Here is a 52985-nt window from a genome sequence, read left to right as displayed (position 1 = left end):
GCTCAGACTCGTTGAGACGCCCCCTCACCCGGAATTCGCGCTGACGCGCCAATTCCGACCTCTCCCCGCGCGCGGGGAGAGGTAAAAATCACCCACCCATGAAGATCTATCTCGCCGGCCCCGACGTCTTCCTGCCCGATGCGCTCGAGATCGGGCGGCGCAAAGCCGAGCTGTGCGCGGACTACGGCTTGACCGGGCTGTTTCCGCTCGACAATGCGGTGGCGCTCGCCGCACACGATGCTTCTCTGCAGATCTTCCGCGGCAACGAGGCGATGATGAATGAGGCCGACGCCATCATCGCCAATCTGACGCCGTTCCGCGGCCCCAGTGCCGACGCCGGCACGGTGTACGAACTCGGCTACATGGCCGGACGCGGCAAGCTGGTGCTCGGCTATTCGAACGATCCGGCGAACTATGTCGCGCGGGTCAAGCAGTTCGAGACCGTCGAGAGCCGCGCCGGCCTGCTGATCGGCGCCGACGGCCTTGCGGTCGAGGATTTCGGCCTCGCCGACAATCTGATGCTGATCCATTGCCTCGATCTGCACGGCGCGCCGCTGGTGACACCGCGCGCTGCGCCGGCCGATCCATGGCATGATCTCGGCAGCTTCACCGCATGCGTCCGGATCGCGGCGCAGCGGCTGGGGCCGAAACAGGCGCGCTGACGATGGCGAAGTCACCCGATGCCCCGTCCCGGAAGCGCGCCGACGTCGTGCTGGTCGAACGCGGGCTGTTCGACAGCCGCGCGCGGGCGCAGGCGGCGATCGAGGCCGGTCTCGTCTTCGCCGACGGCAAGCCGGTCACCAAAGTCTCTGAACCGATCGCCCTCAACGCTGAGCTCGAAGCGCAGCCGGCGCATCCCTGGGTGTCGCGCGGCGGCGTCAAGCTCGCCGGGGCGCTGGAGCGCTATCCGATTCCGATCGAGGATCACGTCTGCCTCGACGTCGGCTCCTCCACCGGCGGGTTCACCGAGGTGCTGCTGGCGCACGGCGCTGCACTGGTGTTCGCGGTCGATGTCGGCCGCGATCAGCTTCACGCCTCGCTGCGCGGCCATCCCAAGATCGTCTCGATGGAGGAGACCGACATCCGCAAGCTGGAAGGCACACGGCTGCCGCAGCGGCCGGACGTCGTGGTGATCGATGCCAGCTTCATCTCGCTGAAGCAGGTGCTGCCAGCTGCGCTGTCGCTCGCCGCGGCGCCGATGAGTCTCCTGGCGCTGATCAAGCCGCAGTTCGAGGCTCCCTCGAAGCGCGGCATCGTCCGCGACGCCAAGGTGCATCGCGCCGTGTGCAACGACGTCACCGCCTTCGCGGCCTCGCTCGGCTGCTGCGACATCGAAGTCTTTGCCTCGTCGATCGCTGGCGGCGACGGCAATGTCGAGTTCTTTCTCGGCGCCCGGCGCGGCTGAAACGCCGCAGCACGCCGCCGGAACCAAAGTCTTACTCCGGCCGTAACTTCGGTTATGGTGCGCGCCATGACCGCACCAGGTTCCAACATCGCCGCCGGCGCGCTTGCGCCGGCGAAGTCGTCTGCGTGGCGAACAGAGCTGATCGAGACGCTGTGGCTCGCGTGGCCGATGGCGCTGACCCAGCTCGGCCAGATCGCGATGATGACCACCGATCTGGCGTTGATCGGCCGGCTCGGTGACACCGCCGTGGCCGCGGCGGCGCTGGCGCATATCGTGCTGTTCTCGACCTTTACGATGGGCCTCGGTCTGGTCTCCGCGGTGACACCGCTGGCCGCACAGGCGTTCGGTGCCCGCGCGCCGCGGCAGGTGCGGGCGTCGCTCCGCGTCGGGCTGTGGGCGGGTGTGATCGCCGGCGTCCCGCTGACGCTCGGCCAGCTGTACGGCGAGGAATTGCTGGTCGCGCTCGGCCAGGACGCAACGACGTCGCGCCTCGCCGGCGATTATCTCGACGGGTTGGCATGGTCACTGGTGCCGGGCTGGCTGTTCATCGCGCTGCGCGGCTTCATGGGCGCGGTGAACCGGCCCGAGCCGGCGCTGTGGATCATGCTGACCGCAATCCCGATCAATCTCGGCCTCGCCTATGTGCTGATCCACGGCTCGCTCGGCCTGCCGCGGCTGGAGATCTTCGGCGCCGGCCTTGCCACCACGATCGTGTCCTGGGCGATGTGCGCCGCCGCCGCCGTGGTTTGCGTGACGATGCGGCCGTTCCGTAAGTACCAGGTATTCGGCGAACTATTCCGGTTCGACGGCGAGCTGATGCGACGGCTGTTGCAACTCGGCCTGCCGATCTCGGGCGCCTCTGTGCTGGAATACGGCGTGTTCGGTGCGGCGGCGTTGCTGATGGGCTTGTTCGGCACCACCGCGCTCGCGGCCCACCAGATCGCCCTGCAGGTCGCGGCGATCATGTTCATGGTGCCGATGGGGATTTCGGTTGCCGCCACGGTGCGGGTCGGCCACGCGGTCGGTCGCGGCGACCCGCCGGGTGCGCGGCGCGCCGGCTTTGCGGCGATCGGCCTCGGCTTCGTGTTCATGGCCGCGATGACGCTGCTGGTAGCGCTGACCCGGCATCAAATCCCGTATCTGTTTCTCGGCGAGTCGGAGACAGCGGCAGCGACCGCGGCACTCACCGCATCGCTGCTGATCGTCGGCGCCAGCTTCTTCATCGCCGACGGCCTGCAAGTCGTCGCCAACGGTGCGCTGCGCGGCCGCAACGACACCAAGATACCACTGCTGTTTGCGGTGCTCGGGTTCTGGCTGATCGGCTTTCCGTTCTGCTGGGTGCTCGGCTTCCACACCCAGCTCGGCCCGTTCGGGGTCTGGATCGGGCTGGCGATCGGCCTCATCGTCTACGCCGCGCTGCTGATGTGGCGCTTCCACCGGCTGACCCGCGATTCGATGGCAGCCGCCGTCGCCGCCTGATCAGTTCCGGCTTTACGGCCTGCCGGCTGGAGACTATCGCATCGCTATGATCCAGACCCTGACGATCGATCAGCTCGGCCACCGTGGCGACGGCGTCAGCCTGTCGCAAGGCAGCGCGATCTACGTGCCGTTCGCGCTGCCCGGCGAAACCGTCGACGTCGAGGCGGTGCAAGGCCATCCCGATCGCCGCAAGCTGCTGCGTGTCGAGGTGCCGAGCGCCGATCGGGTCGCGCCGTTCTGTCCGCATTTCGGCGTATGCGGCGGCTGCGCGATCCAGCATCTGCACGACGAGCCGTATCGGGCGTGGAAGCGCAATTTGGTCGTCGAGACGCTGACCCAGGCGGGAATCGACGTTGCGGTCGACCCGCTGATCGATGCTCACGGCGCCGGACGCCGCCGCATCACGCTGCACGCCCGCCGCGGCACGCACGACATCCTCAAAGTCGGCTTCAGCGCCACCGCAAGTCACGAGATCATCGGTATCGATCACTGCCCGATCCTCGATCCGGCGCTCGGCGGCGCGCTGGAAGCGGCCTGGGCGTTGGCCGAAGCGCTGACGCCGGTCGGCAAGCCGCTCGACATTCAAGTCACCGCCACCGAGAACGGGCTCGATATCGACGTACGCGGCTCCGGGCCGCTGCCGCCGAAGATGATCACCTTGCTGTCGCAGCTCGCCGAGCAGCATAGGCTCGCGCGGCTGACCCGGCATGGCGAATTAGTTCTGCTGCGCCGGCCGCCGGTGGTGACGATCGGCAAAGCCAAGGTGACGCTGCCGCCGGGGGCGTTCCTGCAGGCGACCGCGCTCGGCGAACAGACGCTGGCGGAGCTGGCGATGGCACATCTCGGCCGCGCCAAGCAGGTCGCGGATCTGTTCTGCGGCGTCGGCCCGTTCGCGCTGCGCCTTGCCGAGAAAGCGCGGGTGTTCGCCTGTGACAGCGATGCGCCGGCGGTCACGGCGCTGCAGAAAGCCGCACCGGGAACGCCGGGGCTGAAGCCCGTGAAGGCGGAAGCGCGCGACCTGTTTCGCCGTCCGCTGGCACCGCCCGAACTGCGCGACTTCGACGCCGTGCTGTTCGATCCGCCGCGCCAGGGCGCGCAAGCGCAGGTAGCACAGCTCGCGGCCAGCCGGGTGCCGCTGGTGATCGCAGTGTCGTGCAACGCCACCACCTTCGCCCGCGACGCCAAGCTGCTGATCGACGGCGGCTTCAAGCTGGAGCGTGTGACTCCGGTCGATCAGTTCAAGTACACGCCGCATGTCGAGCTGGTGGCGAGTTTTCGAAAGAAGTAACTCTCACAGCGTCATTCCGGGGCGCGAACGCAGTTCGCGAACCCGGAATCTGGAGCTGTTGCGCAGCCGGCATTTCCAACATGTCGGGATTCCGGGTTCACGCGCTCTGCGCGTGCCCCGGAATGACGGAGTAACAACTACCCGATCGCGATGCCGCCGCCGATGGTGCGGTTGAGGACCTGGGTGGTGCGTTCGATGCGTTCGGCGGCGCTGTTCAGTGCGGCGGCGACGGCGCGGTTGGTGGTCACGGTGCGGTCGAGCGAAGCCGCACGATCGTTGCGCAGTGCTTCCACTTCCTGCTGCAGAGCGGCGATGCGGCCGTGAGCGTCGAGCAGTTCGTCGGCCATCATCAGTGCGGCCATCACGGTGAGCCGCGCATCGCCTATTTCGCCGAACCGGCCGCGCAGGCTCTGAATCCGAGTCTCCAGATTCTCAGCGAGCCCGAGCAGTTGCGGTTCCTGGCCCGGCTCGCAGGCCATCCGGTATTGCCGGCCGTTGATGGTGACGCTGACGTGGTTGGCGGATCCAGCGGAGTCGCTCGAGCTCATGACTCCTCCTCGGCCGGCTGGGGATCGCCCGCTTCGGTGTCGAGCACCTGGCGGATGGTGTCGATGGCCGAATCGAGCCGCTGCGCGATCTCGCGGTTGACCCGCTCCAGCTTGCGGCTGCGCACCAGCGCACCGTCGAGCTCGTCGGCGAGGCGTGACCGATCGGCGCCGAGCGCCTGAATCCGCGACGCCAGCTCGTCCTCGTCGCGATCGGCCTCGGCACGGCGTTCCACCGCGCTTTCCAGCGCTTCGAGCGCCGCGGCAAGGCGACGCGCGGCGGCGACGATCTCGGCCGGCGCCTGATCGGTAGCGATGGAACCGTGGGCAGGACGATCCGTCATGCTCGTTGCGCGACCCCTCGCAATCTCCCACACCCGAGGCCTTGCCGACCCCCAACAAAAGCCACGATTGAACAAGCCTTTAGAGCGCGAAATTTACGTGGCGAGGAAGCATAGCGCAACGCTGCCGCAGAACTATGCACTGCAAAGCGCCGGTTTCGGCCCCGATTCCGGGCCGCCGAGTTGGCCGTAGCGGTATCGGGTGCTATGCGGACTGGCTTCCCGGCTGTTCAGCCCCATCTGTTCTGTTCATCGCCTTGCCATGGAGGCAGGGCACGGTCCGATTCTATCGGACTAACGGCAACCTCATTCTCAGGCGGAATCAATCATGGCGCAGGTCGATCAATCCCGTATGGCAAACGCAGTCCGGGCGCTGGCGATGGACGCCGTGGAGAAGGCCAAATCCGGCCATCCCGGTCTGCCGATGGGCGCCGCGGATGTAGCGACCGTACTGTGGACACAGTTTTTGAAGTTCGATGCGGCCGAACCGCATTGGCCGGATCGTGATCGCTTCATCCTCTCGGCCGGCCACGGCTCGATGCTGCTCTATGCGCTCCTCTACCTCATCGGCAACGAGGAGATGACGCTGGATCAGATCAAGAACTTCCGCCAGCTCGACTCCAAGACTCCGGGCCACCCGGAGAACTGCATCACCTCGTCGGTCGAAACCACCACCGGCCCGCTCGGCCAGGGTGTGGCCTCCTCGGTCGGCACTGCGCTGGCGGAGCGGCTGCTGCAGGCCGAATTCGGCGATATCGTCGACCATTACACCTACGTGCTGTGCTCCGACGGCGACCTGATGGAAGGCGTCAGCCACGAGGCGATCGCGCTCGCGGGGCATCTCAAGCTGTCGAAGCTGATCTTCCTGTACGACGACAACGGCATCTCGATCGACGGCCCGCTGTCGCTGGCCGACAACGTCGACCAGGTCGCACGCTTCCAGGCGCACGGCTGGAATTCGTTCCGGATCGACGGCCACGACCACAACGCGATCGCGGAGGCGATCCGAAAGGCCCAGGCCTCCGACCGGCCGACCATGATCGCCTGCAAAACCACGATCGGGTTCGGTGCGCCGCACAAGGCCGGCACGTCGAAGGCTCATGGCGAACCGCTCGGGGCCAAAGAACTCGCCGGCGCCAAAAAGGCGCTCGGCTGGGATTACGGACCATTCGAGATTCCCGATGACGTGCTCGGCGCCTGGCGCAATGTCGGCAAGCAGGGCGCCTCGGCGCGCACCGACTGGCTGGCGCGGTTCGACGCCCTGCCGGCGGACAAGCGCGACGAATTCAAGCGCCGGGTGATCGACCGCAAGCGGCCGGCGGCGATTGCGGGCACGATCCGCGCGCTGAAGGACAAGCTCGTCGCCGAACCGCAGACCATCGCCACCCGCAAAGCCAGCGAGCTCGCGCTCGAAGCGCTGACGCCGGTGGTGCCGGAATTGCTGCTCGGTTCCGCCGACCTGACGCCCTCGAACAATACCCGCGTCAAACAGGCCAAGGACGTCACGCCGGACGATTTCTCCGGCCGCTACATCCATTACGGCATCCGCGAGATGGGCATGGCGGCGGCGATGAACGGCCTCGCGCTGCACGGCGGCTTCGCGCCCGCGGGCGGTACCTTCCTGTGCTTCACCGACTACGCCCGCCCGTCGATGCGGGTGGCGGCACTGTCTCATGTGCCGGTGGTCTACATCATGACCCACGATTCGATCGGGCTCGGCGAAGACGGCCCGACCCATCAGCCGGTCGAGCATCTGGCCGCGCTGCGGGCGATGCCGAACATGCGGGTGTTCCGTCCGGCCGATGCGGTGGAGACCGCCGAGTGCTGGCAGCTCGCGCTGGAGAACACCAGCGGCCCGACCGTGCTGGCACTGTCGCGGCAGAACCTCGCGCAGCAGCGTACCGCGACCTCCGAGGCCAACCTCTGCACCACAGGCGGCTATGAGCTGATCCCGGCGCCGGGCAAGGCGCAGGTCTCGATCTTCGCCACCGGCTCCGAGGTCGAGATCGCGGTCGCGGCGCAGAAGCTGCTCGAAGTGCAGGGCGTCGCCGCCCGCGTCGTGTCAGTGCCGTCACTCGACCTGCTGCTGGAGCAGGACGACGCGACCCGCGCGGCAATCATCGGCGATGCGCCGGTGAAAGTCGCGGTCGAAGCCGCGGTGCGGTTCGGCTGGGACGCGGTGATCGGCCCGGACGGCGGCTTCGTCGGCATGACCGGCTTCGGCGCCAGTGCGCCAGCCAAGGACCTCTACAAGCACTTCGGCATTACTGCGGAAGCCGTGGCGGACGCCGCTAAGCGCAGGCTCACCGCCTAATAACGCGGCGCCCACCGGCGGGCGATTAAGGATCGCGCAATTTCGTCGGGCGCGGCAGTTCACCGCATCAGGTGAGCCGCGCCTGCGGTAAGTCTTTGATCTGAATCATGAACGAGCGGATTGCAACCGCTCGGTATTTTGGGCATGAAACCGCGCAAGAGTACGGGGGACGCCCCGTCGTAGAATTGAAAATCATCTGCAGCGAGGAGAAGTTGGATGGCAGTTCGGGTCGCGATCAACGGGTTTGGCCGCATCGGCCGTAATGTTCTGCGGGCGATCTACGAGTCCGGCCGTAAGGATATCGAAGTCGTTGCGATCAACGATCTCGGCCCGGTCGAGACCAATGCCCATCTGCTTCGCTTCGACTCGGTGCACGGCCGCTTCCCGCACGACGTCAAGGTCGACGGCGACACCATCGATGCCGGCCGCGGCAAGATCAAGGTGACGGCGATCAAGGACCCGTCGGCGCTGCCCTACAAGGATCTCGGCGTCGATATCGCGCTGGAATGCACCGGCATCTTCACCGCCCGCGACAAGGCTGCGGCGCTGCTGACGGCCGGCGCCAAGCGCGTGCTCGTCTCGGCTCCGTCGGACGGCGCAGATGCGACCATCGTGTACGGCGTCAACCACGACACCCTGACCAAGGACCACATGGTGGTGTCCAACGGCTCGTGCACCACGAACTGCCTGGCTCCGGTCGCCAAGGTGCTCAACGACACCGTCGGCATCGAAACCGGCTTCATGACCACGATCCACGCCTACACCGGCGACCAGCCGACGCTGGACACCATGCACAAGGATCTCTACCGCGGCCGCGCCGCGGCGATGTCGATGATCCCGACCTCGACCGGTGCCGCCAAGGCGATCGGCCTGGTGCTGCCCGAGCTGAAGGGCAAGCTCGACGGCGTCGCGATCCGCGTGCCGACCCCGAACGTCTCGGTGGTCGACCTCAAGGTCATCGCCAAGAAGGCCACCACCAAGGAAGAGATCAACGACGCGATCAAGCGCGCCGCCGAGCAGGAGCTGAAGGGCATCCTCGGCTACACCAACGCGCCGAACGTCTCGATCGACTTCAACCACGATCCGCACTCGTCCACCTTCCACATGGACCAGACCAAGGTGCAGAACGGCACGCTGGTGCGCGTGATGTCGTGGTACGATAACGAGTGGGGCTTCTCCAACCGCATGGCCGACACCGCCGTGGCGATGGGCAAGCTGATCTGACGACCTGATACCCGTAACTCATGGATCGAGACGCGGGCTTCGCCCGCTCCTCACCATGAGGATGGTGACATGGCGCGAGGAGATGATCTCCTCGCCGCTTGCGAAACCCTCATCCTGAGGGAGCCGAGCGCAGCGAGGCGTCTCGAAGGATGGGCCCCACACACAGGGTTCATCATGACCAAATCATTCCGCACCCTCGACGACGTCGATGTCAAAGGCAAACGCGTCCTGCTGCGCGTCGACCTCAACGTGCCGATGGACGCCGGCAAGGTGACCGACACCACTCGGCTGGAGCGCGTGGCGCCGACCATCACCGAGATCGCATCCAAGGGCGGCAAAGTGATCCTGCTGGCGCATTTCGGCCGGCCGAAGGGTCGTGACGACAAGAATTCGCTGAAGCCGGTCGCGGCCGCGCTCGCCGACGTCATCAAGAAGCCGGTCGGCTTCGCCGACGACTGCATCGGCGAGCCCGCCGCCAAGGCGATCGCCGCGATGGCCGACGGCGACATCCTTTGCCTGGAGAACACCCGCTTCCATCCCGAGGAAGAAAAGAACGATCCGGCTTTCGTCGCCAAGCTCGCCGACCTCGGTGACATCTGGGTCAACGACGCGTTCTCGGCCGCGCACCGCGCCCACGCCACCACTGAAGGCCTCGGGCACAAGCTGCCGGCCTATGCGGGCCGCACCATGCAGGCCGAGCTGGTCGCGCTGAACAAGGCGCTGGAAGCGCCGACCAAGCCGGTGATCGCGATCGTCGGCGGCGCCAAGGTATCGAGCAAGATCGATCTGCTGGAAAACCTCGTCACCAAGGTGCAGGCGCTGGTGATCGGCGGCGGCATGGCCAACACCTTCCTGCATGCCCAGGGCGTCAAGGTCGGCAAGTCGCTGTGCGAAAAGGATCTGGCCGAGACCGCGCTGCGGATCATGAACAAGGCCGAAGCCGCCAACTGCGCCATCATCCTCCCTGTGGACGCCACCGTGGCGTATCACTTCGAGGCCAATGCGCCGTCGTTCGCCTATGGGCTCGACGCGATCCCGGCCGATGGCATGATCCTCGACGTCGGCCCGCGCTCGATCGAGCGCATCCACGCTGCGATCGACGATGCCGCTACCCTGGTGTGGAACGGCCCGGTCGGCGCGTTCGAGATGACGCCGTTCGACAAGGGCACGGTCGAAGCCGCCAAGCACGCCGCCAAGCGCACCAAGGCCGGCAAGCTGGTATCGGTCGCCGGCGGCGGCGACACCGTCGCGGCGCTCAACCATGCCGGCGTCGCCGACGACTTCACCTACATCTCGACCGCCGGCGGCGCCTTCCTGGAATGGATGGAAGGCAAACCGCTGCCGGGCGTGGAAGTGCTGCGGGTCAAGTGATCTTTACCGCCGGCGCCCCGCGCGGCGCCGGCTTGCGACCGCCTCCACCGGAGCCTATCTTGCGTTACATGTAACGCTCCGGAGGGAGGAGACCTGCGATGGACAAGCCGGTCGAAAAGCCCGCGAAGGCCCAGATCCGAAAGCCCGGCACCAAGCCGCGCAGCGCCAGCGCCGAACGTGTGCGGCGTCACCGTGAGAAGATGAAGGGGATGGGGCTGAAGCCGGTCACCCTCTGGGTTCCGGACCACTACAACTCGCCTGAATACAAGGCTGAGATCAGGCGGCAGTGCCTGCTACTCAAGAACGATCCCCACGAACAGCAGATTCTCGCCGAAATTGAAGACTGGTTCGACCCAGAAGGCTGGAAGTGACCCGAGGCGACATCATTTTGGTCGCAATGCAGGGCGACTACGGCAAGCCGAGGCCGGCCGTAGTCGTGCAAACGGACGATTTCGAGGAGGTCCCCTCCCTCGCGGTTTTGCCTCTTACCACTGAGCTCCGCGATGTCCCGGCGATCCGCATTCCCGTCGAGCCAACCCCAGATAACGGCCTCGTGCAACGGTCGCAGATCATGTTGGATAAGATCACGGCTGTCGCGCGGCGCCGCGTCGGTCCACGGATCGGTTCCCTCTCGACCAACGACATGGCCGCGGTCAATCGTGCCCTCGCCATCTTCCTCGGCATTGTCTAAGACGCTGTCCGAACGGCTTCCCACCTCAACAAGAACAGCCAAAGGAGAGACGCGATGAACCTCGCTGACTTGAACCAGATCGCTCGCGCCATGGTCGCGCCCGGCAAGGGCATTCTCGCCGCCGACGAGTCGTCGGGGACGATCAAGAAGCGGTTCGACGTGATCGGGGTGGAGTCGACCGAGACCAACCGCCGCGACTATCGCGAGATGCTGTTCCGCTCCAAGGAAGCGATGAGCGACTACGTCTCCGGCGTGATCCTGTACGACGAGACAATCTGGCAGAACGCCGCCGACGGCACCCCGCTGGTGAAACTGATCGAGCAGGCCGGCAGCATTCCCGGCATCAAGGTCGACGAGGGCACCCAGCCGCTGCCGAACTGCCCGGGCGAGACCATCACGGTCGGCCTCGACAAGCTCGCCGAACGGCTCGCCAAATACTACAAGCAGGGCGCCCGCTTCGCGAAATGGCGCGCGGTGATCGACATCGACACCACCCGCGGCGTGCCGACCCATACGGCGATCATGACCAACGCCCACGCGCTGGCGCGCTACGCGGCGCTGTGCCAGCAGGCGCAGATCGTGCCGATCGTCGAGCCGGAGGTGCTGATGGACGGCGCCCACGACATCGACACCTGCTACAACGTCACCGAATGGGTGCTGAAGGAAACCTTCCAGCAACTCTACTTCCAGCGCGTCGCCCTCGAAGGCATGATCTTGAAGCCCAACATGGCGGTCCCGGGCAAGAAGTCAGCTAAGAAGGCGTCGGTGCAGGAAGTCGCCGAGAAGACCGTGAAGCTGCTGAAGGCCTGCGTGCCGTCGGCGGTGCCGGGCATCGCCTTCCTGTCCGGCGGCCAGTCGGACGAAGAAGCGACGGCGCACCTCGATGCCATGAACAAGATCGGCGGCCTGCCCTGGGGCCTCACCTTCTCTTACGGTCGCGCGCTGCAAGCCGCGCCGCAGAAGGCGTGGTCGGGCAAGGCCGACAACGTCGCGGCCGGTCAAGCCGCGTTCACGCACCGGGCCCGGATGAATTCGCTCGCCGCCAAGGGCGAGTGGAGCGCCGAGCTCGAAACTAAGAAGGCCGCCTGAGCCGCAATGAACGCCAAGCCCGCCCCATCGCGTCCGGCGCCGCGCCTGTATCTGGCGACGCCGGTGATCGCCGATCCCGCTGCGATTGTCGCAGCCCTGCCGAAGCTGCTCGCTGCCGCCGATGTGGCGGCGGTGCTGCTGCGGCTGGAACCGTCCGATCCGCGCACCCTGACGTCGCGGATCAAGGCGGTGGCGCCGGTGGTGCAGGCGGGCGGCGCGGCGCTCCTGGTCGACGGCCACGCCGATCTGGTGGCCCGCGGCGGCGCCGATGGGGCGCATCTGACCGGCCTCGAAGCAATGCAGGAGTGGCTGCCGCAATTGCAGCCATCCCGCATCGCCGGGGTCGGCGGGCTGGAAACCCGCCATGATTCGATGATCGCCGGCGAAGCTGGCGCCGATTACGTGCTGTTCGGCGAACCCGGAACCGACGGCACCCGGCCGTCGGCGGACGCGATCGCCGAGCGGCTGGACTGGTGGGCGGAGCTGTTCGAGCCGCCGTGCATCGGCTATGCGACCAGCCGCGACGACGTCCATCAATTCGCCACAGCAGGTGCCGATTTCGTGCTGGTGGGCGACTTCATCTGGAGCGCCGACGATCCCACGGCCGCGCTGGCGGACGCCGGCGAAGCGCTTCGCCAAGGCTTCGCTGCCGCCCCCCGGCAATGACACATTGGATTTGACGATGAAGGCGCTGCGCGCATTCGCGATTGTTGCGGCTTCGCTGCTGTTTGCAACCGGTGCCACGGCGCAGATCTCGCTGTCGCCGCCGTCTTCTGCGAACCCGTTCCCGAAGCCGCTGGAGCCGGAAAAGCCGAAGCCCAAGCCGCCGGCCCCTGCCAAGTCCCCAGCTGCCAAGTCCCCCGCTGCCCAGGCCAAAGACAAGGACAAGGCCGACGCCAAGGCTGCGACCGGCGCCGGCGCGGCCGATGCCGACGATCCCAATGTCGATCTGGTTTACGGCGCCTATCAGCGCGGCTTCTACAAGACCGCGTTCGACCTGGCGCAGAAGCGCGCCGCCGACAACGACGCCAAAGCCATGACCATGCTGGGCGAACTCTATGCCAACGCCCTCGGCGTCAAGCGCGACTACAAGAAGGCGGTCGAGTGGTACCAGCGCGCGGCGGATCTCGGCGACCGCGAGGCGATGTTTGCCCTCGCGATGGCGCGGATGGGCGGCCGCGGTGGCCCGCCGAACCGCGAGGAAGCCGCCAAATGGCTGGCGCAGGCCGCCAAGCTCGGCGAGCCGAAGGCGGCCTATAATCTGGCGCTGCTGTATCTCGACGGCCAGACCTTCCCGCAGGACGTCAAGCGGGCCGCCGAGCTGCTCCGGATCGCCGCCGATGCCGGCAATGCGGAAGCGCAATACGCGCTGGCGACCTTCTACAAGGAAGGGACCGGCGTGCCCAAGAACGTCGAGCAGTCGGTGCGGCTGCTGCAGGCTGCCGCGCTCGCCGGCAACGTCCCGGCCCAGGTCGAATACGCGATCGCGCTCTATAACGGCACCGGCACCCCGAAGAACGAGCCGGCCGCCGTGGCCCTGCTGCGCAAAGCCGCACGCGCCAACAATCCGATCGCGCAGAACCGCCTCGCCCATGTGCTGGTCACCGGCCAAGGAGCGACGCGCGACATCGTCGAGGCGATGAAATGGCACCTGGTCGCCAAGACCGCCGGCAAGGGCGATCTGTTGCTCGACCAGACCCTGGCGCAGATGTCGTCGGAAGATCGTGCCAAGGCCGAAGAAGCGGCCCGCAGCTGGATCGGCGGCGCCAAATGATCCGGGTTGACGCCGGGCCCCGCAACGGGCACCCCTTCGCCGGCAATCCCCTCACAATCCCTTCCAGACCGGACCCGTTCGCAGGTCGTCACGAGACCAGACCATGATCCATTCCGCCCTCATCAACGTCATGGTCAAGGCCGCGCGCCGCGCCGGCCGCAGCCTCAAGCGCGACTTCGGCGAGATCGAGAATCTCCAGGTCTCGCTCAAGGGACCGGCGAACTTCGTGTCCCGCGCCGACAAGCGGGCCGAGGAGATGCTGTACGAGGACCTGACCAAGGCGCGGCCGGGCTACGGCTTCCTCGGCGAGGAAGGCGGCACGCGCGAAGGTGCCGACAAGAGCCATCGCTGGATCGTCGACCCGCTCGACGGCACCACCAACTTCCTGCACGGCATCCCGCATTTCGCGATCTCGATCGGGCTCGAGCGCGAGGACACCATGATCGCCGGCGTGATCTACAATCCGGCCAATGAAGAACTGTACATCGCCGAGCGCGGCAAGGGCGCATTCCTCAACGACTCCAGGCTGCGTGTCGCCAACCGCCGCGAACTCCCCGACTGCGTGATCGGCTGCGGCCTGCCGCATCTCGGCCGCGGCAACTTCGCGCAGAACCAGCGCGAGATGGCGGCCCTGCAGCCAAAGGTCGCCGGCATGCGCCGGTTCGGCACCGCCTCGCTCGATCTCGCCGCGGTGGCGGCCGGCCGCTTCGATGGCTTCTGGGAACGCAATCTGTCGCCGTGGGACATCGCGGCCGGCATCGTGATGATCCGCGAAGCCGGCGGCACCGTCGGCGACATCAATGGCGGCGACGTCCTCAAGACCGGCGATATCGTCTGCGGCAACGAAACCATCCACGCCGAACTGGTGCGGATCCTGAAGCCGCTGAGCTGAGAGGCTCGTGGTCAGCCCTCCTTCTGCATCAGCATCTCTTCAGCAACCTTTCGGCTAGAGCCTCGGCCGCTTCCTCGTCGAGCGGCGTGCCGAAGAGCGCGCGCACGAAGAGCGGGGCGAGCAGAAAGTCGATGACGTCATCGACGGCGAGCGCGCGTTCGCCGCGGGCATTCGCGCGCGCCAGCATCTGCTCGATCTGCTCGATCCGCCGTGCCAGCGCTTCCGGCGGCGCCACGGTCCCGGCATGTGTCGGCGTGGCGGTGGCGACGAAAGCGCGAAAGAAAGACGAACCTTCGGGCCGGCTTAAGGTCAAAGCGATCGATCGCGCCCACTGGCGGAGATCGCCCTCGATCGATCCCGTGTCGGGAATGGGATAGTCGCGCATCAACTGCTCGACCGCGACCTCGCGGATCAGCGAGCCGATGTCTCCCCAGCGCCGATAGAGGCTCGTCGCCGCCACTCCGGCTCGCTCGGCCACGTCGGTCATGCTTACCGCCCCATGTCCCTTTTCCGCGACGAGCTCCACAACTGCTTGAAACGTAGCAGTTTTTGTCCTCGCCGCGCGACCGCCGGGTCGGGATTTAGGAGAATTACGCTGCATCGCGACAGTCCTTAACGCAAAAAATTTTGCAATAACGTTCCTCGATGCCTATCATGGTGGCTCGTTACAGGAGCATTCCCCATGGATCGTCGTTTCTTTCTCGCCGCGACTTCACTTGCAACTCTGTTCACCAACGCTGGCCACGCGCCAGCGGCGGCGGGCTCGCCTCCGGTCGATCGGCTGCTGTTTCCCAGCGATAATCAGTTCTGGTACGAGACGCTGCGCGCGATCGGAGCCGGAGAATACGGCGGCTCATCATTTGGCGAAGTTCTGGCGACGGCCAACAGCATCCAAGCTGGCGACGTGGATAGCTGGTACGCAGCATGGAATGCGACCGCGGACCGTGTTGCCGAGGAAGCGTCCAGACAGTTGGCGCGGGGCCATCGGGTCAGCGCGCGAGATGGTCTGTTGCGCGCGGCGACCTACTACCAGTGCTCCGATTTCTTCCTGCACGGAAGCCCGCACGACGCCAGGGTTTTGCGGGCTTATAAGCGGTCGGTGGAATGCTACGGCCAAGCCGCCAGGATGCACGAACCGGCCATCGAACCCGTCGAAATCCCATACGGGACCGGCACGCTGCCCGGCTATTTCCACTCAGCCGGCCGCCCTGGCGGGCGTCCGACTCTGATCCTGCATACCGGCTTCGACGGTTCAGCTGAAGAGATGCATGTGTTCGGCGCACGCGCGGCAGTCGAACGCGGCTATAATGTGCTGGCTTTTGACGGCCCCGGCCAATATGGCCCGCTGCATCGCGACGGCCTCGTCTTCAGGCCGGATTGGGAAAATGTGGTCGGTCCGGTGGTCGATTTCGCGCTGACGCGGCCCGACGTCGATCCGAAACGCTTGGCGCTGATGGGAATCAGCCTGGGCGGGTTATTGGCCCCGCGAGCGGCCGCCTACGAGAAGCGCCTTGCGGCTCTGATTGCCAATGACGGCGTCTACGATTTTTCCGCCACCTTCAAAGCGAACGTTCCGCCTGAAAAACTCGAAGGCTTCCTGTCGGGGTTGAAAGCGGATCAAGCGCCAGCGATCGATCAGATGCTGGTGCAGCAAATGAAGACGTCGACGACTTTCCGCTGGGCCTACGAGCACGGGATGTGGTCGACCGGCGCCGCGTCACCACGCGCTTTCCTAGCCAAGATGCTCGACTACAATCTTCGCAATGGGGTGGCGGAGGCGATCACTTGCCCGACGCTGGTTTGCGAGGCCGAGGCCGATCTGTTCTTCAAACAACAGCCACAGCAACTGTACGATCACCTGACCTGTCGTAAGACCTTGATCCGTTTCACGACGGCGGAAGGTGCCGGCGCGCATTGCCAAGTCGGAGCCAACCGATTGGCTTTCGCCCGAATCTTCGATTGGCTCGACGAGACGCTCGGCTAGCGGCAATCGGCCCGGCTGAGCGCCCCGGGGATTAACGTCGCCGGCGACATCCGGTGTACCCACCATGGTCGATGACCTTGGTGGCGGCGAGGTGCAGAATATTGAAGCCGCTGACTTAACGGGCTGAGAGCGCGCTCCCTCTTCGAACCAAGCGAGCGGTCATCGCCGGGCTCGTCCCGGCGATTCATCTTCGTCAAATGATGCTGTTGAGTACGCGCTGACGCGCGTGATGGATGCACGGGTCGAGCCCGCTCATGACGGAACCGAGTGCTGGTCCGCGGTGCCACCGGATCGGTCGTCATCGCCCGCGCAGGCGGGCGATCCAGTATTCTAGAGCTTTGCTTCAAGCATCGGCGCATCGCCGTACTGGATCCTCCGCTTGCGCGGAGGATGACGGTTGTTGGTGTTGAAACGGCACCGAGCTTCAAATAGTGGCAGTACTTACGCCGCCGGCACCATCCGCCGCACGTCGCCCGAGTCGGTGACAAACGCGGCGCCGGGCTTCGAGAACAGGAAGCCGTTGGACTTCTTCAGCGGATAAAGCTGGTCGAGCTTCTGCGCGCCTTCGGCCACTGCGATCTTGCCGTCGATGACGTCGCGATACAGCTTGGCGACCGCCACCATTTCGCACTGCTGCGGCGACAGCCGCATCGAAGAAACGCCGGCGTCCTTCAGCTTGTCGATGTCGCCGAGCAGGCTGGCGCAGGTGTAGGACAGCGTCTGCACGCCGTTCATCGCCAGGAACGGCTCGTCGTCGAGCGTCGTCACGGCGAGGCCGTCGGGATCCTGCTCGCAGACGAACTTGCAATTGTCCTTCGCCAGCTTGTTGAGCCGGGCGTGGTAGCAGCGCGCCGAGATCGCCAGCGGTACCCGGCCGAACGAGAACACCTCGAACGACACGTCGGGCAGCGACCCCGCGATACTGCGGATCGCCGACAGCGGCAGCTCCGGCGGCAGGCAGATCCGACTCGCGCCACGCGAGGCGAAATACGCAGCGGTCGACTCGTTGTAGATGTTGACGAACGGACCGATGGCGTGGGCCTTGCCGCCGAGCATGCCGAGGCAGGAGAGGTCGTTGACCTCCATCATGAAGCCGTCGTCGGCGGCGAGCTCGGCCATTGCCTTGCGCTCGCGCGGCAGCGACATCAGCACCAGCGAGCCCATCAGCACTTTCTTGCCGGCGCCGGCGAGGCGTTCGACCACCGCCGGGATGTGCTCCTCGAGGAACGGCTGGCGCTTCGAGCACACCACCTCGCCGACCACGACGGTGTCGACCGGCGCTTCGTCGGCGATGCGGAAATAGAAGTCGCGCCACTCTTCCGGCTTCCAGTTGAACAGCACCGGTCCAAGCGTGAGTTGCATGGGAGTAGCCTCGCTGTGGTTCGCGAAAAATCACTCGGCGCCGACGGGCGTCGGCGCCTTTGCTGTCAGCGCCAGGTCTTCTTGTAGGCGCCGGTGGTGGTGGACTGGCCTTCGGTGAGGCCACGCAGCGCGTCGACCGGTAGCGGCCGTCCCTCATCGAGTGCGGCGAGCACGTCCTTGAAGGTCTTCACCACCCGCTCGATATAGGCGCGGCCACGCTGGCGGCCTTCGATCTTCAGCGCCGCGACGCCGGCGGCGCGCAGGTCCGGCAGCATCGTGGTGGCATCGAGGCTGGCCGGATCTTCGAACAGATAGCCGCAACCTTCGTCGGTCTGGTAGCGGCCCTTGCACAGCGTCGGATAGGCTGCGGCCTCGCCCTTGGCGAATTTGTTGATGGTGAACTCGCCGAGCCGCGACACCAGCGAGCCGTTCTGCTCGCGATACTGGATCGAGGCGGCCGGCGAACACACGCCGTCCATGTTGGGCGACTTGCCGGTGGCGTAGGACGACAGCGAGCAGCGCCCCTCCTCCATCACGCACAGGCCGCCGAAGATGAAGACCTCGGTCTCGACCTTTACCTCTTTGGTGATCGCGGCGATTTCCTGAACGCTGAGCACGCGCGGCAGCACCACGCGCTGGGCGTTGAAGCTGTCGACATAGAACCGGATCGAATCCGGATTGGCGGCGGCCGCCTGCACCGAGACGTGCAACCGCTGCTCCGGATGGGTCTTGGCGCAGTAATCCATTACGCCGACATCGGCGAGGATCAGCGCATCGGCCTCGGCTTCGACTGCGTCGTCGACCGCGCGCTGCCACAGCTCGACATTGCCGGCGCGGGCGAAGGTGTTGATCGCCACCAGCACCTTGGTGCCGTAGCGATGCGCGTGCGCGATCGACTCCCGCATTTCCTCGCGGCTGAAATTCAGCCCCGGAAAGTTGCGCGCGTTGGTTTCGTCGTTGAAGCCGCAATAGATCGCATCGGCACCTGCGGCGACGGCATCGTGCAGCGCCGCGGGCGTGCCAGCCGGACAGATCAGTTCCATGCTCTAACCTCCGCCTCCGACACCCAGCTCTTCGCGATAGCTCGGCTGCGCGCCCACCAGGCTGCGCAGGATTCGTTCGATCGGCGCCGCCAGCGGGCCGAACCACGCCACCGACTCTTTCAGGAAATCGACCCGAGAATCGTCGATCGCATTGCGCAGCGCGACCACGGCTTCCATGTCGCCATCGATCTCGATGTCGCGCGAGAAGAACAGCGCGTCGCCGTCGTAGGAGCCGTCGGTCATGCCGATCAGCGCCGACAGCGGCCCCGCGATCCGCGCGTGGATGTTGGTGGGCAACGTGCGCACCACCGTGACCCGCGGATTCATCCGCCGCGGTTCGAGCACGAACGCGATCGGCAGATCGGTCGGCGCGAGGCCGTAACGCTTGCCGGTGTGCGGACCGAGGCGATCGAAGATCCGGGGATGGCGTGCGCGAATTTCGCGCAAGCAGATTCCGAGCAGCACCTGCAGCGGCAACAGCGGCAACACCCGCGTCGCAAGGGCAAGCGGCGCGGGCATCCTGGAGACGGACGAATTGGATACCGACATGGGCCACCTTATCGTGAACAATTCGCGTAGCCCGGCCCCGACGGTACTTCTTTGCGCCTGATCAAAGACAGGGTCGATGGCAAGTGCTGACCAATGGTCTCCGCAGGGAGACATCATGCTGAACCGCGTCAAACCGCCGTTTTCGGATCTGCGGGCGTTCAGCGCCTATCTCGAATCCCGCGGACAATTGCACCGCATCCGCAAGCCGGTGTCGGTGGTTCACGACCTCACCGAGATTCATCGCCGTGTGCTGCATGCCGGCGGTCCGGCGCTTCTGATCGAGAATCCGATCAAGGCCGACGGCACACCGTCCGAGATGCCGATTCTGGTCAATTTGTTCGGCACGGTCGAACGGGTGGCCTGGGGTCTCGGCATTCTGCCGGAGAATCTGTCGCGACTCGGCGAGGCCCTCGCCGAAATGCGAGAGCCGGCCCCGCCGCAAAGCCTGACCGACGCGCTCAGCAAACTGCCGATGGCCAAGGCTGCACTGGCGATGCGGCCCAAGCTGGCCAAATCCGCGCCGGTGCAGGAAGTGGTGCTGACCGGCGATGCGGTCGATCTGGGCCGGCTGCCGGTACAGATCCCCTGGCCGGGCGAACCGGCACCGCTGATCACCTGGGGCCTCGTCTTCACCAAGCCGCCGCCCGGCGCGCACGGCACCGACAATGTCGGTGTCTATCGGATGCAGGTGCTGGGCAAGGACCGGCTCATCATGCGCTGGCTGGCGCATCGCGGCGGCGCCAAGCATCACCACCAATGGAAGGCCGAGAAGCGCGAGATGCCGGTGGCGATCGTGATCGGCGCCGATCCGGCGATGATTCTGTCCGCGGTGCTGCCGCTGCCGGAGACGGTGTCGGAGATCAAATTCGCCGGACTGCTTGGCGGCGAGCGGCCGAGCCTGACGCCGTGCCAGACCATTCCGATCAGCGTGCCGGCCGATGCCGAGATCGTGCTGGAAGGCTTTGTGTCGCCAACCGAAACCGCGCCGGAGGGGCCGTATGGCGACCACACCGGCTACTACAACGCGGTCGAGGAATTCCCGGTGATGCGGATCACCGCCATCACCATGCGGCGGCATCCGATCTATCTGTCGACCTATACGGGCCGGCCGCCGGACGAGCCGTCGCGGCTCGGTGAGGCGTTCAACGACGTATTCCTCCCGGTCGCGCGGCGGCAATTCCCCGAGATCGTCGATCTGTGGCTGCCGCCGGAGGCGTGCTCCTACCGGATCGCGGTGGCCTCGATCAAGAAGCGCTATCCCGGCCAGGCGCGCCGGCTGATGATGGGGCTGTGGTCGATGCTACCGCAGTTCAGCTACACCAAGCTCTTGATCATCGTCGACGACGACGTCGACGTCCGCGACTGGGCCGACGTGATGTGGGCAGTGTCGACGCGCTGCGATACCTCGCGGGACATGGTTGCCATCAGCGACACGCCGATCGATTATCTCGACTTCGCCTCGCCGAAATCCGGCCTCGGCGGCAAATTGGGGATCGACGCCACCAACAAGATCGGCACCGAGACCGAGCGGGAGTGGGGCAAAGTGCTGGAGATGGACCAAGACGTGATCGCGCGGGTCGATGCGATATGGTCGAGCCTCGGGCTGTCGCCGCAACATCAGCCGGCCGCCGGGCAGCGCCGGCTGATCCGATGAGCGCGCGGCATCGCATCGTCGTCGGCGTCAGCGGCGCCTCGGGCGCCGCGGTCGGGCTGCGTGTGATCGAACTGCTCGCTTCCGTCGATTGCGAATTACATCTGGTGGTGTCGAAAGCCGCACGGCGGACCATCGCCTACGAGGTCGGGCCGAACGCGCTCGATCACGCCATCGACCTGGTGCATCGCCACCACGACATCGACGACGTCGGCGCCAGCATCGCCTCGGGCTCGTTCCGCACCGCCGGCATGATCGTGGCGCCATGTTCGATCCGCACTCTTTCGGCGATCGCCCATGGCGATCTCGACAACCTTCTTGTCCGCGCCGCCGACGTCCAGCTCAAGGAACGGCGCCGGCTCGTGCTGTTGCTGCGCGAGACGCCGCTGCATCTCGGCCATATCCGCAGCATGGCGCAGGTCACCGAAATCGGCGGCATCGTCGCGCCGATCTCGCCAGCGTTCTATCAGCGGCCGCGCTCGATCGCCGAAATGATCGACCACATGGCGCTGCGCGCGATCGGGTTGCTCGGGTTGAACGACCTGGAATTGTCTGCGCCCGAATGGTCCGACGAAACACCGCCGACCTGTCCGAAAAACTGAGCCGCATCCTTCGATGCACTGCCTGCTCCTTCTCCCCGCGCGCGGGGAGAAGGGTGGGATGAGGGGGCGTTTCCACGCGGCCGAGCGCGGATGGCGGTCATCGGGACTTACGAACTAACAGGTCGAGACGTTCGGACGCGCGGAGACGCCCCCTCACCCGCCCGGCTTCGCCGGTCGACCTCTCCCCGCGCGCGGGGAGAGGTTAGGCCGCGCGCGCGTTAGCCACACAGCGGAATGCGTTCGGGCACAGCCTCCTTCGGCACATCCTTGCGCAGATCCACATCCCTGGTCAGCGGGAAGAAATCGCCGGGCTGCTCGGTCTTCAGATAGGTGGTGATCAGCGTCCTCGCCGGCAGCGTGCCGATGCGGCACGCTTCGGCGCCGACGCCGATGATCAGCGAGCCGCGTTCGCCCTTCGCCTTGTGGGCGGCCATTTCGTCGCGAACGGCCAGCAGTTTCGGCACATCCGCCGGCGCGATCCGGAAGGCGTAGATCATGGTGCCGTTCGTCACCTCGCCCGCCAGGGACAGCAGCTCGGCTGGATCGTCGAGCTCGGTGAGCACGAACGCGTGCTCGCGCTTGTCGGAGCCCACCGCGATGGTGATCCGCAGCGTCACGCGGCGTGGCCGCAGGCCCTGCGGCAACCGGACGGCAATGCGCAGCGCCGCTGGATCGGTCGCTGACAGGTCGGTGCGCGCCAGCTTGACCATCGACGTCACTGGAACGGAGCTGCAGGCGGTGAGGACGCCGAGCGCCAGGGCGGCGACGGCGAGTTTCAACACAGCGGGGAAGCGCATGACGCTCATCCTATCTTGACGATGATAAATTATCGTTCTACGATAATTAAATCTCGAAATAGACGATGGAGAGGCGCAATGCAAGCACGACTATCGAGCTCCCCGATCGGACTGGCCGGCCCCGCGTCGGCGAAGCTGGTGCGGCTGTCGCGGGCGATGGAATGGGTGACCACGGTCGGAATCGTGCTGATTGTCGCGCTGGTCGGCGCCGCCTTCGTGGTGCCGAGCTGGGCACGCAATCTGCTGCTGGCGAAGCTCGGCGACATCGGCAATCGGCTGCCGCTCGATGCCGGCAATCAGACGCTGGCGGCGATCATCATCGCCGTGCCGATCGTGGTGATGCTGTGGGGGCTGGTCAATGTGCGGGCGCTGTTCGGCGAGTTCGCCTGTGGCCAGGTGTTCACCGCCACGGCCGCCACTCACCTGCAGCGCTTCGGCATCGCAGTGCTGGCGCAAGGCGCGCTCGGCCCGATCACTGCCACCGCTTTGGCGCTGGCGCTGTCGCTCGGCAATCCGCCAGGGCAGCGGCTGCTGGTGCTGACCCTATCGAGCAACGACTATGTCTCGGTGATCGTCGGCGGCGTGCTGATCGCAGTCGCCACGGTGATGCGCGAGGCGACGCGGCTCGCCGACGAGAATGCGAGCTTCGTCTGATCGATGGCAATCGTGGTCAATCTCGACGTGATGCTGGCGAAGCGAAAGATGCGCTCGAAGGAGCTGGCCGAGCAGATCGGCATCACCGAACAGAACGTGTCGCTGCTCAAATCAGGCAAAGTGAAGGGCATCAGGTTCGAGACGCTGTCGCGAATCTGTACTGTGCTCGACTGTCAGCCCGGCGACATTCTCGAGTACGTCTCGGACAGTTAGGCCGGACAACGAGCGAACAAGAAAAGGCCGGCATCTGCGGACGCGCAGATGTCGGCCTTCGAATTTTCAAGTCTGCGCCGTTCGGTCGGCGCAGGTCCGTTCGACGTTGGATCAGGCGGTCGCGGCCCGAGCGGAGTGCTCGTGCGGCCGCCAGTCTTCCGCCGCTTCGTCCCAATAATGGGCGTCGTCGAAGCGCTTCCAGTGCGCGCTCTGCGCCACGACCTCACGGCCGCCGATGATCAAGGCCACCAGACCGATCAGGCCGACCAGCCCGTAGATCGCTGCGATCAATGCAACAATGGTCAAGGCTCTTTCCTCACTGTTTGCGATAAGCACCCGGAATGTTGGACGGCGGGTGCGCCCGTCCTGAATGCTAAGTACAGTTCGCCGAACTCAGTGCGCCGAGGCGAACCAGCCGAAACGCTTCGCAGGCTGCTTGGCCGTTACCACCGGAGCCGGGGGCTGCGGTTGGGCACGCTGGGTCGCCTTCCGCCACAGATCGTCCACGACCAGATACGCGATCAACGCAGGGCCGACGGCGCACGTCAGGAACAACACAAGCGATCCGACAGAATCCAGAAACACGGTACACCTCCTGCTTTCGTCGAAGCGAAACTACGGAAAGTACCGCCGCCCGCATTGCGCCGGATCAATTTTGCCGGGCCGGCGCTACAACCAAGAACCGATTAGTTCCATGTAGTTAGCTGTCTATTAAACGGGATTTTGCGCCGCTTGGGGCGGTTCCGACGGCTTTACTCACCGTGTTGTGAATGCATCGCGGCGTGCAGACCACGACAGGGATCCGGCAGCCGAGCACTGCGCGGCACGCGCAGAGCGACAACACGTCGCGCCCCGCCACATCGCCATCAGGCCGGCTTCAGGCGGTAATGACTGACGCCCCACTCGTCGCCGTCGGCGTAGCCGAACAGGCCGGAGGTGGCGAGGAAGAACCAGCGCCAGCGCCGCATCCACAATGCGGTGTCGTCGCCGTAGACCGGGCGCAGGATGGTTTCGATCTCGCCCCGATGCTGATCGAAATTGGCGAGCCAGTCTTCCGCCGTGCGCTGGTAGTGACGGCCGCTCCAGCGCCATTGCTCGTCGATCTTGAACAGATCGGCATATTGCTGGATCAGCCGGTGGCTGGGCATCACCCCGCCGGTGAAGAAATGCTGCGCGATCCAGTCGGCCCGATCGGCGCGGTCGAACAAGTAAGCGCCGCGGCGATGGCTGAAGATGTGCATGAAGAACAGCCCGCCCGGCTTCAGCCAGCCGCGGATCCAGGCCATCAACTTGCGCCAGTTCATCATGTGCTCGAACATCTCGACCGAAACCACCCGATCGAAGGTCTCGTCCGGCTCGAACGCATTCATGTCGCAGGTCACGACGCGCAGGTTGGTCAGGCGCCGCGCAGCCGCCTCGGCCTCGATGTACTGCCGCTGCGACGCCGAGTTCGACACCGACAGAATCCGCGCATCGGGAAACCGTGCGGCCATCGCCAGCGACAGCGAACCCCAGCCGCAGCCGAGCTCGAGGATCGCCTGTCCGTCGCGCAGGTCGGCGTGCTCGATCGTCAGCCGCAGCGCCTCCGCCTCGGCCTGCCCCAGCGTGGTCTCGGCATCACGATAGAAACAGGACGAATATTTGCGGTGCGGCCCGAGCACTTTGCCGAAGAACGCCGCCGGCACCTCGTAGTGCTGGGCGTTGGCGGCGTCGGTGTGTTCGGCCACCGCGCGCGCGGCCATCGCCTCCGCGAACGCGGCATCGGTCGCCTGATTGCCCTGCGCCATCTTGGCGGCAGTCCGCGCGCACAGCGCCCGGATGCCGAGGCGGATCACCGCGTCCGGCAGCGGTGCCCGCTCGGCAATATCGATCAGCGAGGCGAGTGCGTTCATGATGCGCCGGAGCGCCGCGGCGGCAGCGGAAAGAACATCGAAGTTCGAGCCTGATAGTCACGATAGCGGTCGCCGCGCGATTGCAGCATCTGCTCCTCGAGCGGCGGAATGCCGGTGACGTACACCAGGATCCAATACATGAACAGCGGCGCCAGCAGCGCCGCGTAGCCCCAGAAATAGGACAGCGGCTCGGCGAACGGGATCGCGATCACCGGATAAGCCAGCCAGCCGAACCACTGGAAGAAGTAGTTCGGATGCCGCGACCAGCCCCACAGCCCGGCGTCGCAGACCTTGCCCTTGTTGGCCGGATCTTCGCGGAACGCCTTGAGCTGAGAGTCGGCCAGCCCTTCGCCGGCGATGCCGACGATCAGGATCAGCACACCAAGATAGTCCTGCAGCCGCAAGCTCCCGGCCGGCGCGTGGGCGGCGACGAAGATCGCGAACACCAGCGGGATGCTGCCGTAGGCCTGATTCTGTAGGAAGAAGAACATTTTCTTCGGCGCGTCCGCGCCCCACTGGGCGGCATAGGCGGCGTAGCGCGGATCGTCGGTGATGTGCCGGGTGCGGGCGGCGATGTGCGAGCCGAGCCGCAGCGACCATGCCGCGACCAGAACCGCCACCAACCATTGCCGCGCGTCCGGCGCGGTGCCGCCGATCGGCCAAAGCGACGAGGCGGCGCCGGTGAGCCCGAGCGAGAACGTCCAGATGGTGTCGACCCAGCCGGAATTGCCGGTCCGCTGCTGCACCACCCAGGCGCCCGCCATCAACACCGCCAGCGCCACCGCGATTCCCGCCAATGCCCCGAGATACGTAACTGTCATCATCCACCCGTCGTTCGACTGCCATGCTGAGACGGCAGATACGTGCCGGACCGCATCGGCGTTTCGATTCGAGTTCCCGCTCAACGCGGAAGCGGATAACCGCCGCGACGGCTTTCTTCCGCCCCGTGCTGTGCCATATTGGGTGAAACAGCCGCTTCCGGCAAACCGGAGACCAAACCGACGATGGCTTCAGGCCCTTCCCCGCGCCACGCGATGGAGATCGAACTCGACAAGCTGTCGTCGCCGCGAATCTTCCTGGTGCGGATGCTGGTGTTCCTGGTGCTGTGCGGCCTGATCGTGGTGGTGCTGTACAAGCAGGTGCTGGCCGCGTTCATGGCCAATCCCGGCCTCAATGGCCTGATCGGCGCGGTGCTGGCGATCGGCATCGTGCTGGCTTTCCGCCAAGTGATCCGGCTGTATCCCGAGGTCGCTTGGGTCAACAACTTCCGCATCAACGACCCTGGGCTGGCGCTCGACCGGCGCCCGAGCCTGCTGGCGCCGATGGCGGCGATCCTCGGCGGCGAACGCTCCGGGCGAATCGCGATCTCGCCGCAGACAATGCGGCACCTGCTCGATTCGATCGCCACAAGGCTCGACGAGGCGCGCGACATCTCGCGCTACATGACCGGGCTGTTGGTGTTTCTCGGCCTGCTCGGCACCTTCTGGGGCCTGATCGAGACCGTCGGTTCGATCGGCGGGGTGATCGGCAGCCTGAAAGTCACCGGGGACGCCGGCTCGCTGTTCGACACGCTGAAGGAGGGCCTTGCCGCCCCGCTCGGCGGCATGGGGATTTCGTTCTCATCGTCGCTGTTCGGTCTCGCCGGTTCGCTGATCCTCGGCTTCCTCGATTTACAATCGAGCCAGGCGCAGAACCGATTCTATACCGACCTCGAAGACTGGCTGGCCTCGACGGTGCGTAGCTCGGCCGGCGACGGCGTGCTTTCCGGCAGCGCCGATCTGCAGGCCGCGCTGGAGCGGCTGCGGCTCACCATGGAAGACGGCGGCGCCAACCGCGCCACCACCGCCGCGATGGCCAACCTCGCCAATGCGATCCAAAGCCTGGTCGCGCATATGCGCAACGAGCAGCAGATGATCCGCGAATGGGCCGATGCCCAGGGCGAGCAGAACCGCGAGATCAAGGAGCTGCTGTCCGAACTGGTCCGCAAGCCCGAGAAAACCGTGCGCGAGCCGGAGAAGAGCTGATGGCTGCGGCGCTGCATCAGCAACGCGCACCGCTTAACCTCTCCCCGCGCGCGGGGAGAGGTCGGGTCGCATCGTCAGATGCGATCCGGGTGAGGGGGCGCCTCTGCGTGGCCGAGATTCAGTGCCTGCGTCGCCCCTCACCCCGACCCTCTCCCCGCAACAGCGGGGCGAGGGAGCGCGCCATGCCTACGGCGGCGATGCGGCTCAAGGGAGCGCGGTGATGGCGCTCGCTCGCGGCCGCCGGCAGGAGACCGGCTTCAACTACTGGCCGGGCTTCGTCGATGCGCTGTCGACGCTGATCCTCGGCATCGTGTTCCTGCTCACGGTGTTTCTGGTGGTGCAGTTCTTCCTGTCGCAGGAGGTCACCGGCAAGGACAAGGCGCTCCAGGAGTTGAACGCCAAGATCGCCCAGCTCAACGACATCCTGTCGCTGGAAAAGCTCGGCAAGCTCAATCTCGAAGAACAGCTCGCGCAGATGCGTGCCGGGCTGTCGGCCGCCGAGAGGGAGCGCGACCGGGTCAAGGGCCTGTATGACGGCCTCGCCGGCGCCGGCAACGACGCTGCCGGCCGGGCCGGTGAACTGGGCAAGGCGCTGGATTCGGAAAAGCAGATCTCGGCCCGGGCGCTGGCCCAGGTCGAGGTGCTGAACCAGCAGATCGCTGCGCTCCGCCGCCAGCTTGCGGCGCTGGAAGAGGCGCTCGACACCTCCGAGAAGCGTGGCAAGGAGTCGCAGAACAAGATCGCGGACCTCGGTCAGCGGCTGAACGTCGCGCTGGCGCAGCGGGTGCAGGAGCTGTCGCGCTACCGCTCGGAGTTCTTCGGCCGCCTGCGCGCCATCCTCGGGGATCGCCCCGACATCCGGATCGTCGGCGACCGCTTCGTGTTCCAGTCCGAGGTGTTCTTCGACACCGGCCAGGCAGTGCTGCTGCCGGAAGGCCGCGCCGAACTCGACAAGGTGGCCGACGCACTCAAGGAGCTCGACCGAAAGATCCCGGCGGAGATCCCATGGGTGGTGCGGGTCGACGGCCACACCGACAAGCGGCCGATCACCGGCGCCTTCAAGTCGAACTGGGAGCTGTCCAGCGCGCGAGCGATTTCGGTGGTGCAGTATCTGATCTCGCTCGGCGTGCCGGCGCAGCGCCTGGTCGCCGCCGGCTTCGCCGAATTCCAGCCGCTCGACACCGCCGACACCGAAGACGCCTACAAGCGCAACCGCCGCATCGAATTGAAACTGACGGAGCGGTGAGGTTGTTCTTGTCGTCGACCCCACGATGGTCATTCCGGGGCGCCGCGAAGCGGCGAACCCGGAATCTCGATCGGTGCGCGTGTCAGATTCCGGGCTCGCGCGCAGCTGCGCTGCGCCCGCCCCGGAATGACGGCACTTGGTGACGGCGATGCCCACCTTCACCCTCCGCCCCTACACCGAAGCCGACGAGGCCCCCGCGATCGCGCTGTGGCTGCGGACCTGGCAGCTCGCTTATCCTGCGATCGACTTCACCAAGCGGGTCGAGTGGTGGCGCGAGCGCTGGCACACCGAATTGGTGCCGCAGGCGGCGATCATCGTCGCCGAACAGGGCACCGCGCTCATCGGCTTCGTCACCATCGATGCGGCCGGCTATCTCGACCAGCTCGTCGTCGAACCCGAACACTGGGGATGGGGTGTCGCCGAAGCGCTGGTGGACGAGGCCAAGCGGCGCTCGCCCACTGAAGTCACCCTCAAGGTCAACGCCGACAACTACCGCGCCATCAAGTTCTACCGCCGCAACGGCTTCGCGGTGACCGGCGAGGAGCTCAACAGCTCCGGCCGGCCGGTGCTGAACATGCTGTGGCGACCCTGAGCTTCCGCAAGCTGCCGAGAATTGCTAGTCTCAAGCGATGACCAAGCTGCTCGATCAAGCGCTGGAACTGGCCCGCAGTCTTCCTGCCGAACTGCAGGACGATATTGCGCGGGTGGTGCTGCAGCTCACCGGCGACGATAACGTCGTTGTCGAGCTGTCGGACGACGAGCGTACTGCGATCGAACGCTCCAAGGCCGCCGCGGTGCGCGGGGAATTCGCCAGTGACGCGCACCTCAGTGCCGTGTGGGCCAGTGCGACTATCAAGCTCAGCTAAGCTAAGCTATGGTTGGGACGCCCACTGAGAACGGTGGAAAGCCGTTCGGCCTGTAACGGACAAGATTTTTCAGATTTGCGGCTACATTCTTATCATTAACATTAGAAATGATCCAATCGCGCGCTGCATCTCGGATAGTCTCGCAGAAGGCGACCACGTCAAGCTGAAGTAATCGTCCCTCCAGCTTCAAACTTGCCGCGGAAATTCCGCCAAATTCGACCCCGGCAGCAACCTCGATGACGACGTCGTGCATCTTGATCGTTGACTCGGGACCAATGAACATAACCCGATCAAATCGCGATTTAGGATGGTGAAAGTGCCCTTGATGCAGAACCCCGCCGCGTAGCCTAAAAAGATCGACTGCAGCTACATTCCGGAATCTGCCTTCCAAATTTCTTTCGCACCACGACACATACTTCTCTGGGGTTGCCCAGATCGGCTTAGATGCATCACATTCTAAGCAAGCGCAGATATCAGGAATGGAAAGCGAGACGGCGATGGCCAAATAATACAGTCGAGCCGACAAAGCCCGATCTATCTCTTGCAGTATAGCATCGAGCTCGATGGGGACTTGTGTCACTGAGAAGCCGAAAACGAATTGCGAGGAGTTTAGATAACCAGAAAAAGATTTGGAGAACCGCCACGCAGGTTCCATTTGCCTTGTGGCCCACAAAATACGTTACCCTACGCCGCCTCGAACTGCAGCTTGGCGAGACGGGCGTAGAGGCCGCCGCGGGCGACGAGTTGGGCGTGGGTGCCCTGTTCGACGATGCGGCCGTGCTCCATCACCACGATGCGGTCGCACGACAGCACGGTGGCAAGGCGATGGGCGATCACCAGCGTGGTGCGATCGCGCATCAACTGCTGCAGGGCGGTCTGCACCAGCACTTCGCTTTCGGCATCGAGCGAGGAGGTTGCCTCGTCGAGCAGCAACAGCGGCGCGTCGCGCAGGATCGCGCGGGCGATGGCGATCCGCTGGCGCTGGCCGCCGGACAGCGTCACGCCCCGCTCGCCGAGCATGGTGTCGAAGCCTTCCGGCAGGCGTGAGATGAATTCGGTGGCATGGGCCTGCTGAGCGGCCCGCTCGACATCGAGCTCGATCGCGTCGTCACGACCGAACCGGATGTTGTCACGCGCGGTCGCAGCGAACACCACCGAGTCCTGCGGCACCAGCGCGATCCGCTCACGCACCGCCTGCGGATCGGCGGAATTGATGGCGACGCCGTCGAGCGAGACCGTCCCGGAGATCGGGTCGTAGAACCGCAACAACAGATGAAACAGCGTGCTCTTGCCGGCGCCCGAGGGGCCGACGATCGCCACTTTCTCGCCGGCCCGGATGGTCAGCGACAGCCCGTCCAGCGCCCGGAAGTCCGGACGGGTCGGATAGGAGAAGCAGACATTGTCGAACACCACCTCGCCGCGCACCGGCATCGGCAGCGCCTTCGGTTGCGCCGGCGCGGCGATCTGAGGCTTCACGCGCAGAATCTCGAACAGCCGTTCCGCGGCGCCCGAGGCCGCCGACACTTCGCCCCACACCTCGCTGAGCTGGCCGAGACTGGAGGCCGCAAACACCGCGTACAGAATGAACTGACCGAGCCGGCCCGGCGTCATGATGCCGGTGGCGACATCGTGCGAGCCGACCCACAGGATCGCCACCACGCTGGCGAACACGATGAAGATAATGATCGCGGTGAGCAGCGCCCGCGCCGCGGTGGAACTGCGCGCCGCGTCGTAGGATTGCTCGACGGCACCACCGAACCGCGCATTGGCGACGCGCTCGTTGGTATAGGCCTGCACGGTGCGGATCGCGCCGACCAGCTCCGAAGCATAGGCGGAAGCATCGGCCAGGGTGTCCTGCGCGTTGCGCGACAGCCGGCGCACCCAGCGCCCGAACGCCACCAGCGGGATCACAATCAGCGGAATCGCCGCCAGCACGAAGCCGGACAGGCGCGGGCTCGAAACCACCATCATCGCGATCGCGCCGACGAACAGCAGCATGTTGCGCAGTGCGATCGACACCGAAGCGCCGACGGCGGATTTAATCTGCGTGGTATCGGCCGTCAGCCGCGAGATCAATTCGCCGCTGCGCGCAGAATCGAAGAATGCCGGCGACAGCGCGGTCAGGTGCCGAAACACGTCGCGGCGGACGTCGGCGACGATCCGCTCGCCGATCGTCATGACCAAATAATAGCGCGCCGCACTGGCGATCGCGAGCACAGCGACGACGCCGAGCATCACGGTGAAGTAGCTGTTGATCAGCGCGACACCTTCGGCGCTGAAGCCGAAATCGATCAGCCGTCGCACAGCGACCGGCACTACCAGCGTCGTCACGGCAGCAGCGATCAGCGCGATCAGCGCCAGCGTCGCGCGGCCGCGATAGCGTGCCACGTAAGGCATCAGCGCCAGCAGCGGCCTCAACCGGCTGCGCTTGGCGACCGCGGCCACCTCCTCGACCTGGCTCGGATCGGCATCGGCTCGCAATGTACCGGTGCGCGGACCGACGTTTTCGGTCGCTGCGATCGCATCCAGCGACAGAGTGATCGCCGACGCGTCGGAGTTGGAGCTCTGCGGTTTGTTCGGTGATGTCATTCGAAACTGCCAAATCGATGGTGACGCTTCAGCCGGCATCACATAGGCCGCAATCGCCGCGGGTGGCAAATCCGGTACACCCCGGTCACCAGATCGTGTGCGGTGCCTTGTGCAGGCGGCGTGGCTGGGATATAGAGCCGGCAAATTCGCCCGAAATCATCGCGATGCAGGCGCCGGCGAGCGCAAGGGATCACCCATGAAGACCGAGATTCACCCGGACTATCATACCATTACCGTCGTCATGACCGACGGGACCGAGTACCAGACGCGGTCGACCTGGGGCAAGGAAGGCGACAAGCTGAACCTCGACATCGACCCGAAGTCGCATCCGGCCTGGACCGGCGGCACCCAGCAGGTGCTGGACCGCGGCGGTCGCGTGTCGCGCTTCCAGAAGAAGTTCTCGGGCTTCCTCAAGAAGGATTGAGCCGGCCGCCGGCTTTGCCCGGCTGCTCGCCGCTTCTTCAAGGCCCAATACGACAAACGCCCTGCTCGCGCGGGGCGTTTTGCGTTGGCGGATCGGGCCGCCACTGGACTTCGGGACGAGGGAATCGAGCCGTGCCGGCGTTCAAAACGCCAATGGCCGGGACGAGCCCGGCCATAGCGACTTGAGACCAACCGAAACGGGCGCAGCGGCGTCAGTTTTCGAACGCCGCCTTCAGCATATTGAGCTGGGAGACCAGCGGATTGCCGACCGCAATCGGTTCCGGCGGGGTGTGCATGCTGGAATCCAGCCGGCGGATCCGGCTTTGCAGGTTCATCGACCGCGCGATCAGCGACTGCAGTTGTTCCGGCAAGCGTTCCAGCACGTCCGGCGCGCCGGGATCGGCGGCGGACAGCTTCACCTTGGTCTTTTCCCGGTTGGCCTGGATCAGCGTCATTTCGCCTTCCTTGACCGCCCGGTGCAGCAGCAACCAAGACGCGAGCTGCATCAGCCTGGTGGTCAGGCGCATGCTCTCGGTGGCGTAGGTGAGGCTCACGGCCCGATCGAGCAGCTTGGCCTCGGCGCGGCCATTGCCGTCGAGATAGGCGGCGGTCTCCTCGACCAGGTCCATCCCCTCCCGAAACAGGGCCGTGAAAGCGGCCGAACTGGTCAGCCGCTCGCTGAGCACCACCAAGGCGGCTTCGCCCTGCGCGACATCAGACATGATCAACGCCTCACACTACCGAGTACTTCTGCCGGCTCGCGAAGCTGCGCACCGGCTTATGATGAACAAATCATTACGCCGCCCTCGCCCGGAGTCCAGCGGACCCGCGCGCAAAGGTTAACGCAGCTTCAGAGACAGCATTGTGGCGGTCAATGACCAAAGCGTGACGCCGGCACTGCGGACGATCCCGAGGCCAAAAAAGAGCCGCCGTTTCCGGCGGCTTTTAAGTTGATAACAGGGAGGCGTCAAAACAGAGTGGACAGGAGCCACTCGGTCCAAAGATGGACATCCACAGTAATAAGCCGGAAAGCTTAATCGGGCGTAAACAAGCGAATTTGTTTACGCTCTGTTTGCCATGACGCGGCCGGCGCAGATTGTCCCAGCATGAGACAACTTCACGCCTGCTATCAACTTTTCGTTCATGATTTGAAGATGCGATCCGCTGCTTCGCGGGTCGCGCGCTTCATCTTCAGCGCGGTCTCGAGCCGGGCGATCTCGGCCTGCAGCAGCGCGATCCGCCCGCTGAGTTCTTCGACCGACAAGAGCGACAAATCCTGCCCGATGTCGTGGCTGGTCTTGGTCTTCGGCTTGTCGTCGTCCTCGATCGCCATGTCGTCCCTCGCCGCTTCGTGATCCGCTGCGGTTGCCAGCCGCCCTCCGGCTGTCTAATCACAGCCTGCTCCGCCAGATGACACCCACCCGCCTCGCCAGCCAAGGAAAAACCATGGAACCGATCCCTTCGCAAATGACCGTGGTCGGGATCAGCAAGCCCGGCGGCCCCGAAGTCCTGCTGCCCGAGACGCGTGCGGTGCCGCAGCCGGGTCCAGGTGAGATCCTGGTCAAGGTCGCCGCCGCGGGCGTCAACCGTCCCGACGTGGCACAGCGCTCCGGCAGTTACCCGCCGCCGCCCGGTGCCAGCGATCTGCCGGGGCTGGAAATTGCCGGCGAAGTGGTGGCGCTCGGCGACGGCGTCACCCGGCACAAGCTCGGCGACAAGGTGATGTCGCTGGTGGCAGGCGGCGGCTACGCGGAATATTGCATCGCCCAGGACGGCCAAGCGATGAAAGTGCCGGCGGCGTTCTCGATGACCGAAGCCGGCGCCACGCCGGAAACGCTGATGACGGTGTGGCACAACGTGTTCGAGCGCGGCGGCTTGCAGCCTGGCGAAACCCTTTTGGTACACGGCGGCTCGTCCGGGATTGGTACGATGGCGATCCAACTCGCGGTCGCGCTCGGATCGAAAGTGATCACCACCGTCGGCTCGCAGGACAAGGCCGACGCCTGCCTGAAGCTCGGCGCCAGTCGCGCCATTAATTACAAGACCGAGGACTTCGTCGCCGCCGTCAAGGAAGCGACCGGCGGCAACGGCGTCGAAGTGATCCTCGATATGGTCGGCGGCGATTACATCGAGCGCAACTACGACGCCGCCGCGATGGATGGCCGCATCGTCCAGATCGCGTTTCTCGGCGGCGCCAAGGCCAACGTCAACTTCGTCAAGCTGATGATCAAGCGGCTGCATCACACCGGTTCGACGCTGCGGCCCCGCTCCAACGCCGACAAGGCCGCGATGGTCGCTGCGATCGAAGCCAAAGTGATGCCGCTGCTCGCCCAGGGCAAGATCAAGCCGCTGATCGACGGCACCTTCGCGCTACGCGAGGCCGCCGATGCCCATCGGCGAATGGAAACCAGCCAGCATATTGGCAAAATTGTGTTGACCGTGTGAGTAGGGCAACTCCCGGGCTCGCTGTAAAGTCTATGTTTCCACTCGCTTTCATGTCATCTATCGGTTGCTCACGGTGCGCGGGGCCGCGCCGTTCGCCCCGGTGTGAACGCGGAGAACCGACTTGCGTCTGATCAGATGCCTCGCGCTGCTGGCGCTGGGCGTGATGATGGTTGCGGCTGCCCCGCAAGCCCACGCCCTCGATGCCGTCAGCGTTCGAAGCGACGCACCGGCGATCGACCTCACCGGTGTGCTCGAGCATCTGCACAGCGACAACGACCGGATTCAGATTTCCACCGCGCCCGGCAATGACGGCATCGTCCGCCGCGTCGAGGTTCGCGCCCGCGAAGGCGGCCAGAATTGGGTTGTGTTTGCGCTCGCTAACAACTCTGACGATCAGCTCGATCGTCTGATCGTGGCGCCGCACTACCGCATGGTCGGCTCCGGACTGCTGTGGCCCGACCTCGGCATGTCGCGGATCGCCACCATCACGCCGTCGACCGGCGACCGCCCCGAGCGGCAGGAAGGCCCGACCGCAGACATCTTCCGCGTCACGCTCGATCCCGGCTCGGTGATCACCTTCGTGGCCGAACTGCGCACCGACAAGCTGCCGCAGCTCTATCTGTGGGAGCCGGAGGCCTACAAGGACAAGGTCAACTCGTTCACCCTGTACCAGGGCATCGTGATCGGCATCTCCGGCCTGCTGGCGCTGGTGCTGACGATCCTGTTCGTGGTGAAGGGCAGCATCATGTTCCCGGCCGCCGCGGCGCTGGCCTGGGCCGTGCTGGTCTATATCGGCATCGATTTCGGCTTCTGGGGCAAGGTGCTGGACATGTCGTCCGGCGCCGAACGGGTGTGGCGCGCCTCCGGCGAGGCGATCCTCGCCGCGACCCTGTTGGTGTTCCTGTTCGCCTATCTCAATCTCAGCCGCTGGCACGTGCGCTATTCGCACATCACGCTGGGCTGGCTCGCCTTCCTCGGTTCGCTGGTCGGACTTGCGCTGTTCGACCCTGCGGTGGCGTCCGGCATCGCGCGCATTTCGCTGGTGCTGATCGCGTTCGCGGGCTTCGCGCTGATCGTCTATCTGTCGACCCACGGCTTCGACCGCGCGGTGCTGCTGATCCCGACCTGGTTCCTGCTGGTGGTCTGGGTGGTGGCATCCGGCATGGCGGTCGCCGGCGCCGTCACCAACGACATCGTCGGCCCGGCGCTGCTCGGCGGTCTGGTGCTGATCGTGATGCTGATCGGATTCACCGTGATGCAGCACGCGTTTGCCGGCGGCGGCGCCGCGGGCGGGGTGATCTCCGACGTCGAGCGCCGGGCGCTGGCACTGATCGGCTCAGGCGACCTGATCTGGGATTGGGACGTCTCGGCCGACAAGGTGTTCACCAGCCCCGAGACCGAAGCCCTGCTCGGCCTCAAGCGCGGCGCGCTCGAAGGCTCGGCGGCGAGCTGGCTGGAAGTGCTGCACCCGCTCGATCAGGACCGCTTCCGCGCTGCACTGGATTCGGTGCTCGACCAGCGCCGCGGCCGCCTGACCCAGGACTTCCGGCTGCGCACCCCGGACGGCCACTTCATGTGGTTCTCGCTGAAGGCGCGCCCGGTCGTCGGCACCGACGGCGAAGTCACCCGGGTGGTCGGGACTCTGACCGACGTCACCGAGATCAAGAACGCCGAAGAGCGGATGCTGCACGACAGCGTGCACGACAACCTCACCGGCCTGCCCAACCGCAAGCTGTTCATCGACCGGCTCGGCGCGGTGGCGAATTTCGCCAAGACCATGCCGACGCTGCGACCGACCCTGATGGTGATCGACCTCGACCGCTTCAAGCAGGTCAACGACTCGGTCGGGATTGCGGTCGGCGACTCCATCCTGCTGACGCTGGCGCGCCGGCTGAGCCGCATCCTCAAGCCGCAGGACACGCTGGCGCGGATCGCCGGCGATCAGTTCGGCCTGATCCTGATGTCGGAGCAGGACCCGGCCAAGATCACCGCCTTCGCCGAGACCATCCGCAAGACCATCAAGGCGCCGATCGCGTTCAACGACCGCGAGATCTTCCTCACCGCGTCAATCGGCCTCGCTTTGAGCGACCCGCAGACCCAGCTGTCCGACGAGATCATCAAGGACGCCGAGCTGGCGATGTATCATTCGAAGCGGATCGGCGGCGACCGCATCGACGTCTACAAGCCGGCGATGCGGGCGCGCAAATCCGACCGGCTGACGCTGGAATCCGAACTACGCCGGGCGATCGAACGCCAGGAAATCACCATCCTGTACCAGCCGATCGTGCGACTGGAAGACCGCTCGATCGCCGGGTTCGAGGCGCTGGCACGCTGGGATCATCCCAAGCTCGGCCGGATGTCGCCGAGCGAGTTCATCTCGATCGCCGAGGAGATCGGGCTGATCGTCGAGCTCGGCACCTTCGTGCTCGACCAGACCGCCAAGCAGCTCTCGATCTGGCAGCGTGCGATGCGCGCCCGCGAGCCGCTGTTCGCATCCGTCAACGTGTCGTCGCGGCAGCTGCTGCGCCACGACCTGCTGCACGACATCCGCACCGTGACGTCGCGCTCGTCGGTGGCGCGCGGCACGCTGAAGCTCGAACTCACCGAGTCGCTGGTGATGGAGAATCCGGAGCACGCAGCCCAGATGCTGCAGCGGATCCGCGAGCTCGGCGTCGGGCTGTCGCTGGACGATTTCGGCACCGGGCATTCGTCGCTGAGTTATCTGCAGCGCTTCCCGTTCGACACCATCAAGATCGACCAGTCGTTCGTCCGCACCACCAGCCGCGGCACCCGCCCGGTGATCCTGAAGTCGATCATCGCGCTGGCGCACGATCTCGGCATGGACGTGGTGGCGGAAGGCGCCGAGACGGACTCGGACGCGGTGGAGCTGTACCAGCTCGGCTGCGAATACGCCCAGGGCTTCGCCTTCGGCGAACCGATGGATGCGGACGCGGCGATGAGACTGCTGACCGAAGAACAGCGTCTGGCGGCGGCGAGCTGAGGCGACTACGCTGTCAGCACGTGGCGGATGGCAAATCGTGGCGGCTTGTAGCCGCCGCGCCCTCCCGAAACACCCACGTCATCGCCCGCGTAGGCGGGCGATCCAGTACGGCGGTGAGTTCGGGATGGAGTAAGGGCGGCGCTGGAATACTGGGTCGCCCGCATACGCGGGCGATGACGTCAGTGCGACGCTACGCGTGCCCGGCCTCCGCCGACAGCATCCCCGGCTCGATGCCGAGCTTGTGGAGCGCGCGGTCGTATTTGTCTTCGATGTCGTCGCCGAAGACCAGGTCCGCATCGGCGGCGCAATGCAGCCAGCCGTTTTCCTGGATCTCGGTTTCGAGCTGGCCGGGTGCCCAGCCGGCATAGCCGAGCGCCAGGATGGCGTGCTTCGGGCCGGTGCCGCCGGCGATCGCCTTGAGGATGTCCACCGTGGCGGTCAGACAAATGCCGTCATCGATCGGCAAGGTGGCGTCCTTGATGAAGAAGTCACTCGAATGAAGCACGAAACCGCGGCCGGTCTCGACCGGTCCGCCCCTCAGCACCTTCATGGATTCGGCGTGGTCGGGCAGTTGGATCTGCTCGGCCTTCTCGACGATGTCGAGCTGCACCAACAGCTCCGGAAAATCGATGCTGCCGGCCGGCCGGTTCACGATGATACCCATGGCGCCCTCTGACGAATGCGCGCAAATGTAGATCACCGAGCGCGCGAACCGCTCGTCTTCCATCACCGGCATCGCGATCAGGAGCTGGCCGTCCAGATAGCTCGGCCCATCGCCGCGCGCCTTCACGGCGCGGGACTTCTTGGCTGCGCCGGACTTCGGCCTTTTGGATTCAGTCTCCATCAGGGGATCCTCGCGTTGCACCGTCATCCTGATATTGGGTGCCGATCCTGTCAATCAATCTCGACCCGGCGAACAGTCGCGATTCAAACGCGATTTCAGTGGCTCCGCCGTCGCGCAAACTCTAGATACGCCAGATGATCGCAATCGTTCCTTCCCGTGCCGCTCTGTTCGTCGCCGCCGTCGTGGCGGCTTCGGCTTGTGGTGCTCGCGCCGACGAGGCCTCACCATGGGTCAGCGAGCAATATTCGGCGGTTCGGCTGCTGGCCGGATCGCGCAGCGGTGGGGTTCTGTTAGGTGGCATCGCCTTTCAGTTGCAGCCCGGTTGGAAGACGTATTGGCGCACCCCAGGTGATTCCGGGGTGCCGCCGCGGTTCGACTTCTCCAAATCGGAGAACGTCGAGTCGGTGACGATCCTGTGGCCTGCGCCGCAAGCGTTTCCAGACGGCGCTGGCGGCACCTCGCTGGGCTACAAAGGCCAAGTGGTCCTTCCGCTGCGCATCGTGACCAAACATTCCGACAAGCCGGTGACGCTGCGCGCGACGGTGGACTACGCCGTCTGCGACAAGCTGTGCATCCCGGTTCAGGCGAGCCCCGAACTCTCCTTCGTCAGCGTCGCATCGACCCAGGACGGTGCGCTGGCAGCCGCGCTCGACAGCGTACCGGTGCCCGCCAATGTCGGCGACGCCAATCCGGTGACGATCCGCGACGTCGTCCGCAAGGGCGACAAGGACGTCGAGGTCGACGTCGTCGCCCCGAAAGGCGCCAAGGTCAGCCTGTTCGTCGAAGGCCCGACGCCGGAATGGGCGCTGCCGGTGCCGAAGGAAATCAAGGGGGCGCCGCCCGGCCTGCGCCGCTTCGGTTTTGCGCTCGACGGGCTGCCACCCGGCGCGCAGGCAACGGGTGCGGCACTGAAATTCACCCTGGTGGGCCCGGACAAATCCTACGAGTTCAACGTCACGCTCGAGTAATTCGGACGTAGGGATCAGCGCGCGCTCCGCCGCTTGCGGCCGAGACGTCCGAGCCGATCGGCGAGGAATTCCGACAGCACCTCGACCCGCGCCGGCCGCGGCCCGCCGGGCGGCGTCACCAAATGCACCGCGCCCTCGCGCTGGTGCCAGCCATCCAGGATCACTTCGACCTCGCCGGCCGCAATCGCGTCGCCGACGATGAACTCGGGCAGGTCCGCAATGCCGAGCCCGGCGATCACCGATGGCAGCAGCGCTTCGCCATTGTTGACGCGGAGCGGACCGGCCAGCCGCACCGCCACCTGCTCACCGGCCTCGTTGCTGTAGTGCCAGGTGTTCGGCGTCGACAGATAGGCGTAGCCGAGGCAACGGTGCTGGGCGAGATGCATCGGATGCGTCGGGCGGCCGTGCGCCTGAAGATACGTCTTGGATGCCACCGTGTAGCGCGGCATCGCGCACAGCCGCCGCGCCATCAACGACGAATCCGGCAGCGTGGCAATGCGAACGCCGGCGTCGAAACCGTCACCGATCAGATCGACCATCGCGTCCGACAGATGCAGGTCGATCGACACGTCCGGATACGCGGCGAAGAATTCCGGCAGCAGCGGCGCGATCACCTTGACGCCGAACGTCATCGGCACTGCCAACCGCACCAGGCCGCGCGGCACCGCTGATTGCGCCAGCGCCTCGGCCTCGGCGGCCTCGCCGTCCGCCAGAAGCTGCGCGGCGCGCTCGGACAGCCGGTGGCCGGCGTCGGTCAGCGCCAGCCGCCGCGAGGTGCGGTTGAACAGCCGCGCCCCGAGCCTCGTCTCCAGCCGCGTCACAGCCTTCGACACCGTGGCTTTCGACAGCCCAAACTCAGTCGCCACCGCCGCGAACGAGCGCAGTTCAACCACCTTGGCGAAGATCGCCAGCGCTTCGAAGTCCGGCAGCTTGCTCATGGTACCGCTTAGGCTCAATTTTGGAAACAATGAGTTTCGATCATTTCTATTTATGGAATGATTGGTCGTCCTTATTCAAGAGCCAACGCAAGTCACTGGCGCCGACCCGGCGCCGACATCAGGAGGCTTCAATGATTGAACTCCGTCCCTTCGACCGGCTCGGCGGCGCCGACCATGGCTGGCTCAAGGCCAGGCATCACTTCTCGTTCGCCAGCTATTACGACCCCAACAACATGGGCCACGGCGCCTTGCGGGTCTGGAACGACGATGAGATCGCCCCCGACACCGGCTTCCCGCCGCATCCGCATCGCGACATGGAGATCATTACCTATGTGCGCGACGGCGCAATCACCCACCAGGACTCGCTCGGCAACAAGGGCCGCACCGAGGCCGGCGACGTTCAGGTGATGAGCGCGGGCTCGGGCGTCCGGCATTCCGAATACAACCTCGAGCCGGAGACCACCCGGATCTTCCAGATCTGGATCGAGCCGACGCAAAGCGGCGGCCAGCCGACCTGGGGCTCCAAGCCGTTCCCGAAGGCGAACCGCTCCGGCAAGCTCGTCACCATCGCGTCGGGCATCGCGGGCGACAACGATGCGCTGCCGATCCGCGCCGACGCCCGGGTGCTGGCGACGACGCTGAAGGCCGGCGAGACCGCCACCTACGAGGCCGACAAGGCGCGGCACCTCTATCTGGTGCCGGCGGTCGGCAGCGTCGAGGTCAACGGCGTGCAGGTGAATGCCCGCGACGGCGCCGCGATCCGCGACGAGGCCAAGGTCACCATCACGGCGCTCGAAGACGCCGAGCTGGTGCTGGTCGACGCGGCGTAAGGCCGCCGCCTCTCGTCACCAACGTCATGCGCGGGCTTGACCCGCGCATCCCTCCTCCTTCGCAAGAGTCGTAGCGAAAAAAGATGGATGGCCGGGTCAAGCCCGGCCATGACGACCTACTAACAACTTCAACTCCCCACCCAATCACCAACCAAACGGAGACACTCCATGGCGAAGGTCCTGGTTCTTTACTACTCGGCTTACGGTCATATCGAAGCGATGGCCAATGCAGTCGCCGAGGGCGCGCGCGAGGCCGGTGCGCAGGTCGACATCAAGCGCGTGCCCGAGCTGGTACCGCCGGACGTGGCCAAGGCGTCGCACTACAAGCTCGATCAGGCCGCACCGATCGCGACCATCGAGGACCTCGCCAATTACGACGCGATCGTCATCGGCACCGGCACCCGGTTCGGCCGGATGGCGTCGCAGATGTCCAACTTCCTGGATCAGGCCGGCGGCTTGTGGGCGCGCGGCGCGCTGAACGGCAAGGTCGGCGGCGCCTTTACCTCGACCGCGACCCAGCATGGCGGCCAGGAGACCACGCTGTTCTCGATCATCACCAACCTGCTGCATTTCGGCATGGTGGTGGTCGGCCTCAATTACGGCTTCGGCGACCAGATGCGGCTCGACCAGGTCACCGGCGGCGCGCCCTATGGTGCCACCACCATCACTGGCGGCGACGGCTCGCGCCAGCCGAGCGAAACCGAACTCGCCGGCGCCCGCTATCAGGGCAAGACCATCGCCGAAACCGCGATCAAGCTGCACGGCTGATCGGCCGGCGGGGCGCGCAGACCGCACCCCGCCGCCCTCCAGCCAAGTTTAATGCAGATGCATCTATCGCATGCCTGCTGCGCTGCAGCGGGACTACTGCGTCCCCTGCCTCCGCACCATTTCCAGCTTGCTGGTGGGGAGACGACGATATGCTCGAGATGGTTTTGATGCTTCAATTGGCGCGCAGCCCGCTGCAGGCGTTGGCGAAGCGCTTGGTATGCAAGAGCCTCAGTATCGCGACCTATGGCAAGCGACAGTGCAGAAGCTGCACCGGCGTCACCCCGCCGGACGCTGATTGATCGCTCCAGCCGCCTCGCTACGCTGAGCCTCACACCAGCGCCACAGCCGTAGCCACAGACTGCCCCCAGGCGTAACGCGCCGTGATCGTGTGGTGATGAACGGGCCGTGGGCAGAACCCACGACCCGCCCCCTCTCACATCAGCTTGTCGAGCGTCAGCGGCAGATCGCGGATGCGCTTGCCGGTTGCGTTGAACACGGCGTTGGCAACCGCCGCGCCGACGCCGGTGATTCCGATCTCGCCGATGCCGCGGGCGCCCATCGGGGCGCGCGGATCGGGAATGTCGGTCCAGATCACGTCGATCTCCGGCACGTCGAGATGCACCGGGACGTGATACTCGGCCAGACTCGGATTCATGATCCGGCCGTTGCGCTCGTCGAACTGCGTCTCCTCCATCAGCGCCAGGCCGAGGCCCATGATGATGCCGCCGCGGAACTGGCTCGCCGCGGTCTTCGGATTGAGGATGCGGCCGCAATCGTAGGATCCGAGGAAGCGCCGGACGCGGGTCTCGCCGGTGACGCTGTTGACCCCGACCTCGCAAAACAGCGCGCCGAACGAATGCATCGACCAATGCATGGTTTCGAGCGGCGCCGACGCGCTGCCTTCAGCCGAAACATGGTCGCGGCCCGAGCGGGTGAGGATCGACACGTAGCTTTCGTGACGCGACGTGTCGTCGAGCTTGGCAAGGCCGCCATTCACGGTGCCGACCTCCTCGGCGCTGAGGCCGGCGAGCGGCGAGTCGTTGCCTGCGAGCTTGAGCAGTTCCTTGATCAGCACGTGATGTGCGGCGATTACCGAGGCGCCGATCGATGCGGTCTGCTGCGAGCCGCCGGCCAGCACCACGCCGGGGAACGCCGAGTCGCCATAGGCAAATGTCACCTGATCGCGCGACAGGCCAAGCCGTTCGGCTACCACCTGCGTATGCGCGGTCGCGGTGCCCATGCCCATTTCATGCGCGGCGATCTCGACCTTGACGGCGCCGTCGCGGGTCAGGGTGATACGCGCCGCGCCGCCCGGCATGCGGTGGTACGGATAGGTCGCGGTGGCGCAGCCCATGCCGACCAGCCATTCGCCATCGCGAACACTGGCGGCGGTCGGATTGCGCTGCGACCAGCCGAAGCGTTCGGCGCCGGCCCGCCACGCCTCGGCGATATGCCGCGACGAGAATGGCGTGCCCTTCAGCGGATCTTCCGTTGGCTGATTGAGGATGCGCAGCTCGACCGGATCTATGCCGAGCGCCACCGCCATCTCGTCGATCGCCGACTCCATCGCGAAGGTGCCGACCGACTCGCCCGGCGCCCGCATGAAGGTGTTGGCCAGCATGTCGAGATGCACGGTCTCGACATCGAGCTTGATGTTCGGCGAGGCGTAACTGCTCATCGTCGGCAGGATGAACGGCTCGGGGAACGCGTTCTGTCGCGACGTCGGGGCAACGCCGGTGTGGATCAGCGCAACGAAGCGGCCATCCGGCTCGGCGCCGATCGCGAAGCGCTGTTCGGTGAGGGTGCGGCCGCCGATCATCCGGTACACGCCTTCACGCGACAGCGCGATCCGCACCGGCCGGCCGGCGAGCTTGGAAGCCGCCGCGCCCAGCACCTGATGCTGCCACAGACATTTGCCGCCGAAGCCGCCGCCGACGAACGGCGAGGTGACATGGACCTGCTCCTCGGCGATGCCGAACACATCCCCGAGCGACCACGCGGTGTGCTGCACCGCCTGCGAGGCATCGTGCACGATCAGTTTGTCGTCCTGCCACGCCACCGTGGCGGCGTGCGGCTCGATCGCATTGTGATTGTGCCGCGGCGTCGAATAGCGGCCGTCGACCCGGACCGGCGCTTGGGCGAGAGCCGCTTCGGCGTCGCCTTTCTCGGCTTTGAGCGGCTGGCCCATGAACAGGCCGGGCTCGGTGCCCTTGGCTTTGGCGGTGGCGAGACTGGTCAGCGCCGCGTCCGCCTCATAGGTGGCGCGGATCAGAGAGACGGCGTGATCGGCCTGCTCCTGCGTATCCGCCAACACGACCGCGATCGGCTGGCCGTTCCAATGGATGCGATCGTCCTGCATGATCGGCAGATTGTCGCCGCCGCCTGCCTTCTCGGCGGTCATGAACAGCGGCATCGGCTTCATGCGCGGCGCGTTGCGATGAGTCATCACCAGCGCGACGCCGGGGGCGGCTTCGGCCGCGGTGGTGTCGAGCGTCGTGATCCGGCCCTTCGGGACGGTGCTGAACATCAGTGCCGCATACAGCATGCCGTCGAGCGCGAACTCTGCGGCGAACGGCGCCGCGCCCCTCACCTTAAGCGGTCCGTCGATCCGAGGGACCGACGCGCCGATCGAGCCGTGCTTGGCGCGGATCAAGGGATCGGGCTCGCCGCCCGGCATCCAGCTATCGGGCGCGAGCGCGACGGCTTTCTCCATCACATCCATCGCGGCACCGCGCACGGCTTGTTTCGCTTCGTTGACGATGCTCATCGGGCATCTCCTGCAAGTTCGCCGAGAACGGCAGTGATCGTTCGTTTGGCCAGCTCGATCTTGAAGGCGTTGTCGCCGAGCGGCACCGCCGCGGCGAGCTCAGCGTCGGCCGCGGCACGGAACGCCTCCACCGTGGCCTCGCCACCGCGCAGCGCCTGCTCGGCCTTCAGCGCCCGCCACGGCTTGTGAGCGACGCCGCCGAGCGCCAGCCGCACGTCCTTCACTTTCCCGCCGTCGAGCTCGAGCGCGGCGGCGACCGACACCAGCGCGAACGCGTAGCTCGAACGATCGCGCACTTTGCGATAGGCCGAGCGCGCGGCGATCGGCTGCGCCGGCAGTTCGATCGCGGTGATCAGTTCACCGGGCTCAAGCGTTGTCTCCTGATCCGGGCGGTCGCCCGGCAAACGATGGAAGTCACCAAACGGCAGCGCCCGCTTCCCGGCGTGCCCTTCGACATGAACCACCGCGTCGAGCGCGGCGAGCGCAACGCACATGTCGGACGGATGCGTCGCCACGCAGGCTTCGGATGCGCCGAGGATCGCATGGTTGCGGTTGAAGCCCTCGATGGCGTCGCAGCCCTGACCCGGACTGCGCTTGTTACAGCGCGAGCCGGCGTCGTCGTAGAAGTAAGTGCAGCGCGTCCGCTGCAAGAGATTGCCGCCGACCGTCGCCATGTTGCGGATCTGCGCCGAGGCGCCGGCCAGAATGGCGCGCGACAGCATCGGATAGCGCCGGCGCACCGCGCGGTGCTCGGCCAGCGCGGTGTTGCGCGCCGCCGCGCCGATCACCAGACCGCCATCGTCGCGCTCGGTGATCTCCGCCGGCAGGCCGGTGATATCGACCAGCGCCGCCGGGCGCTCGATGGTCTCGCGCATCAGGTCGACCAGATTGGTGCCGCCGCCGAGAAACTTGGCCTGCGTGGCGGCGCCGAGCCGCACCGCGGCGGCGACGTCGCCGACGCGTGAATAATCGAAAGGAGTCATTCTGCAGCCTCCGCATAAGTATCGCGGATCGCCGCGATGATGCCGTTGTGCGCGCCGCAGCGGCACAGATTGCCGCTCATGCGTTCGCGGATTTCGTCGTGGGTCGGCGCGACGTGCTCGACGGCAAGATCGCGGGTGACGTGGCTCGGCACGCCGCGCTGCAACTCGGCGACCATGCCGATCGCAGAGCAGATCTGCCCCGGCGTGCAGTAGCCGCACTGGAAGCCGTCGTGCTCGATGAAGGCCTGCTGCAACGGGTGGAGTCCGTCACCGCCGGCGAGGCCTTCGATGGTGGTGACGCTGCGGCCGGCGTGCTGCACGGCGAGCGACAGGCACGACACGATGCGCTCGCCGTCGACCAGCACGGTGCAGGCGCCGCAGGCGCCCTGATTGCAGCCCTTCTTGGTGCCGTGCAGGTTCAAGGTCTCACGCAGCAGATCGAGCAGCGAGACCCGCGGATCGGCAGGGACCGGATAGTCGACTCCATTGATGCGGATCGCCGCGGCAGACGCGGCAGTGCGATCAGCGGTCATAGGACCTCCTTGGGGACGAGATGAGAGCGCGCAAGCGGTCGTGTTCGCGCGCGCATGTTGCGCGAGACGAAAAGTGCGAGACGAAACTCGCTAACCGCGGAGCGGCTGGTTAGTTCGGAGCGTTGGTTGTTTGACAGAGGCCGGATAGCCCGGCGGGGTTCGATATGAGATAACGAACCAGCAACTCCTTATACGGAACATTGTTCCGTTTATCAAGAGGTATTCTCGTGTCCGAAAAGCCGCCCGGAAAAGGCGCCTCCGCGGCCCGCGCGCCGCGCCGGGTCCGGGCGGACGCGCAGCGCAATTTGAAGACGCTGCTCGAGGCGGCGCTAGCGGTGTTTGCGACGGCGGGCGTGGATGCGCCGGTGCGGGACATCGCCGAGAAGGCCGGCGTCGGAATCGGCACGCTGTATCGGCACTTTCCACAGCGCTCGGATCTGATCGTCGCAGTTTTTCGCAACGGCGTCGATTGCTGCGCGGATGCAGCGGCGACGCTGGCGCAGGAGTATCCGCCTGTTGAGGCGCTGTCGCGTTGGATGCAGCATTATGTCGACTTCATCGCGACCAAGCGCGGTCTGGCGGCGGCGCTGTATTCGGGCAACCCGGCCTATGACAGCCTGCCGGCCTATTTCGAACAACGGCTGGTCCCGGCGCTGCAATCTCTGCTGGATACGGCTGGCGCGGCCGGCGAGATCCGCCGCGATGTCGACCCATTCGATCTGCTCAAGGCGGTGGCACAGCTCTGCAATTCGGCGCCCGGCAGCGATCCCGAGCATACGAGCCGCATGGTGGCGCTGCTGATCGACGGCCTGCGCTACGGGGCCGGCAAGGAGACTCGGCCCGGCGATTGATCGCAGGGCATCGACCGAATCGGAGCCGATGCTTCGAAGCGAGCGGACCGGATGCAGGTGAGGTGACGGGGGATAGCGGAGCGATCCGCCGAGGGATGGTGGGCGCGACAGGGATCGAACCTGTGACCCCCTCGATGTCAACGAGGTGCTCTCCCGCTGAGCTACGCGCCCTCAGATCGTCTTCACGGGTGGCGTCCCTATATCGGCTCCGGGCCGGTCAGGCAAGGACACCAAAGCAGGATTTCGACGCCAATCTCAGGCGGCGAGCATCTTATTCACTTCGCTGACCAATTCCCGCAGGTGCACGGGCTTGGCCAGCACCTTGGCGTTCTTCGGTGCATCCGAATCGGAATTCAGCGCCACCGCGGCGAATCCGGTGATGAACATGATCTTGATGTCGGGATCGAGCTCGGAGGCGCGCCGCGCCAGCTCGATTCCGTCCATCTCCGGCATCACGATGTCGGTCAGCAGCATTTCGAACGGCTCTTCGCGCAGCCGCTGATAGGCCGACATGCCGTTGTCGAACGAGGAGACCTGGAAGCCGGCGTTTTCCAACGCCTTCACCAGGAAGCGGCGCATGTCGTTGTCGTCTTCGGCAAGGAGGATCTTGTGCATGTGGCTGGAACTTCAAATCCGGGCGAGGAGAACCGATCGATCCAGTTAGACCGAAGTCTGGTAAATTTCGGGTGAAATTCCCGCAGCCGGTCGCGTGAGGGAAGTGTGGATAATCCTGCGCCCGATCGCAGCCTGAATCAACAAATCCCAGATCGGCACATTTGTTTGGCCTCGGCGTTATGTCCGCGGTGTTTGGAAGGATTTTGCTTGGCAGCGCCCGCCCGATTGCCGACAATACCGCCCAACAAATCACCAGACGCGCTGTCGGCCAGACAGGAGAACGGCGAATCTGACGGGTGGCGGACAACGATGACCGAATTCGACGGTGAGTTCTCCCCCGCCTTCGAGATCGCAGAACCTGCGATCTGGCGTGCGCCGATCATTTTCAATTCGCCGCATTCCGGCTCGGTGTATCCGAACGCCTTCCTGAACGCCTCGCGGATCGACCTCGAAGCACTGCAGCGCTCCGAAGATTCGTTCATGGACGAATTGATCGGCCACCTGATCCACGACGGTTTTCCGGTGGTGCGGGTGCATTTTCCGCGCTCCTATATCGACGTCAACCGCGAGCCCTACGAGCTCGATCCCAGGATGTTCAACGGCCGGCTGCCGAGCTTCGCCAACACTCGCTCGATGCGGGTCGCCGGCGGCCTCGGGACGATCCCGCGCGTCGTCGGCGACGGCCAGGAGATCTATCACGAGCGGATTCCGATCGACGACGCGCTGGGCCGAATCGAGACGCTGTACAAGCCTTACCACCGCGCGCTGCGCCGGCTGATCAACCAGGCGCACCAGCAGTTCGGCTCGGCGATTCTGGTCGACTGCCACTCGATGCCGTCGGTCGGGATCTCCCGCGACGAGCCGAAGCGGCCGGACGTCGTGATCGGCGACCGCTATGGCACCAGTTGCGCGCCGCTGATTGCGGCCGTGATCGAAGAGACGATGGCGGCGCGCGGCTACTCGACCGGACGCAACAAGCCCTATGCGGGCGGCTTCATCACCGAGCATTACGGCAATCCGGGCACCGGGCTGCACACCGTGCAGGTCGAACTCAACCGCTCGATCTATATGGACGAGCGGCTCCGGTTGCGGAGCGATCGGTTCCCCACGGTGGCCGAGGATTTCAGCCGCCTCGCCGAGGCGCTGGCGGCGATCCCGCTGGACGACCTTCGTCCGTTCCAGGCCGCAGCCGAATAGCCGCGAGCTTCCCCTTTCTGATTTCCGGTCTGCTGGTCCCAATATGAGGGCCAGGTGCCTGAACGCAGATGCCAAGAAAAAAGGGCCGCTTGCGATGGCAAGCGGCCCAAGTCTAGGGAGGAAACGCCCAAGGAGGGCAGCGATAGCGCGAGGCGCTACCGCACCGCAACAATATGCGGCCGCGCCGCACAAAACGCAAGTGTTTTCAGGCGTTTTTCCATGCAAAAAACGCATGTCAGAGCACCGCCCGCGCCGCGGAACGGCTAAAATTTTTTGAGATGGATCAATGAGATGGGCGGAGCCGCGACCAAAGCCCGCACCGCCTTTTCGGCCGATTCCGAGCGCTCTTGTCGCACCTAGTTCCCCCATTCCCGGAACCCGCTTCAAAGCTGTGAGTGCGGCTTATTGCCAACGATTCAGACTATGGACCGGGAGTCACCCGCCATAATAAAGGAGCAGGGGTTCGGCCGCGCCCGTCTAAGATGGGGCGCGGTTCCATGTCTCGCCCGCAATGCTCGCAAAGGATCGCCCCGTGACGGTCATCGATTTCGCCGCGTTTATCGGCCGCCTTGCGACCTCGTCGGGCGACACCATTCTGCCGTTCTTCCGTACGTCGCTGACAATCGACAACAAGCATCCGGGCCGCGACTTCGATCCGGTGACCGAGGCCGATCGCGCCGCGGAAGCAGTGATGCGCCGGCTGATCAAGGCCAGTTTCCCGCAGCACGGCATCGTCGGCGAAGAGTTCGGCAATGAACGCGAGGATGCCGATTACGTCTGGGTGCTGGATCCGATCGACGGCACCAAATCCTTCATCGCCGGATTTCCAGTGTGGGGCACGCTGATCGCGCTGCTGCACAAGGGGACCCCGGTGTTCGGGATGATGCACCAGCCGTTCATCGGCGAGCGCTTCTCCGGCGACAATGCCTCGGCGACCTACAAGGGGCCGTCCGGCGAACGCAAGCTGGGCGTGCGGCGCTGTGCGGCGATCAAGGACGCGGTGCTGTTCACCACCTCGCCGCTGCTGATGAACGATGCCGATCGCGCCATCTTCGAGAAGGTGCAGGCCGGGGCACGGCTGACCCGCTACGGCGGCGACTGCTATTCCTACTGCATGCTGGCCGCCGGGCAGCTCGATCTGGTGATCGAGACCGAGCTGAAGCCCTACGATGTCGCGGCCCTGATCCCGATCATCACCGGCGCCGGCGGCGTGATCACTACTTGGGACGGCCAGCCGGCGCAGAACGGCGGCCGAATCGTCGCGGCCGGCGACAAGCGCGTGCACGAAGCCGCGATGAAGATCCTCAACGGCTGAACCGACAACCGTCAGTCCCTGACGCGGCGCGAGTTGCGCGCCCCACGCATTGACCTCCGCCTCGCGCTGGCGTTGCCCGGTCCTCGTGGATCGGGCTAGCTGGCCCGATGACGGTTTCCTTCCTGTTCGTGATCGCCGCGGTGTTCGCCTTCGCCGGCTTCATCAAGGGCGTGATCGGCCTCGGCCTGCCGACGGTGTCGATCGGACTGCTGGCGATCACCATGCCGCCGGCCCACGCGGTCGCCATCGTGATCGTGCCGGCGATCGTCACCAACATCTGGCAGACCTTCGTCGGCAGCTATCTGCGTGACATCCTGCGCCGGCTGTGGCCGCTGCTGCTCGGCACCGTGATCGGCATCCGCCTCGGCGCCGGTCTGATGACCGGGCCTTACGCCCGCTACGGCGCGCTGGTGCTCGGCGTGCTGCTGGTGGCCTACGGGATCCTCGGCCTCAGCAAGCACCGTTTTCACCTCGCGCCGAATCGCGAGCGTTGGGTCGGCGGCCCGGTCGGGCTGATCACCGGGGTGATCTCGGCCGCGACCGGCGTCCAGGTGATTCCGTCGATGCCGTATCTGCAGGCGATCGGGATGGAGAAGGACGAGCTGGTGCAGGCGCTCGGTGTGTTCTTCACCACCGCGACGCTGGCGCTGGCCGTGAACCTGACCGACGCCGGGCTGCTGTCGACCGCCACCGCCCTGCCCGGCGTGATCGCGATGGTGGCGGCCTTCGCCGGGATGTTCGCTGGCCAGGCGGTGCGGACCCGGATGCACCCCGACACGTTCCGGCGCTGGTTCCTGTTCGCCCTGATCGGGCTCGGCCTCTATCTCGCCGCCACCACGCTGGTGAAGCTGATCGGTTGACCGCGCTTCGGGCCGACCGCGAACTCGGGGGCCCGGGCGTGACATTGCGTAGCAGTCCCGAAGCGGCGGGCCGCAGACGTCGTGAATGCCGGACCGTGCGATTGCGCCTGGGCTGCGGCGGCTTCCGGCATCTTGGCCGCGGATTACGCCGTCTGCTGGGCCCGCCGCGCCTGCGCCGCATCGGTACGGCCGCTGACGCCAAAAAAACGCTTTGTTAAGCTGATCGAAACGTCGAACTGGCCTCCTCGCGGCCGGGGGCAGATGCGAGCAGACGGGATCGATCGATGACGGCAACTCACAATCGGCTGGCGCGCGCGGCAACGATCGCACTGATCGGCGCGACGCTGCTGCCGGCGGCGGCGACCGCGCAGACCGCCGAGCGCTCCAATCCGTTCGCGATCTTCGACCTGTTCACCGGCGCGCTGCCGGGCAATCGGCCCGCCGGCGCCACGCCGCAGCCGGTCAACGCCCCGGCCCAGGCGCCGGTCGCAGCGCCGGTGCGCGCGACCACCGAATGGAGCGGCGAGGACGGCGCCTCCGGCCATCCGCTGATGACAGCGGCGGCGATCCGGCAGGCGGCGGCGAATTTCGACAATTGCGTCGCCTCGATGTGGCCGGACGCCGCGCGCCGCGGCATCTCGCGCGAGAGCTTCGCCCGCTTCACCGCCGGGCTCAGCCCCGATTTGCGGCTGATGGACCTGATGGATTCCCAGCCCGAATTCACCAAGTCGATCTGGGATTATCTCGACATCCTGGTGAACGACACCCGGCTCGCCAGGGGCCGCGAGATCCTGGCGCAGTACAAGCCGCAGTTCGACGCCGTCGAGCGCGCCACCGGCGTCGATCGCTACATCATCGCGTCGATCTGGGGCATCGAATCGAACTACTCGACCCAGATGGGCGATCGCTACGTGGTCAATTCGACCGCGACGCTGGCCTGCGTCGGCCGCCGGCAGAAATACTTCAAGGACGAATTCCTGACCGCGCTGGAAATCCTGCATCACGGCGATCTGCGGCCCGAGCAACTGCGCGGCTCCTGGGCCGGCGCGTTCGGCCCGACCCAGTTCATGCCGACCGCGTTCAAGCGCTTCGCGGTCGACGCCGACGGTGACGGCCGCAAGGACGTCGTCGACAATCCCTACGACCTGATCGCCTCGACCGCCAACAACCTGAAGAAGGACGGTTGGCAGAGCGGCGAGACCTGGGGCTACGAGGTCGTGGTGCCGAAGGGCTTCAACTACATGCTGGCCGACCGCCGCCACAGCCAATCGCTGGCGCAGTGGCAGCAGATGGGCCTGCAGCGCCCGACCGGGCAGGCATTCCCTCGCCCGTCCGACAAGGCCTATCTGCTGGCGCCGGCCGGCGCCGACGGCCCCGGCTTCCTGATGCTGACCAATTTCCGGGTGATCATGAAGTACAACCCGGCCGAGGCCTACGCGCTGGCGATCGGCCATTTCGCCGACCGGCTGCGCGGCGGCGGCCCGTTCGTCCAGGACTGGCCGCGCCAGGAAAAGGCCCTGTCCCGCACCGAAAAGCTGGAATTGCAACAGCTTCTCGCCAACCGCGGCTTCTACCGCGGCACCCCCGACGGCCAGTTCGGCAGCATGACCCGCGAAGCGCTGCGGAATTTCCAAGCCTCGATCGGCGCGCCCGCGGATGGATTTGCGACGGGAGAGATGTTGGAGAGGTTGAGAGGAAGGTAGGGGTTGGACACCAACCCTAAGTTGATATGGTGGCTTGTCAAAATTCCAGAGCCACCACG

At 65.7% G+C, this 52985-nt stretch carries 54 protein-coding genes and 1 tRNA gene; 34 read left to right on the top strand and 21 right to left on the bottom strand.

Features of this window, described 5'->3' with window-relative positions:
- The first annotated feature begins 98 nt into the window (after nucleotides 1–98).
- From DNX69_RS20650 to DNX69_RS20635, 4 genes are read left to right on the top strand one after another with little or no spacing between them, the layout of a single operon-like run.
- The gene (locus DNX69_RS20650; protein WP_110787877.1) at nucleotides 99–662 is read left to right on the top strand and encodes a nucleoside 2-deoxyribosyltransferase; all 564 of its coding nucleotides are present in this window, start codon (nucleotides 99–101) and stop codon (nucleotides 660–662) included.
- Nucleotides 663–664: 2 nt separating this feature from the next.
- Entirely contained in the window at nucleotides 665–1405 is a 741-nt protein-coding gene (locus tag DNX69_RS20645; protein ID WP_110788197.1) for a TlyA family RNA methyltransferase, read from the top strand.
- A gap of 54 nt (nucleotides 1406–1459) precedes the next feature.
- Entirely contained in the window at nucleotides 1460–2884 is a 1425-nt protein-coding gene (locus DNX69_RS20640) for an MATE family efflux transporter (protein WP_110787876.1), read from the top strand.
- 46 nt (nucleotides 2885–2930) lie between these two features.
- Nucleotides 2931–4172: a class I SAM-dependent RNA methyltransferase gene (locus tag DNX69_RS20635; RefSeq protein ID WP_110787875.1), complete on the top strand. Its 1242-nt coding sequence runs from the start codon at nucleotides 2931–2933 to the stop codon at nucleotides 4170–4172.
- A 137-nt stretch (nucleotides 4173–4309) separates the two neighbouring features.
- Here the strand turns inward: DNX69_RS20635 and DNX69_RS20630 are convergent, their stop codons facing one another.
- Together DNX69_RS20630 and DNX69_RS20625 are read right to left on the bottom strand one after the other, a co-directional pair.
- Nucleotides 4310–4720, bottom strand: coding sequence for a cell division protein ZapA (locus tag DNX69_RS20630; RefSeq protein WP_013500891.1), 411 nt, complete (start codon nucleotides 4718–4720; stop codon nucleotides 4310–4312).
- Nucleotides 4717–5061 carry a DUF4164 domain-containing protein gene (locus tag DNX69_RS20625; RefSeq protein WP_110787874.1) on the bottom strand — a complete coding sequence of 115 codons (345 nt, stop codon included), beginning with the start codon at nucleotides 5059–5061 and terminating at the stop codon, nucleotides 4717–4719. Before DNX69_RS20625 ends, DNX69_RS20630 begins: the two co-directional genes overlap by 4 nt.
- Before the next feature lie 325 nt (nucleotides 5062–5386).
- Here DNX69_RS20625 and tkt point away from each other — a divergent pair, with 325 nt between their 5' ends.
- From tkt to DNX69_RS20580, 9 genes are all read left to right on the top strand, one after another.
- A complete protein-coding gene (gene tkt / locus DNX69_RS20620; RefSeq protein WP_110787873.1) occupies nucleotides 5387–7372 on the top strand; it encodes a transketolase in 1986 nt (661 codons plus the stop codon).
- 216 nt (nucleotides 7373–7588) lie between these two features.
- Nucleotides 7589–8596, top strand: coding sequence for a type I glyceraldehyde-3-phosphate dehydrogenase (gene gap, locus DNX69_RS20615; RefSeq protein ID WP_110787872.1), 1008 nt, complete (start codon nucleotides 7589–7591; stop codon nucleotides 8594–8596).
- Nucleotides 8597–8770: 174 nt separating this feature from the next.
- Nucleotides 8771–9967, top strand: coding sequence for a phosphoglycerate kinase (locus tag DNX69_RS20610; RefSeq protein ID WP_110787871.1), 1197 nt, complete (start codon nucleotides 8771–8773; stop codon nucleotides 9965–9967).
- A 98-nt stretch (nucleotides 9968–10065) separates the two neighbouring features.
- On the top strand, nucleotides 10066–10338 hold the full coding sequence (locus tag DNX69_RS20605; protein WP_110787870.1) for an antitoxin MazE family protein: 273 nt from the start codon (nucleotides 10066–10068) through the stop codon (nucleotides 10336–10338).
- On the top strand, nucleotides 10335–10658 hold the full coding sequence (locus DNX69_RS20600; protein WP_110787869.1) for a type II toxin-antitoxin system PemK/MazF family toxin: 324 nt from the start codon (nucleotides 10335–10337) through the stop codon (nucleotides 10656–10658). Before DNX69_RS20605 ends, DNX69_RS20600 begins: the two co-directional genes overlap by 4 nt.
- A 54-nt stretch (nucleotides 10659–10712) precedes the next feature.
- Nucleotides 10713–11747, top strand: coding sequence for a class I fructose-bisphosphate aldolase (locus DNX69_RS20595; RefSeq protein WP_110787868.1), 1035 nt, complete (start codon nucleotides 10713–10715; stop codon nucleotides 11745–11747).
- Nucleotides 11748–11753: 6 nt separating this feature from the next.
- A complete protein-coding gene (locus DNX69_RS20590) occupies nucleotides 11754–12413 on the top strand; it encodes a thiamine phosphate synthase (RefSeq protein ID WP_110787867.1) in 660 nt (219 codons plus the stop codon).
- A 16-nt stretch (nucleotides 12414–12429) separates the two neighbouring features.
- Nucleotides 12430–13521: a tetratricopeptide repeat protein gene (locus DNX69_RS20585; protein WP_110787866.1), complete on the top strand. Its 1092-nt coding sequence runs from the start codon at nucleotides 12430–12432 to the stop codon at nucleotides 13519–13521.
- 103 nt (nucleotides 13522–13624) lie between these two features.
- A complete protein-coding gene (locus DNX69_RS20580; RefSeq protein WP_110787865.1) occupies nucleotides 13625–14413 on the top strand; it encodes an inositol monophosphatase family protein in 789 nt (262 codons plus the stop codon).
- Between the two features lie 28 nt (nucleotides 14414–14441).
- Here DNX69_RS20580 and DNX69_RS20575 read toward each other — a convergent pair whose 3' ends face one another.
- Complete coding sequence (locus DNX69_RS20575) at nucleotides 14442–15014, bottom strand: TetR/AcrR family transcriptional regulator (RefSeq protein WP_110787864.1); 573 nt, start codon at nucleotides 15012–15014, stop codon at nucleotides 14442–14444.
- Between the two features lie 81 nt (nucleotides 15015–15095).
- On the opposite strand from DNX69_RS20575, the gene DNX69_RS20570 reads away from it, so the two are divergent.
- Nucleotides 15096–16397, top strand: coding sequence for an alpha/beta hydrolase family protein (locus DNX69_RS20570; protein WP_110787863.1), 1302 nt, complete (start codon nucleotides 15096–15098; stop codon nucleotides 16395–16397).
- A 441-nt stretch (nucleotides 16398–16838) separates the two neighbouring features.
- Here the strand turns inward: DNX69_RS20570 and DNX69_RS20565 are convergent, their stop codons facing one another.
- From DNX69_RS20565 to ubiT, 3 genes are all read right to left on the bottom strand, one after another.
- The gene (locus tag DNX69_RS20565; protein ID WP_110787862.1) at nucleotides 16839–17759 is read right to left on the bottom strand and encodes a U32 family peptidase; all 921 of its coding nucleotides are present in this window, start codon (nucleotides 17757–17759) and stop codon (nucleotides 16839–16841) included.
- Nucleotides 17760–17824: 65 nt separating this feature from the next.
- Complete coding sequence (gene ubiU, locus DNX69_RS20560; RefSeq protein ID WP_110787861.1) at nucleotides 17825–18802, bottom strand: ubiquinone anaerobic biosynthesis protein UbiU; 978 nt, start codon at nucleotides 18800–18802, stop codon at nucleotides 17825–17827.
- A 3-nt stretch (nucleotides 18803–18805) separates the two neighbouring features.
- Nucleotides 18806–19351: a ubiquinone anaerobic biosynthesis accessory factor UbiT gene (ubiT, locus tag DNX69_RS20555; protein WP_110787860.1), complete on the bottom strand. Its 546-nt coding sequence runs from the start codon at nucleotides 19349–19351 to the stop codon at nucleotides 18806–18808.
- A 115-nt stretch (nucleotides 19352–19466) separates the two neighbouring features.
- Between ubiT and DNX69_RS20550 the strand changes: the two genes are divergently transcribed.
- Together DNX69_RS20550 and DNX69_RS20545 are read left to right on the top strand one after the other, a co-directional pair.
- Complete coding sequence (locus DNX69_RS20550; protein WP_110787859.1) at nucleotides 19467–21005, top strand: UbiD family decarboxylase; 1539 nt, start codon at nucleotides 19467–19469, stop codon at nucleotides 21003–21005.
- Nucleotides 21002–21604, top strand: coding sequence for a UbiX family flavin prenyltransferase (locus DNX69_RS20545; RefSeq protein ID WP_110787858.1), 603 nt, complete (start codon nucleotides 21002–21004; stop codon nucleotides 21602–21604). The genes DNX69_RS20550 and DNX69_RS20545 overlap by 4 nt, the downstream gene beginning before the upstream one ends.
- Nucleotides 21605–21822: 218 nt before the next feature.
- Here DNX69_RS20545 and DNX69_RS20540 read toward each other — a convergent pair whose 3' ends face one another.
- The gene (locus DNX69_RS20540) at nucleotides 21823–22401 is read right to left on the bottom strand and encodes a hypothetical protein (protein WP_110787857.1); all 579 of its coding nucleotides are present in this window, start codon (nucleotides 22399–22401) and stop codon (nucleotides 21823–21825) included.
- 78 nt (nucleotides 22402–22479) lie between these two features.
- Between DNX69_RS20540 and DNX69_RS20535 the strand changes: the two genes are divergently transcribed.
- Nucleotides 22480–23055, top strand: a complete 576-nt coding sequence (locus DNX69_RS20535) for a DUF2975 domain-containing protein (RefSeq protein ID WP_110787856.1) — start codon at nucleotides 22480–22482, stop codon at nucleotides 23053–23055.
- Nucleotides 23056–23058: 3 nt separating this feature from the next.
- Nucleotides 23059–23268 carry a helix-turn-helix domain-containing protein gene (locus tag DNX69_RS20530; protein ID WP_110787855.1) on the top strand — a complete coding sequence of 70 codons (210 nt, stop codon included), beginning with the start codon at nucleotides 23059–23061 and terminating at the stop codon, nucleotides 23266–23268.
- Nucleotides 23269–23379: 111 nt separating this feature from the next.
- On the opposite strand, the gene DNX69_RS20525 is transcribed toward DNX69_RS20530, so the two are convergent.
- The 3 genes from DNX69_RS20525 to DNX69_RS20510 form a co-directional block, all read right to left on the bottom strand.
- A complete protein-coding gene (locus DNX69_RS20525; protein ID WP_110787854.1) occupies nucleotides 23380–23574 on the bottom strand; it encodes a hypothetical protein in 195 nt (64 codons plus the stop codon).
- A gap of 560 nt (nucleotides 23575–24134) precedes the next feature.
- Nucleotides 24135–25160, bottom strand: coding sequence for an SAM-dependent methyltransferase (locus tag DNX69_RS20515; RefSeq protein ID WP_110787852.1), 1026 nt, complete (start codon nucleotides 25158–25160; stop codon nucleotides 24135–24137).
- Entirely contained in the window at nucleotides 25157–25984 is an 828-nt protein-coding gene (locus DNX69_RS20510; RefSeq protein ID WP_110787851.1) for a DUF1295 domain-containing protein, read from the bottom strand. The genes DNX69_RS20515 and DNX69_RS20510 overlap by 4 nt, the downstream gene beginning before the upstream one ends.
- A 180-nt stretch (nucleotides 25985–26164) precedes the next feature.
- Between DNX69_RS20510 and DNX69_RS20505 the strand changes: the two genes are divergently transcribed.
- The 4 genes from DNX69_RS20505 to DNX69_RS20490 all read left to right on the top strand — a co-directional run bounded on the left by DNX69_RS20505 (nucleotide 26165) and on the right by DNX69_RS20490 (nucleotide 29296).
- Nucleotides 26165–27184: a flagellar motor protein MotA gene (locus DNX69_RS20505; protein ID WP_110787850.1), complete on the top strand. Its 1020-nt coding sequence runs from the start codon at nucleotides 26165–26167 to the stop codon at nucleotides 27182–27184.
- Nucleotides 27185–27404: 220 nt separating this feature from the next.
- Nucleotides 27405–28430 carry a peptidoglycan -binding protein gene (locus DNX69_RS20500; protein WP_110787849.1) on the top strand — a complete coding sequence of 342 codons (1026 nt, stop codon included), beginning with the start codon at nucleotides 27405–27407 and terminating at the stop codon, nucleotides 28428–28430.
- A gap of 148 nt (nucleotides 28431–28578) precedes the next feature.
- Nucleotides 28579–29022: a GNAT family N-acetyltransferase gene (locus tag DNX69_RS20495; protein WP_110787848.1), complete on the top strand. Its 444-nt coding sequence runs from the start codon at nucleotides 28579–28581 to the stop codon at nucleotides 29020–29022.
- A gap of 37 nt (nucleotides 29023–29059) precedes the next feature.
- The gene (locus DNX69_RS20490) at nucleotides 29060–29296 is read left to right on the top strand and encodes a hypothetical protein (protein WP_110787847.1); all 237 of its coding nucleotides are present in this window, start codon (nucleotides 29060–29062) and stop codon (nucleotides 29294–29296) included.
- 1 nt (nucleotide 29297) lies between these two features.
- On the opposite strand, the gene DNX69_RS26135 is transcribed toward DNX69_RS20490, so the two are convergent.
- Together DNX69_RS26135 and DNX69_RS20480 are read right to left on the bottom strand one after the other, a co-directional pair.
- A complete protein-coding gene (locus tag DNX69_RS26135; RefSeq protein ID WP_133256032.1) occupies nucleotides 29298–29801 on the bottom strand; it encodes a hypothetical protein in 504 nt (167 codons plus the stop codon).
- Between the two features lie 179 nt (nucleotides 29802–29980).
- Nucleotides 29981–31885, bottom strand: coding sequence for an ABC transporter transmembrane domain-containing protein (locus DNX69_RS20480; RefSeq protein ID WP_110787845.1), 1905 nt, complete (start codon nucleotides 31883–31885; stop codon nucleotides 29981–29983).
- Nucleotides 31886–32081: 196 nt separating this feature from the next.
- Here DNX69_RS20480 and rpmE point away from each other — a divergent pair, with 196 nt between their 5' ends.
- Complete coding sequence (gene rpmE / locus DNX69_RS20475) at nucleotides 32082–32309, top strand: 50S ribosomal protein L31 (RefSeq protein WP_011156453.1); 228 nt, start codon at nucleotides 32082–32084, stop codon at nucleotides 32307–32309.
- A 211-nt stretch (nucleotides 32310–32520) separates the two neighbouring features.
- On the opposite strand, the gene DNX69_RS20470 is transcribed toward rpmE, so the two are convergent.
- Both DNX69_RS20470 and DNX69_RS20465 read right to left on the bottom strand, forming a co-directional pair.
- The gene (locus DNX69_RS20470; protein WP_110788196.1) at nucleotides 32521–33030 is read right to left on the bottom strand and encodes a DUF1465 family protein; all 510 of its coding nucleotides are present in this window, start codon (nucleotides 33028–33030) and stop codon (nucleotides 32521–32523) included.
- Nucleotides 33031–33449: 419 nt separating this feature from the next.
- Nucleotides 33450–33641: a DUF1192 domain-containing protein gene (locus DNX69_RS20465; RefSeq protein WP_110787844.1), complete on the bottom strand. Its 192-nt coding sequence runs from the start codon at nucleotides 33639–33641 to the stop codon at nucleotides 33450–33452.
- Nucleotides 33642–33754: 113 nt separating this feature from the next.
- Between DNX69_RS20465 and DNX69_RS20460 the strand changes: the two genes are divergently transcribed.
- Both DNX69_RS20460 and DNX69_RS20455 read left to right on the top strand, forming a co-directional pair.
- On the top strand, nucleotides 33755–34753 hold the full coding sequence (locus tag DNX69_RS20460; protein WP_110787843.1) for an NAD(P)H-quinone oxidoreductase: 999 nt from the start codon (nucleotides 33755–33757) through the stop codon (nucleotides 34751–34753).
- A 121-nt stretch (nucleotides 34754–34874) separates the two neighbouring features.
- Nucleotides 34875–37754, top strand: coding sequence for an EAL domain-containing protein (locus tag DNX69_RS20455; RefSeq protein WP_165825299.1), 2880 nt, complete (start codon nucleotides 34875–34877; stop codon nucleotides 37752–37754).
- 190 nt (nucleotides 37755–37944) lie between these two features.
- Here the strand turns inward: DNX69_RS20455 and DNX69_RS20450 are convergent, their stop codons facing one another.
- On the bottom strand, nucleotides 37945–38598 hold the full coding sequence (locus DNX69_RS20450) for a YqgE/AlgH family protein (RefSeq protein ID WP_110788194.1): 654 nt from the start codon (nucleotides 38596–38598) through the stop codon (nucleotides 37945–37947).
- Nucleotides 38599–38732: 134 nt separating this feature from the next.
- Between DNX69_RS20450 and DNX69_RS20445 the strand changes: the two genes are divergently transcribed.
- Complete coding sequence (locus DNX69_RS20445) at nucleotides 38733–39566, top strand: protein-disulfide reductase DsbD domain-containing protein (RefSeq protein ID WP_110787842.1); 834 nt, start codon at nucleotides 38733–38735, stop codon at nucleotides 39564–39566.
- Between the two features lie 14 nt (nucleotides 39567–39580).
- Here the strand turns inward: DNX69_RS20445 and DNX69_RS20440 are convergent, their stop codons facing one another.
- Entirely contained in the window at nucleotides 39581–40504 is a 924-nt protein-coding gene (locus DNX69_RS20440; protein WP_110787841.1) for a LysR family transcriptional regulator, read from the bottom strand.
- A 131-nt stretch (nucleotides 40505–40635) separates the two neighbouring features.
- Here DNX69_RS20440 and DNX69_RS20435 point away from each other — a divergent pair, with 131 nt between their 5' ends.
- From DNX69_RS20435 to DNX69_RS26375, 3 genes are all read left to right on the top strand, one after another.
- Nucleotides 40636–41334, top strand: coding sequence for a pirin family protein (locus tag DNX69_RS20435; RefSeq protein ID WP_110787840.1), 699 nt, complete (start codon nucleotides 40636–40638; stop codon nucleotides 41332–41334).
- A 168-nt stretch (nucleotides 41335–41502) separates the two neighbouring features.
- Nucleotides 41503–42102 (top strand): NAD(P)H:quinone oxidoreductase, encoded by a 600-nt coding sequence (gene wrbA / locus DNX69_RS20430; RefSeq protein WP_110787839.1) that lies wholly within the window; start codon nucleotides 41503–41505, stop codon nucleotides 42100–42102.
- Between the two features lie 149 nt (nucleotides 42103–42251).
- Nucleotides 42252–42401 carry a hypothetical protein gene (locus tag DNX69_RS26375; RefSeq protein ID WP_165825298.1) on the top strand — a complete coding sequence of 50 codons (150 nt, stop codon included), beginning with the start codon at nucleotides 42252–42254 and terminating at the stop codon, nucleotides 42399–42401.
- A gap of 134 nt (nucleotides 42402–42535) precedes the next feature.
- On the opposite strand, the gene DNX69_RS20425 is transcribed toward DNX69_RS26375, so the two are convergent.
- Genes DNX69_RS20425 through DNX69_RS20415 form a run of 3 tightly spaced genes read right to left on the bottom strand, consistent with a single transcriptional unit; the run spans nucleotide 42536 to nucleotide 46385 of the window.
- The gene (locus DNX69_RS20425; RefSeq protein WP_207803177.1) at nucleotides 42536–44824 is read right to left on the bottom strand and encodes a xanthine dehydrogenase family protein molybdopterin-binding subunit; all 2289 of its coding nucleotides are present in this window, start codon (nucleotides 44822–44824) and stop codon (nucleotides 42536–42538) included.
- Nucleotides 44825–44865: 41 nt separating this feature from the next.
- Nucleotides 44866–45852: an FAD binding domain-containing protein gene (locus DNX69_RS20420; protein ID WP_110787837.1), complete on the bottom strand. Its 987-nt coding sequence runs from the start codon at nucleotides 45850–45852 to the stop codon at nucleotides 44866–44868.
- Complete coding sequence (locus tag DNX69_RS20415) at nucleotides 45849–46385, bottom strand: (2Fe-2S)-binding protein (protein WP_110787836.1); 537 nt, start codon at nucleotides 46383–46385, stop codon at nucleotides 45849–45851. The genes DNX69_RS20420 and DNX69_RS20415 overlap by 4 nt, the downstream gene beginning before the upstream one ends.
- Before the next feature lie 227 nt (nucleotides 46386–46612).
- Between DNX69_RS20415 and DNX69_RS20410 the strand changes: the two genes are divergently transcribed.
- Nucleotides 46613–47236: a TetR/AcrR family transcriptional regulator gene (locus tag DNX69_RS20410; protein WP_110787835.1), complete on the top strand. Its 624-nt coding sequence runs from the start codon at nucleotides 46613–46615 to the stop codon at nucleotides 47234–47236.
- 96 nt (nucleotides 47237–47332) lie between these two features.
- Here DNX69_RS20410 and DNX69_RS20405 read toward each other — a convergent pair.
- Both DNX69_RS20405 and cpdR read right to left on the bottom strand, forming a co-directional pair.
- Nucleotides 47333–47407 (bottom strand) — tRNA-Val (locus DNX69_RS20405).
- Between the two features lie 84 nt (nucleotides 47408–47491).
- The gene (gene cpdR / locus DNX69_RS20400) at nucleotides 47492–47851 is read right to left on the bottom strand and encodes a cell cycle two-component system response regulator CpdR (protein ID WP_011156442.1); all 360 of its coding nucleotides are present in this window, start codon (nucleotides 47849–47851) and stop codon (nucleotides 47492–47494) included.
- A gap of 309 nt (nucleotides 47852–48160) precedes the next feature.
- On the opposite strand from cpdR, the gene DNX69_RS20395 reads away from it, so the two are divergent.
- The 4 genes from DNX69_RS20395 to DNX69_RS20380 all read left to right on the top strand — a co-directional run bounded on the left by DNX69_RS20395 (nucleotide 48161) and on the right by DNX69_RS20380 (nucleotide 52926).
- Nucleotides 48161–49048: an N-formylglutamate amidohydrolase gene (locus DNX69_RS20395; RefSeq protein ID WP_110787834.1), complete on the top strand. Its 888-nt coding sequence runs from the start codon at nucleotides 48161–48163 to the stop codon at nucleotides 49046–49048.
- 532 nt (nucleotides 49049–49580) lie between these two features.
- The gene (gene hisN, locus DNX69_RS20390) at nucleotides 49581–50363 is read left to right on the top strand and encodes a histidinol-phosphatase (protein ID WP_110788193.1); all 783 of its coding nucleotides are present in this window, start codon (nucleotides 49581–49583) and stop codon (nucleotides 50361–50363) included.
- Nucleotides 50364–50470: 107 nt separating this feature from the next.
- On the top strand, nucleotides 50471–51223 hold the full coding sequence (locus tag DNX69_RS20385; RefSeq protein ID WP_110787833.1) for a sulfite exporter TauE/SafE family protein: 753 nt from the start codon (nucleotides 50471–50473) through the stop codon (nucleotides 51221–51223).
- Between the two features lie 284 nt (nucleotides 51224–51507).
- Nucleotides 51508–52926, top strand: coding sequence for a lytic murein transglycosylase (locus tag DNX69_RS20380; RefSeq protein WP_110787832.1), 1419 nt, complete (start codon nucleotides 51508–51510; stop codon nucleotides 52924–52926).
- The last annotated feature ends 59 nt before the right edge of the window (nucleotides 52927–52985 follow it).

The organism is Rhodopseudomonas palustris (assembly GCF_003226555.1).
Lineage (GTDB): Bacteria > Pseudomonadota > Alphaproteobacteria > Rhizobiales > Xanthobacteraceae > Rhodopseudomonas > Rhodopseudomonas palustris_I.
Note: the sequence above shows the minus strand (reverse complement) of the source record. Positions and strands in the feature narration are given on the sequence as shown.

Coding starts and splice junctions, on each gene's coding strand:
- DNX69_RS20650 (WP_110787877.1), top strand. CDS start 99: ATGAAGATCTATCTCGCCGGCCCCGACGTCTTCCTGCCCGATGCGCTC.
- DNX69_RS20645 (WP_110788197.1), top strand. CDS start 665: ATGGCGAAGTCACCCGATGCCCCGTCCCGGAAGCGCGCCGACGTCGTG.
- DNX69_RS20640 (WP_110787876.1), top strand. CDS start 1,460: ATGGTGCGCGCCATGACCGCACCAGGTTCCAACATCGCCGCCGGCGCG.
- DNX69_RS20635 (WP_110787875.1), top strand. CDS start 2,931: ATGATCCAGACCCTGACGATCGATCAGCTCGGCCACCGTGGCGACGGC.
- DNX69_RS20630 (WP_013500891.1), bottom strand. CDS start 4,720: ATGAGCTCGAGCGACTCCGCTGGATCCGCCAACCACGTCAGCGTCACC.
- DNX69_RS20625 (WP_110787874.1), bottom strand. CDS start 5,061: ATGACGGATCGTCCTGCCCACGGTTCCATCGCTACCGATCAGGCGCCG.
- tkt (WP_110787873.1), top strand. CDS start 5,387: ATGGCGCAGGTCGATCAATCCCGTATGGCAAACGCAGTCCGGGCGCTG.
- gap (WP_110787872.1), top strand. CDS start 7,589: ATGGCAGTTCGGGTCGCGATCAACGGGTTTGGCCGCATCGGCCGTAAT.
- DNX69_RS20610 (WP_110787871.1), top strand. CDS start 8,771: ATGACCAAATCATTCCGCACCCTCGACGACGTCGATGTCAAAGGCAAA.
- DNX69_RS20605 (WP_110787870.1), top strand. CDS start 10,066: ATGGACAAGCCGGTCGAAAAGCCCGCGAAGGCCCAGATCCGAAAGCCC.
- DNX69_RS20595 (WP_110787868.1), top strand. CDS start 10,713: ATGAACCTCGCTGACTTGAACCAGATCGCTCGCGCCATGGTCGCGCCC.
- DNX69_RS20590 (WP_110787867.1), top strand. CDS start 11,754: ATGAACGCCAAGCCCGCCCCATCGCGTCCGGCGCCGCGCCTGTATCTG.
- DNX69_RS20585 (WP_110787866.1), top strand. CDS start 12,430: ATGAAGGCGCTGCGCGCATTCGCGATTGTTGCGGCTTCGCTGCTGTTT.
- DNX69_RS20580 (WP_110787865.1), top strand. CDS start 13,625: ATGATCCATTCCGCCCTCATCAACGTCATGGTCAAGGCCGCGCGCCGC.
- DNX69_RS20575 (WP_110787864.1), bottom strand. CDS start 15,014: ATGCAGCGTAATTCTCCTAAATCCCGACCCGGCGGTCGCGCGGCGAGG.
- DNX69_RS20570 (WP_110787863.1), top strand. CDS start 15,096: ATGGATCGTCGTTTCTTTCTCGCCGCGACTTCACTTGCAACTCTGTTC.
- DNX69_RS20565 (WP_110787862.1), bottom strand. CDS start 17,759: ATGCAACTCACGCTTGGACCGGTGCTGTTCAACTGGAAGCCGGAAGAG.
- ubiU (WP_110787861.1), bottom strand. CDS start 18,802: ATGGAACTGATCTGTCCGGCTGGCACGCCCGCGGCGCTGCACGATGCC.
- ubiT (WP_110787860.1), bottom strand. CDS start 19,351: ATGTCGGTATCCAATTCGTCCGTCTCCAGGATGCCCGCGCCGCTTGCC.
- DNX69_RS20550 (WP_110787859.1), top strand. CDS start 19,467: ATGCTGAACCGCGTCAAACCGCCGTTTTCGGATCTGCGGGCGTTCAGC.
- DNX69_RS20545 (WP_110787858.1), top strand. CDS start 21,002: ATGAGCGCGCGGCATCGCATCGTCGTCGGCGTCAGCGGCGCCTCGGGC.
- DNX69_RS20540 (WP_110787857.1), bottom strand. CDS start 22,401: ATGCGCTTCCCCGCTGTGTTGAAACTCGCCGTCGCCGCCCTGGCGCTC.
- DNX69_RS20535 (WP_110787856.1), top strand. CDS start 22,480: ATGCAAGCACGACTATCGAGCTCCCCGATCGGACTGGCCGGCCCCGCG.
- DNX69_RS20530 (WP_110787855.1), top strand. CDS start 23,059: ATGGCAATCGTGGTCAATCTCGACGTGATGCTGGCGAAGCGAAAGATG.
- DNX69_RS20515 (WP_110787852.1), bottom strand. CDS start 25,160: ATGAACGCACTCGCCTCGCTGATCGATATTGCCGAGCGGGCACCGCTG.
- DNX69_RS20510 (WP_110787851.1), bottom strand. CDS start 25,984: ATGATGACAGTTACGTATCTCGGGGCATTGGCGGGAATCGCGGTGGCG.
- DNX69_RS20505 (WP_110787850.1), top strand. CDS start 26,165: ATGGCTTCAGGCCCTTCCCCGCGCCACGCGATGGAGATCGAACTCGAC.
- DNX69_RS20500 (WP_110787849.1), top strand. CDS start 27,405: ATGGCGCTCGCTCGCGGCCGCCGGCAGGAGACCGGCTTCAACTACTGG.
- DNX69_RS20495 (WP_110787848.1), top strand. CDS start 28,579: ATGCCCACCTTCACCCTCCGCCCCTACACCGAAGCCGACGAGGCCCCC.
- DNX69_RS20490 (WP_110787847.1), top strand. CDS start 29,060: ATGACCAAGCTGCTCGATCAAGCGCTGGAACTGGCCCGCAGTCTTCCT.
- DNX69_RS20480 (WP_110787845.1), bottom strand. CDS start 31,885: ATGACATCACCGAACAAACCGCAGAGCTCCAACTCCGACGCGTCGGCG.
- rpmE (WP_011156453.1), top strand. CDS start 32,082: ATGAAGACCGAGATTCACCCGGACTATCATACCATTACCGTCGTCATG.
- DNX69_RS20470 (WP_110788196.1), bottom strand. CDS start 33,030: ATGTCTGATGTCGCGCAGGGCGAAGCCGCCTTGGTGGTGCTCAGCGAG.
- DNX69_RS20465 (WP_110787844.1), bottom strand. CDS start 33,641: ATGGCGATCGAGGACGACGACAAGCCGAAGACCAAGACCAGCCACGAC.
- DNX69_RS20460 (WP_110787843.1), top strand. CDS start 33,755: ATGGAACCGATCCCTTCGCAAATGACCGTGGTCGGGATCAGCAAGCCC.
- DNX69_RS20450 (WP_110788194.1), bottom strand. CDS start 38,598: ATGGAGACTGAATCCAAAAGGCCGAAGTCCGGCGCAGCCAAGAAGTCC.
- DNX69_RS20445 (WP_110787842.1), top strand. CDS start 38,733: ATGATCGCAATCGTTCCTTCCCGTGCCGCTCTGTTCGTCGCCGCCGTC.
- DNX69_RS20440 (WP_110787841.1), bottom strand. CDS start 40,504: ATGAGCAAGCTGCCGGACTTCGAAGCGCTGGCGATCTTCGCCAAGGTG.
- DNX69_RS20435 (WP_110787840.1), top strand. CDS start 40,636: ATGATTGAACTCCGTCCCTTCGACCGGCTCGGCGGCGCCGACCATGGC.
- wrbA (WP_110787839.1), top strand. CDS start 41,503: ATGGCGAAGGTCCTGGTTCTTTACTACTCGGCTTACGGTCATATCGAA.
- DNX69_RS26375 (WP_165825298.1), top strand. CDS start 42,252: ATGCTCGAGATGGTTTTGATGCTTCAATTGGCGCGCAGCCCGCTGCAG.
- DNX69_RS20425 (WP_207803177.1), bottom strand. CDS start 44,824: ATGGATGTGATGGAGAAAGCCGTCGCGCTCGCGCCCGATAGCTGGATG.
- DNX69_RS20420 (WP_110787837.1), bottom strand. CDS start 45,852: ATGACTCCTTTCGATTATTCACGCGTCGGCGACGTCGCCGCCGCGGTG.
- DNX69_RS20415 (WP_110787836.1), bottom strand. CDS start 46,385: ATGACCGCTGATCGCACTGCCGCGTCTGCCGCGGCGATCCGCATCAAT.
- cpdR (WP_011156442.1), bottom strand. CDS start 47,851: ATGCACAAGATCCTCCTTGCCGAAGACGACAACGACATGCGCCGCTTC.
- DNX69_RS20395 (WP_110787834.1), top strand. CDS start 48,161: ATGACCGAATTCGACGGTGAGTTCTCCCCCGCCTTCGAGATCGCAGAA.
- DNX69_RS20385 (WP_110787833.1), top strand. CDS start 50,471: ATGACGGTTTCCTTCCTGTTCGTGATCGCCGCGGTGTTCGCCTTCGCC.
- DNX69_RS20380 (WP_110787832.1), top strand. CDS start 51,508: ATGACGGCAACTCACAATCGGCTGGCGCGCGCGGCAACGATCGCACTG.